Source organism: Pseudomonas sp. NPDC087814 (assembly GCF_044742865.1).
Classification (GTDB): Bacteria; Pseudomonadota; Gammaproteobacteria; order Pseudomonadales; family Pseudomonadaceae; genus Aquipseudomonas.
The window spans coordinates 1-57671 of record NZ_JBIUVK010000029.1; the positions used below are offsets into that span (position 1 = coordinate 1).

Here is a 57671-nt window from a genome sequence, read left to right on the forward strand (position 1 = left end):
ACAACCCGTACGAACCCGTTGTCATGCTCGTAGGACGTCGGCGTATCGTCCCCGGGAAACAGCGCAATCAACCGACCGGCTTCGTCGTACTGATAGGCCGTCACCGCTCCCAGCGGATTCTGCTCGACCGTCAGCCGGCCTTTTTCGTCGTAGGATTTGAAGTGCTGCGCGCCGTCCGGATCGATCCGCTGCACCAGCCGTGCGCGCTGGTCGTGTACGTAGACTTCCTGGCTGCCATCGGCGTTGTGCACGGTGACCGTGCCGTTGTCATCCCACACATACCGCGTGTCCATCTGCGAAAAGCTGGCCCAGTGCCGGACGCACCTTGCCGCCTTGCCGGACCGTTCCCACTCCCAGAAGAAACTCGCCCCACCGGCCAGTTCCCGCTCCAGGATCACCTGCTGATCGTCGTACCGATAACGCTCGCTTTCGCCGACAGCGTTGGTCGCCTCAACCAACCGCCAGGCATCGTCGTACGTGTAGGAAACAACGTTCTGTTCGGTGACCCAGCCCGGCTCCCGCTGCACCTGATAGTCGACGGCAACGATATGGCCGTGCTCATACCGCAGCAGCAATCCCTGGCCAACATGGTTATCGATCCGCTGAATCCGCCCTGAATAATCGCGGGAAATGCGCAGCCGGTTGTCGTAAGCGTCACTGATCGCCGTCAGCACACCGTCACGGAAGTGGTAGAAAAGCGACGCCTGAGCCAGCACCCATTCATCCGGCAAAGCACCCAGATAAATCGCCGCTTCCGCCAGGCTATTGGTGATCGCCGGCCGTGCAGCAGAGGGCAGGGGAAAGGTGGTGCTGCGGTTTTCGTGATCGGTCCACACCACCGATTCGCCGCTCACCACCAAGCGCTGCGCCAGCGCATGACTCCAGCCAAACCCCAACCCGCAATCCACTTCCACGGCACTGCTGCGATACAACCGCGTCCAGGCAAATGGCAGGACACCCTCCAACGAGCCGTCTGTGAGGGTCAGCAGTTCCTCACCAGTAACCATCGAAACCGGGCAGCCATTGGTACAGGTATTCGCCGAACAGACCGAAGCATCCCCATTGGGGTTTTTCGCCGAAGCCGGGGCATCATCCACATGTTCTTGCTTCACCAGCGCCGTGCGCGCTGCTTTAGGCTTTCGGACCAGCGCTGCCGGATTCGAAACCTCGTTTACACCGGCCTTCAACGGCACGGCCGCTGCCTTGATCGACACTGGATCATTTTTAAGCGACACCGGCTTAAGCACACTGGGGTGCCAGTCCAGCCGTGGTGCCTCGCCCAACTTGGCCATCTGCTCGAGTAACACCCGTGCCCGGCCGGACCTGACCTTGCCCAGCACCTGCGGGCCCAAACGCACCGCCACACCCATGCCGCCGGTGGCCAACAGCAACAGCAGGTTGAGCAGTACCTCGGAAGTCATTTCCCCCAGCAGCTCGTTCATGTCCGGCGGCGGAAGCAATTGCGCCCAACTGAACATCGCCGACAGATAGATGAACAGCAGCGGTTCATCGCTCAGCACCAGAAGACCGTTGGCAATGGCCTCATTGCTGAGCTTCAACAGCTCTTCAAGCTCGCCTTGGGAGAGGTACTGCAGCAACTTTTCGCTATTGGGTTTGATGTCCGCCAGCCAGTCGTACAGGTTTGGAATACCGTCCCAAAGGCTGTACAGCGTGTTCGTAATCCCTCGCACAAACGCGGCGTCCATCAACTTGCGACGGTCGAGGGCGCTGGCGTTTGAGTACTGTTTCCACTGCTCTTCGAAGGTGCTCGTCCATTCACTGCGCAAGCTGCTTTCCAGCGAGCTGATCACCGACTGATAGGAGGCGTAGAGCGCCTTGACGTGATCCTTGGAAACATCGGGGTAGAAGCTGACCTGATACTGCTGGTCGCGCGTGCAGTCGGTGATTTCGAGGATGCCGCTGGGGCCGATGGTTTTATGAATGGGGGGACCGATCAGGCTGCCGTCCTCGGCGATGGCCTGGAGGATGACCGGCGTGTTGCCGATCGGCACAAACCGCTTGCTCTCAAACATATGCACCAGGGTCAGCGCACCATTGGGTTTGCACATTGCAACGGTGGTACTGGGGGCTTTAGAGGAAACAGGCGCGACCAGCGCGACCTCATCCCCAACCTTGAACACCTGCTCGACTTCCAGCGACGAAAAGCTCCAGAAGCTCTCAGCCCAATCGTCAAACGTGTTAAGGCACTCCCTGAAGTTACGAAAGACCGCTTCAACGTCCTTCGTCTCCACATCCATGGGAGCCAGGGCCAACCTGCCTAGGGCGGGATTCAAGAGGCAGCCCCATCGGGCAGGGCATTAATCGAAAAAAACATCGGCGTTCCCTCGCGCTGTGTGATCAGGCGAGGGACTTTGCAGAGGTTTGTAAGAGAAAGAAGTCAGAGCTATCCACTGCTACTGATAGGACGTTTCGCCAAATCCCCGGCTAAACCGACCCGTTTTCGTAAGCCAAATCTCCGACAAAAATAAATCCCACAAAACCCACATACGCAACAAATCCAACTTGACAGCTTCCATTCCCTTGGCGTCTATTGACGTACCCGCTGGATCATTTCGCAGATGTCCCAGGATGCTCAATGAAGACTGATACCTCACTGACCCACATGCCCAGCGTCCTGCACGCAGCCGAAAGCATCCGCCAAGGCACACTGACCCCTGTGCAACTGGTCGAGCGAAGCCTCGAAGCCATCAAAACCCACAATCCCACACTGAATGCCTTCGGCGACGTCTACACCGAATTCGCGCGGGAGCAGGCTGAAATCCTGACCGCAGAAGCGCAGGCCAACCAATTTCGTGGCCCGCTCCACGGCATCCCCTTCGGCATCAAAGACCTGTTCTCCACCGCCAATCTGCGCACCACCCGCGGTTCGCTGACCGGCCTGGACAACGTCCCCACCCAGGACGCCCCGATCATCCGCCGCCTCAAGGAGGCCGGCGCGATCATCCTCGGCAAGACCGCCACCACCGAATTCGGCTGGACCGGCGCCAGCACCTCCCGGGTTTTCGGCAATGGCCGCAACCCCTGGAACCCCCAGCTCACCAGCGGAGGATCCAGTTCCGGCTCGGCCATTGCGGTGGCAGCACGCATGGTCCCGGCCACGCTGGGTTCCGACGGCGGCGGTTCGGTGCGCATTCCCGGCGCCTTTTGCGGTGCATTCGCTCTTAAAGGCTCTCTGGGGCGCATCCCCACCTGGCCCTGGTCCGCCACTGAAATGCTCAGCCACGCCGGCCCGATCACCCGTACCGTGCGCGACAGCGCGTTGCTCTTCGATATCCTCTCCGGGCCCGATCCGCTGGATCACCAGGCCTTGCCCGCGCCCACCGAGTCCTACCTGGCGCGCTGCGACCAACCGCTGGGCCCCGTGCGTGTGGCGTATTGCCCGACCTTGTTCGATACGCCGGTGGACCCGGTCATCGCCGCCACCGTCGAAGCGGCGGTGCATTACCTTGCGGATGAGCTGCCGGTCACCGTCACCACCCTGAACCTGGACTGGCAAGATCCGCTGGCCACCTTCGAAACCCTGTGGGTCGGCGGGCGCGGGATCGCCTATGGCAAATCCCTGGCCGATCGCCTCGACCAACTGGACCCGGGTTTCGCTGCGCTGATCAAGCGCTCCGCCGATTACGATCTGGCGGCCTACCTCAAGGCTGTGCAGCAACGTGCACTGTTCGCCAATCAGGTACACGCGCTGTTTAATGACTACGACGTACTGCTGATGCCGACGATGCCGATCCTGCCGTTCGCCGCCGACCGGGTTGCCCCCGAGGGCTGGCCGGGCGAGGAGGGCGCGGTGCCCTGGGCCCGCTGGACGCCGTTTACCTATCCGTTCAATATCACCGGCAACCCCGCTGCCAGCCTGCCCTGCGGCTTCAGCCCGAGCGGTTTGCCGATTGGCCTGCAGGTGATCGGCCCACGTTTTGCCGACGCCCAGGTGCTGCAATTCTGCGCGGCCGTCGAAGCCATCGCCCCCTGGGATCAGCACCTCCCCCCGATGCTGATGCCTTGATTGATTGCACCCGGAGTGGGCTCAAAAGAAGCCCGCCCGTGATAAACGCTTTGTGTTGTCCTGCCCTTTCACACCCTGATGAGTGAGAGGTACCCGTGACCCTGTCCATGGCTGTATTACGTTCTATGCTCCCCGCTGGACCGGCTCGCGCCGCGTTTCGCCGTGGGGCGCGCAATACCGGCCGCCTGAACCTGCCCTGGAATACCTCTTTTATGCTCAACCAGCCACGTCTCGACGAAATCATGCTCCTGCTCACCCAACACCAGCGCGTCAAGGCGTCGGACCTGGCGCAGGCGCTGTTCGTCTCCGAAGAAACCATCCGCCGCGACTTCAAGTACCTGGAAGAAGCCGGCAAGCTGCGGCGCATCCACGGCGGCGCGATCCTGCCGCGGCTCAACGAAGAACAGCCGCTGCAAGTGCGCAGCCGCATCAAGCCCCAGGCCAAGACGCGTATCGCGGTGTGTGCAGCGAAGCTGGTGAGCGAAGGCATGGTGCTGTTCCTCGACACCGGCACCTCGACCCTGGCCCTGGCCCAGCAACTGACCGCGTTCAGCCAGTTGCGCATCATCACCAACTCCCTGGACATCGCCCGCCTGATCACCGAGCAAAGCGCCAACCAGGTGCTGGTGGTGCCCGGCGATGTGCGCCGCAACGACAACGCGCTGATTGGCGCCCACACCCTGGAATTCGTCCGACAGTTCCACTACGACATTGCCTTCATGGGCATCGGCGCTGTCGACCTTGAGCTGGGGTTCATGGACTACCAGGAGCCCGAGGCGCTGCTGCGCCGGGAACTGACCAAACACAGCCTGCGCAGCGTGATCCTGGCCGATGACGCCAAGTTCGGCCACCGCACCTTTATCAATACGCTGCCGTTCAGCGCCATCACGACCCTGGTCACCAATCGTGCGCCGTCCAACGACTTTGCGACCCGCCTGGAGCAAGCCCATGTCGATATCCTTTACCCCTGAGTTGCTGGTGCCCAGTGAACAGGACCTTGAAACCTTCGAGGCGCTGTTCCGCGACACCTCGGCCATCGGCGCGACCAAGGCCGGTGGGCTGCATCGCCTCGCCGCCTCGGCCGAAGACGGCGCCGTGCGCGACCTGTTCGCGGCCTGGCTGACTGAACGCGGTTTTGACGTGCGTGTGGATGCAGTGGGTAACATGTTCGGTTTGATCACCTTTAATCCAGAAGCGCCCTACGTGCTGTGTGGTTCGCATCTGGACAGCCAGCCGAGTGCCGGGCGTTTCGATGGGGTCTATGGCGTACTGGCCGGCGCAGTCGCGGTGGCCAGCCTGGCTCGCCAACTGCGCGAGCGCGGCGAAACGCCGGCGTGCAACCTGGCGGTGGTGAACTGGACCAACGAGGAGGGCGCGCGTTTCCAGCCCAGCCTGATCGGCAGCAGCGTGTTCACCGGTGACCTGGCCCTGCAGGACGCCTGGGCCTGCCGCGATGGCGATGGCATCAGCCTCAAGCATGCGCTGCAGCAGATTGGTTATCTGGGGGAGGGCCGCGTCGAGCTGGACGTCGCCGGTTATGTGGAAATCCACGTCGAACAAGGTGATGGCCTTGAGCGCGACGGGCTGGCCATCGGTGTGGTGCGCGACACCTGGGCCGCCCTCAAGCAACGGATTCGGTTCATCGGTGAACAGAACCACACCGGCCCTACGCCCATGGCCGCGCGCAAGGACGCCTTGCTGGCCGCCGCCCACGCGATCACTGCGGTGCGGGCGGAGGCCGACCTGCACGGCGTGCTGCTGCACAGCTCGGTGGGGCGCCTGGAGATCTATCCCAATTCCCCCAACGTGGTGCCTTCCAGCGTGACGTTGCATGTCGAGTACCGCTCGCCCGACACCGAATTGCTGGCCGCAGCCGGTGCGCGCCTGGACGCCAGCCTCAAGGCCACCGCCAGCGCCACGTCGACTGACTACAGCATCGAAAGCCGCGCCCTGCGTGAGCCGAGCCACCTGCATCACGGTTTTGCCGAGCTGGCCTACGGGGTCGGCCAGCAACTGCGCTTGCCCATCGGCAACAGCGTCACCGTGTCAGGCCACGACGCCATCAGCCTGAGCCGGCATTACCCGGTGTGCCTGCTGTTTATCCCGAGCAGCAATGGCGTGTCCCACAACGAAGCGGAATTCACCAGCGAACAGGACATGCGCAACGGCCTGCACATGCTGACCGCGTTGCTGCACCGCGCCTGTTCCACCCCCAACGCCTACCGCTGAGGTCTGCCATGTCGAGTCGTTTGCAAGCAAAGTCACGGCTGCTGGGCGCCCTGGAGGCCGCCGGCTTGTCCGCCCATGTGGTGGTCGAAGAGGGCACCGCCGGGATTGCCTCGCCGGTACGCCTGGCCACCGAGTGGGCCGGTTTTACCGTCAGCGCACCGTGGGGCCAGTGTTACGCCAAAGTCTTGCATGACGACATGCGCGCGCTGATCGACATTGAACGCACTGCCCGCGCCACCCAACTGGCAGCTGATTGCGACGTGACGCCGGGTGTGCGCCTGGTGGATGCCACGGCCGGCGTGTTGCTGCTGGATGCGTTGCCCACCAGCGAGTGGCGTTGGGCCCGCCTCGACGAATTGATGCAGCCCCAGCGCCTGCAAGCGCTCTGGGCCCTGAAGAAACAACTGCACCAAGGCACCTCGCCGGGCTTCGCCCGCTCGCCGCTGCAAGACATCCAGCACCTGCGCGAATTATGCGTGCGCTACAGCGTGGCCTTGCCCATCGACCACGCCTGGATCAGCACCTGCATTGACCTGGCCTGGACCTCGCTGCAACTGAACGCCAGCGACTCGGTGCCGCTGCACGGCGACGGCGTGGCGAGCAACGTGATGATCGGCCCGGACGGCGCCTTGCAACTGATCGACTTCGATTACGCCGGCAGTGGTGATCCCTGGTACGACGTGGCCATCAGCCTTAACGAGTTGTACGTCTTCGAAAACGACTGGCGCGAAGGCATCCATGCCTGGGCCGGCGAGTGCCGTGAAAGCGACTATGCGCGCTGCCGCTTGTACGCCTTGATCAACGATTGGTACTGGACGCTCTGGGGCCTGTGGGTCGGCGCTACCTCGGCGCGGCCGCTGGAGTTTTCCAAGGTCGGGCAGTGGACGCTGTTGCGCTGCCGCCAAAGTCTGCAAGACCCGCGGTTTGAAGGTTGGCTACGTCAGGTACAGGAGGGGCAGGCATGAAAGCGTTAGGTGAGGCGTGTACGCCACAAGAGTGTCAGCTGGAAGCGGCGGTGCGCGGGGTTGCCAGTTGGGGCGGCACCGGCATTCGTTATGAACCGGTCAGCGGCGGGATTTCCAACACCAACTGGCGGGTGGAAGTGGCCGGGATCGACACTGCGTATTTCTTCAAGGTACCGGGCGTGGGCACCGAGATGTTCATCGACCGCCGCACGGCCCACGACGCCAGCCTCAAGGCGGCGCAAACCGGCTATGGCGCGCCGGTGTTCGCATTCCTTGAAGAGTTCGGCGTGGAAGTCTTCGAGTTCATGGAGGGCTGGCGCGCCTCCTCCAACCACGACTTCCTCGACCGCGACGTGCGCCACAACGCGCTGCACGCCCTCAAGGCGTTCAACGACCAGCCGCCACTGGTGCAGACCAAGACCGTGTTCGACATGATTGCCGAGCACCAGCGGCAGGTGGAGCAACTCAACGGCTGCAAGCCCGCCGACGACGCCTGGCTGCGCCGCCAATGCGACCGCGCCCGGGGCGTGCTGCAAGCTTCCGGCATCGACCTGGCTCCCTGCATGAATGACACCCTGGCGGGTAATTTCATGCTCAACGACCGTCGGCAAATTCGTCTGGTGGACTTCGAATACGCCTCCAACAACGACCGGCATTACGAACTGGCGCTGTGGTTCGGCGAGATGTTTTTCACTGATGAAATGGAACTGGCCCTGATCGAGGATTACTTCGGCCAGGTCACCCCGCAGAACCTCGCGCGCATCAAGTTGCACAAGGCCCTGGCGGACATCAAATGGTCGACCTGGGCGATGGTGCAGCACGCGGTGTCGCAGCTGGATTTCGACTTCTATAAATACGGCACCTGGAAGCACATGCGTGCCCGCAGCATCATCAACGATTCGCAATGGGAAACCTGGCTAAGACAGGCTTGAGCCTGCGCCAGACAACAATAATGCATTGAATGAAGTCACTTGGGCGCTGATTGGTGCCTGCGTTTTCACTGCTTGATTTTTGTTTGATCACACAAAAAAACGATCCACAAATTCAAGGAGCACCCGACTCATGAAATCTGATAGCGCACCACCCGGACGCCTGAAAAGCCAACTCTTTGGCGTGTACTTTTTCCTGTTGCTGATGCTCGCCTTATTCCCGCCGTTCTATTTGAGCGTGAGCGGCAGTACCGCGTTGGTACTGGGCATACCGTTGCCGATCTTCTACTGGATCGCCATTGCAGTCCTCGCAGGCCTGGGCCTGTGGGCGTTGTACGTCGCCGAATTGAAGGCCGGCGAAATACCCGAAGAGGGGGATGCGCAATGATCAGCACCGCCAGCGATGCCAACCTCTTTATCACCTTCGGCGTCATCGGCCTGTTCCTGGCCGGGATGATCGCCGTGCTGTACGCCACCAACCGCGAGAGCACGAGTTTTTCCGACTACGCCGTAGGCGGGCGCTCCTATGGGCCGTGGTACATCGCCATGTGTTACACCAACTCGTGGTGGCCGGGCTCGACCTTTACCGCGTTTTTCGCCCTGACCATCGGCGGCGCCCTGGGCTTCTACGGCATGGTCTACGCCACCCTTGGCGTGACGGCAATGTACCTGATGGCCCGCCGCGCGTGGACCTGGGGCCAGCGTTTCAACCTGCGCACCCAGCCGGACTTGCTCGGCATGCGCTTCAACAGCCCGGTGGTCAAGCGCGTGGCCTCGATCATCGGCATCATCTCGGTATTCCCGTGGGTGGTGATGGGCATCCAGGCGTTGGCGATGTTGTTCCAGTTCGCCAGCTTCGGCCGCTGGGGCGTCACCACCTGCCTGGTCGCCGGCGTGGTGGTGGTGCTGGTGCGCCAGTACTGGACCGTGAGCATGGGCATGCGCGGGCTGATCATGACCGACATGTTCCAGGGCCTGATCGCCTATGTCGTGTGTGCGGCGCTGTGTGTGTTCCTGCTGTTCGGCGACCAGGCGTCGTTCTCCAACCTGTCGCACCTGCCGGCGAAAATGTTGCTGATTCCCGGCGCCAGCGGCACCGGTTACGGCCCGCTGTACATGTTCAGCCTGATCTTCACCGGCGTGATCGGCTCGATGTGCTGGCCCATGAGCTTCCAGCGCATCTACACCGCCAGCGGCGTCAAGGCGGTGAAGAAAGGCACGCTGTACACGATCCTGTTGGTGGGTGGTTTCTACGGGATTCTGATGCTGTTTGCCGCGGCCATCAGCCAGGACCCGAACGTCATCGCGCACCCGCAACAAGGTTGGTTCCTCTCGCTGTTCGACATCGGCGGGCCGTGGATGCTGGCGCTGGCGATCGTCATCGTACTGGCGGCGAGCATCGGCCACGTCGACGGCTGCGTGCAGGTCTGCGGCACCCAGTTCGCCAACGACCTTGCCACCTGGAACACCCCGCGTACCGACCGGCAACTGACGCTGCTGGCCAAGTCCGGGATGGTGGTGTTTATCGTTGCCGCCTCGGTGCTGGCATACCTGACCTTTGATTACGCGCGACTGCAATTGCTGGCGCAGATTTCCTACCAGGGGATTATCCAGTTGGCGGTGCCGCTGTTCTTCGGGATCTTCAGCCGCCGCGGCAACAAGGAAGGCGCGATTGCCGGGATGCTGGCGGGGATTGTGGTGGCGATTGTGCTGACGACGATGTATCCGGACGACATTCCCGGGCTGGGGTCGTTGACCAGCGGGATTGTGGGGCTGGTGGTCAATGCGGGGATTTTTGTGGCGTGTGCATGGGCGATCAAGCCGAGTGAGGAGGAGAGTGCGCGGGTGGAGCAGTTGTTTGAGATGGCGGCGCCAGGGCGCAAAGTGCCAATGGGGGCAAGGCCGGTCCTGAACTGAACCCACTTCTCAAACCCAATGTAGTTCCAATGTGGGAGCGGGCTTGCTCGCGAATGCAGACTGTCAGTTAAAGCATCAGCGACTGATATACCGCATTCGCGAGCAAGCCCGCTCCCACATTTTTGATTGTGTTTCTACACAGCATTCCCGTTTTGTCGCAGGCGTTTGTAGAGGGTATTGCGGCTGACGCCAAGCTCTCTGGCCAGGTGAGAGATATTCCCGCCCACCGCCTTCAGTCGCTCATTCAGGTCCAGACTGTCATCCACTGCATCACACACCGGCACCACCCCATTCAAATCCACAAAAAAATCATCCGGCAAATGTTCCACCCGAATCGGCTGCTCTTCCGCCATGGCCAGCGCCACCTGCAACACGCTGCTCACCTGGCGTAGATTCCCCGGCCACGGATGCTGTTCAAACAAGGCCAGCACCTCGTTACTCAACCCGGCCCACTGCGTCGGCTCGCGATGCTGTTGCCACAGCTGCTTGAACAACGCCTGTTTATCCGTGCGCTCCCGTAGCGGCGGCAGCTCCAGGGTCAGGCCACCGATGCGGTAATACAGGTCTTCGCGAAAACGCCCGAGCTGTACCTGTTCGCGCAGCGAGCGGTTGGTGGCGGAGATGATCCGCAAATCCACCGGGTACAACTCGCTGCTGCCTACAGGCTGCACACAGCGTTCCTGCAATACCCGCAACAGCCGGGCCTGGGTCGGCAGGGGCATGTCGCCGATCTCGTCGAGGAACAGCGTGCCTTTGTCTGCCTTGCGGATCAGCCCGATGCTGCCTTTCTGGTTGGCGCCGGTGAATGCGCCTTTTTCATAGCCGAACAGTTCCGACTCCACCAGTTCGGCGGGGATCGCTGCGCAGTTGACCGCGATAAACGCTTGTTGGCTGCGAGAGCTGGCCTGGTGCAGGGCTTTGACGAACACTTCCTTGCCGACACCTGTTTCACCGTGGATCAGCAACGGAATATCCTTTTCCAGCAGGCGCTCGGCCTGACGCACGGCCTTTTCCACGCGGGCATCGCCGAAGTGCAGGGTCTTGAGACTGATGGCCGTGGGGCCGGGTTCGCGGGGCTTTTTCGTTTCCACGAACACGCGAGCCTGCACTGGCGCCTGTTTCGGCCGTTTCAGCAGGCACTGGAAACGGTTGCGCCCGGCGGCTTGCAGCGAGAAGGGCAGGCCTTCGGGCTGGTTGAGCAGTTCCAGCAGCGAGACCTTGAACAGGCTGTCGATCAATACCCGCGACAGGCTGATGCCCAGCAGGTTGTCGGCCCGGCGATTGGCCGACAGTACCTGGCCGCTTTCATCAAAAATCAGCAGCCCGGCCCACTGGCTGTCGAGATTGTTCAGCCCGGTGTTGAACGTCAGCTGGAAATGCTCACCGCGAAACAGGTTGAGGATCAGCCGGTTCTCGACGGTCTGGCTCATCATCTTGACCATGCCGAGGGTGTGGGAAGGCGGCAGGTAGCTGTCGCTGGACACATCCAGCACCGCGATGATTTCCCGCTGCGCATCGAAGATCGGCGCTGCCGAGCCGGTCATGAAACGGTTGGCCTTGAGGAAGTGTTCGTCATGTTCGATATGCACTGCCTGGGCACAGGCCAGGGCGGTGCCGATGGCGTTGGTGCCGCTGGAGCGCTCCATCCAGCTGGCGCCGGCGCTGAAACCACGGGCCAGCTTGGGGTCGATAAAGCGTTGGGTGCCCCACGAAGTCAGCACCTGGCCCTGGTTGTCGGCAAGCATGATCAGGCAGTTGGAATTGCTGAGGATGTTTTCGTAGTAGGGCAGCACTTCCTGGTGGGTGGTCTGCACAAGGGAATGCTGGCTTTCCAGCAACTGGCTGACGCCGTCTGCGGGCAGTTGGTCGAAGCTCGGTGTGCTCTGGTGATCCAGGCCATAGGCCCGGCAGCGGCGCCAGGAGTCCTGGATGATGGCATCGTGCGCCAGCGGTGTGCTCATGGCGGTGACCCTTGCTTTATTGTTGTTCTGGGGTGCGGAAGGCCCGTTCAGTGTTGTTCAGAACTGTTCATTGTCAACCCGCCGATTGTTCAGTTGTTCAGCCTGACCTGTTCATTTCTGTTCAGAGGCGAATCGCTGTTTTGCCTAACTCGTTGACCGGCCTGAGGTTTGGGTTGTTGGCACGGAACTCGCTCTGTGCTCCTGCCAGAACCATTCCAATAATAAAAAGGTCGTGTCATGTCATTGACCCTGGAGCACGTCACTCGCGTTGTCGAAGGCCAAACCTGGATCGACGACGCCAACCTGCGTTTCGAAGCCGGTTCCTTCAATGTATTGCTGGGCCGCACGCTCTCCGGCAAGACCAGCCTGATGCGCCTGATGGCCGGCCTGGACAAGCCCGACAGCGGGCGCATCCTGATGAATGGCGTGGACGTCACCCAGAAGCCGGTGCGCCTGCGCAATGTGTCGATGGTCTATCAGCAGTTCATCAACTACCCGACCATGACCGTGTTCGAGAACATCGCCTCGCCGCTGCGCCAGGCCGGAGTCTCTGCCGAGCAGATCCAGAGCAAAGTCCTCGAAACCGCGAAAATGCTGCGTATCGAGAAATTCCTCCAGCGTCACCCCCTGGAACTCTCCGGCGGCCAGCAGCAACGCACCGCCATGGCCCGGGCGCTGGTCAAGGATGCCGAGCTGATTCTGTTCGATGAACCCCTGGTGAACCTGGACTACAAACTGCGCGAAGAACTGCGCCAGGAAATGCGCGAGCTGTTCAAGGCACGCCATACCATCGCGATCTACGCCACCACCGAACCCAACGAAGCCCTGGCCCTGGGCGGTACCACCACGATTCTCCACGAGGGCCGGGTGATCCAGAGCGGCAAGGCCGCCGAGGTCTATCACCAGCCGCAAACCGTGCTGGCGGCCGAGCTGTTTTCCGAGCCGCCGATCAACCTGATGCCCGGGCGCATCAGTGGCAATGAAGTGAGCTTCGCCAACTTCGTGCACTTCCCGCTGAACGTCGACCTGCGGCCCATCGGTGAGGGCGAGTTTCGCTTTGGCGTGCGTCCCAGCCATATCAGCCTGGTGCCGAGCAACGACGATGACCTGGAGCTGGCAGTGACCGTGGAAGTCGCCGAGATCAGTGGCTCGGAAACCTTCCTGCATGTGCGCAGCGAACACTTCTTGCTGGTGCTGCATTTGCCCGGCGTGCATGAGTACGACGTCGACGCGCCGATCCGCATCTATATCCCTACCCACAAACTGTTTGTGTTCGATGGTCAGGGACGTCTGGTCCAGGCTCCGGGCCGACGTGTCGCGAGGGTTGCCTGATGGCCGAGATCCATTTGCAGAACCTGGCCCACAGCTACAGTTCAAAGCCAAACGGCCCCGAGGACTACGCGATTCGCGAGATGAACCACGTCTGGGAGCAGGGCGGCGCCTACGCGTTGCTGGGGCCGTCGGGCTGCGGCAAGTCGACCTTGCTCAACATCATCTCCGGCCTGCTCAGCCCATCCGAAGGCCAGGTGCTGTTCGACGCCAAGGTGGTCAACGAACTGACCCCGGAAAAACGCAACATCGCCCAGGTGTTCCAGTTTCCGGTGGTGTACGACACCATGACCGTGTTCGATAACCTGGCTTTTCCCCTGAGAAACCAGGGCATGGCCGAGGCGAAGATTCATAGCAAGGTGCAGGAAATTGCCGAGGTGCTCGACCTGCAAAACCTGCTGGACAAAAAGGCCCGCAACCTCACTGCCGATGAAAAACAGAAAGTCTCCATGGGCCGCGGGCTGGTGCGGGATGACGTGTCGGCGATCCTGTTCGACGAACCGCTGACGGTGATCGACCCGCACCTGAAATGGAAGCTGCGGCGCAAGCTCAAGCAGATCCACGAGCAGTTCAACATCACCATGGTCTACGTGACCCACGACCAACTGGAAGCCTCGACCTTCGCCGACAAGATCGCGGTGATGTATGGCGGGCAGATCGTGCAGTTCGGCACGCCCCGGGAGTTGTTCGAGCGGCCCAGCCACACCTTTGTCGGCTATTTCATCGGCAGCCCTGGGATGAATCTGATTGAGGTGCAGGCAGAGGCGGGCGGTGTGCGCTTTGCCGGGACACATCTGGCGTTGCCCGAGGCGTTGCAGCAGCGCATTGGCGAAACGCCTTACAAAAGGCTGCAGGTCGGCATCCGCCCGGAATTTATCCATGTGTGGGATGAGCACAATCCCGACGCGCTACAGGCGCAAGTCACCCATGTGGAAGACCTCGGCACCTACAAGATCATGACCCTCAACCTCGATGGCGCACCGTTGAAAGTGCGCCTGGCCGAAGACAAACCGGTGCCCGAGGGCCAGGCGTCCATCAGCTTTCCGGGGCAGTGGCTGATGGTGTATGCCGATGACTACTTGCTGGAGGTGCAGCCATGAACAAGGTGCAGAACAACAAGGCCTGGTGGCTGGTATTGCCGGTGTTCCTGCTGGTGGCCTTCAGCGCGGTGATCCCGATGATGACCGTGGTCAACTACTCGGTGCAGGACATCTTCGACCAATCCAGCCGCTACTTCGTCGGCGCCGACTGGTACAAACAGGTGCTGCTGGACCCGCGCCTGCATGACTCGCTGCTGCGTCAGTTCACCTACTCGGCGTGTGTGCTGTTGATCGAGATTCCGCTGGGCATCGCGATTGCCCTGACGATGCCCACCAAGGGTCGCTGGTCGTCGCTGGTGTTGATCGTGATGGCGATTCCGCTGCTGATTCCGTGGAACGTGGTCGGCACCATCTGGCAGATCTTTGGCCGTGCCGACATTGGCCTGATGGGTTCCACGCTCAATGCGATGGGCATCAGCTACAACTACGCCGCCAACACCATGGACGCCTGGGTCACGGTGCTGGTGATGGACGTGTGGCACTGGACGTCCCTGGTGGCGCTGCTGTGTTTCTCGGGGCTGCGGGCGATCCCGGATGTGTACTACCAGGCGGCGCGGATTGATCGGGCGTCCAGCTGGGCGGTGTTCCGACATATCCAGCTGCCAAAACTGAAGAGCGTGCTGTTGATCGCGGTGATGCTGCGCTTCATGGACAGTTTCATGATCTACACCGAACCGTTTGTGCTGACGGGCGGCGGGCCAGGGAACGCCACCACCTTCCTCAGCCAGACGCTTACCCAGATGGCCGTAGGCCAATTCGACCTGGGCCCGGCGGCGGCGTTTTCGCTGGTGTACTTCCTGATCATCCTGTTGGTGTCCTGGCTGTTCTACACCGCCATGACCCACTCCGACGCCAACCGCTGAGGCCGCCAACATGAGCAAGCGCAAGCTGATCCCGCTGCTGGTCTACATCCTGTTCCTGCTGGTGCCGATCTACTGGCTGCTGAACATGTCCTTCAAGAGCAACACCGAAATCCTCGGCGGCCTGACCCTGTTTCCGCAGGACTTCACCTTCGCCAACTACAAGGTGATCTTCACCGACCCGAGCTGGTACACCGGCTACCTCAACTCGCTGTACTACGTCAGCCTCAACACCGTGATTTCCCTGAGCGTGGCGCTGCCGGCGGCCTACGCGTTCTCGCGCTACCGCTTCCTCGGCGACAAGCACTTGTTCTTCTGGTTGCTGACCAACCGCATGGCGCCGCCGGCGGTGTTTTTGCTGCCGTTCTTCCAGCTGTATTCGTCCATTGGCTTGTTCGATACGCATATCGCGGTGGCCTTGGCCCATTGCCTGTTCAACGTGCCGCTGGCGGTGTGGATTCTCGAAGGTTTCATGTCGGGCGTGCCCAAGGAAATCGACGAAACGGCCTACATCGACGGGTACAGCTTCCCCAAGTTTTTCGTGAAGATTTTCATCCCGCTGATTGGCTCGGGGATCGGCGTCACGGCGTTTTTCTGCTTCATGTTTTCCTGGGTCGAGCTCCTGCTGGCACGCACGCTGACGTCGGTGAACGCCAAACCCATCGCCGCAGTGATGACCCGTACGGTTTCGGCCTCCGGCATCGACTGGGGCGTGCTGGCGGCGGCGGGGGTGTTGACCATTTTGCCGGGCATGCTGGTGATCTGGTTCGTTCGCAACCATGTGGCCAAGGGCTTTGCCCTGGGCCGGGTCTGAGGAGTCGATGATGGAATGGATGGCCTGGACCACCCCGACTGCACTTTTCTTTGCCGCGATCGGCCTGCTGCTGGTGGGCATGACGACCTGGGAATTGCGCTCGCCGAGTATACCCCGGCGCGGCTTTTTACCGATCAGCACCACCCGTGGTGATCGTTTGTTTATCGGTCTTCTCGGCAGCGCCTACCTGCATTTGTTGGTGATCGGCGTAACCGGCTGGAGCATCTGGGTGGCGTCCGCGCTGTCTCTGGTGTGGCTGTTGTCTGTGATGCGCTGGGGCTAGCTGCCCCTTTTGAACCCCAAAACCAGGAGGTCTCTATGTTCGATAAAAACAATAAGCTGCGACATAGCATTTCATTGGCGGCCGTGCTGGCGCTCAGCGGGCTCAGTGCTGCGGCCTGGGCGGATGCTTATGAAGACGCTGCGAAAAAATGGATCGGCAGTGAGTTCAAACCGTCGACCCTCACCGAAGCCCAGCAGCTTGAAGAGCTGAAGTGGTTTATCAAGGCCGCGGAGCCGTTTCGTGGGATGAAGATCAACGTGGTGTCGGAAACCCTCACCACCCACGAGTATGAATCCAAGGTGCTGGCCAAGGCCTTCAGCGAAATCACCGGGATCAAGCTGACCCACGACTTGCTGCAGGAAGGCGACGTGGTGGAAAAGCTGCAAACCCAGATGCAGTCCGACAAGAATATCTATGACGGCTGGGTCAACGATTCCGACTTGATCGGTACGCACTTTCGCTATGGCAAGACAGAATCCATCACCGACCTGATGGCCAACGAAGGCAAGAACTTCACTTCACCCACCCTGGACATCAAGGACTTCATCGGTATTTCGTTCACCACTGCGCCCGACGGCAAGATCTACCAACTGCCCGACCAACAGTTCGCCAACCTGTACTGGTTCCGCGCCGACTGGTTCGAACGGGCAGACCTGAAAGCCAAGTTCAAGGAGAAGTACGGCTATGAACTCGGGGTGCCGGTGAACTGGTCGGCCTACGAAGACATCGCCAAATTCTTCAGCGAAGACGTCAAGGAAATCGACGGCAAGCGCGTCTACGGGCACATGGACTATGGCAAGAAAGACCCGTCCCTGGGCTGGCGCTTCACCGATGCCTGGTTCTCCATGGCCGGTGGCGGCGACAAGGGCCTGCCCAACGGTTTGCCGGTGGACGAATGGGGCATTCGCGTGGAGGACTGCCACCCGGTGGGCTCCAGCGTCACCCGTGGTGGCGACACCAACGGCCCGGCGGCGGTGTATGCCACGCAGAAATACGTGGACTGGATGAAAGCCTATGCACCACCGGAAGCGGCGGGCATGACCTTCTCCGAATCCGGTCCGGTGCCGTCCCAGGGCAACATCGCCCAGCAGATCTTCTGGTACACCGCGTTTACCGCCGACATGACCAAGCCGGGCCTGCCGGTGGTCAACGCCGACGGCACGCCGAAATGGCGCATGGCGCCATCACCCGTCGGGCCTTACTGGGAAAAGGGCATGAAGAAGGGCTATCAGGACGTAGGTTCCTGGACCTTCCTCAAGTCGACGCCCGAGAAGCAGAAACTGGCGGCCTGGCTCTACGCGCAGTTCGTGACCTCGAAAACCGTGTCGCTGAAAAAAACCATCGTTGGCCTGACGCCGATTCGTGAGTCTGACATCAACTCCCAGGCCATGACCGACCTGGCGCCGAAACTCGGTGGGTTGGTGGAGTTCTACCGCAGCCCGGCCCGGGTGGAGTGGACCCCGACCGGCACCAACGTGCCGGACTATCCACGGTTGGCGCAATTGTGGTGGAGCCATATTTCGGAAGCGGCCAGCGGAGAAAAGACGCCGCAGCAGGCGCTGGACGGGTTGGCCAAGGATCAGGACGCGATCATGACGCGCCTGGAACGCTCCAAGGTGCAGCCGATTTGCGGGCCGAAAATGAACGAAGAACGGGATGCGCAATACTGGTTTGACCAGCCGGGTGCGCCGAAACCGAAGCTGGCGAATGAGAAGCCGCAGGGTGAGACGGTCAGTTATAACGAGTTGCTGAAGTCGTGGGAGGCGGCGCGCAAGTAACCCAGACGCCGCAGATCAAAAATGTGGGAGCGGGCTTGCTCGCGAAGGCGGTAGATCAGTCAGCAGATATGTGACTGACAGACCGCTTTCGCGAGCAAGCCCGCTCCCACATTGGGTTTGCGGTGTTTCTGCAAGGGGGGCTATTTGGGATACAGCGGCGGCAAGCTGGTGCTATCCCCTGCAGGGTCCTGCTCGCGCTCCGCCATCGGAATCGCCTTCACCGCCCGCCACAATTCCTCTCCCTGCCAATACTGCCCACTCTCGCTGTACAGCGCGCCGTTCAACCCATCCAGCGCATCCGACAACGGCACAAACCGCGCCGCCATATCCGCCAGGGTCTCCGGCTGCTGTCGCGCCCAGGCATCCAGCGCCTGACGCGTAGCCTGCGGGTCATTCGCCTGGCTCGCTCGCTTGAGGTCGTCCAGCAAAGTTCGCGGGCTCGGGCCGGTTTGCGCGGCACGCAAAATCGCCGGCTGCCAGCGTGCACGCCACCACAAACCGAAGCCCAGCAGGGTGGTGCAGGCCAGGATCAGGCTGGTCAGTTGCCAGATCCACAGGCTGTCGTTGTCCGGCGCGGTGATCACGGTCGGGCTGGCCGGCGTGTCCACGATCAGGCTCGGGTTGGTCGCCACCTGCAGGGTGCGCGCCGGCAGGCTGGTGCGTTCCAGATGGTCTTCGTGGGTGTTCCACCACACCAGTTCCACCGCCGGCAGTTCAAGCGCGCCAACGCGGTTGGGCACCAGCGCTTCGCGGTCTTCACGGCTGCCGATCAGGCCACGGTCGTTGTTCTGGTTGCTCAGCACCGGCTGGTCCGGGTAGCGGCGCAGGCCGGGGATGTCGCTCAGTGCCAGCGGTGGCAGTTGCGCGCCGGCCAGGCCTTCGGCTTTCAAGGTCAGGCTGCGGGTCAGGGAGTCGCCCACCTGTACGTGATCGGGCTCGGGGTTCCAGCTTTCCGTGAGGGTCAGGCTGCGGGCCGGCAGCCAGGGAGCATCCGCCGGGTACAGCGCAGGCTTGGCCTTGACCGTCAACGACAGCTCCGGCGAACTGACGTGAATCAGCTTGCCGGGCTTGGAACCCTGGGGGTTGTTGTCCTGGGCGGGCCGTGGCTCTACCAGGGTGGCGCTGAACGTCTGCGTCGGAATGGTCAGCGTGCCGCTGTGCTGCGGGTAGATGGCATAGCGGGTTTCGATCACACCGTGGCGGATGCCGTTGATGACTTTCTCGTAGGTGCGCGACTCGCCCAACTGCTCGATGCGCGTATCGGCGATCTGCAACGGCGTGAGGCTGCTGTCGTCATACAGCGACACCGAGTGGTAGACGCGCACGGTCAGCAACGCCTGGGCCTGGACGTAGACGCTGTCCTGGTCGAGGTTGGTTTCGATGAACACGGGAGCCAGTTGGGCCTCGGTGTTCTGGCTGACGGTTTCCACCACTTGCAGGGTAATCGGCTGGGTCTTGAGTTCGCCGATCTGTAACGGTGGAATCACCACGGTGCCGTTCTCCTTGGGCAGCAGGGTGATTATCCAGCGGGTGGTGGCGTGGTTGTCGCCGCCCAGGGTGGTGAGCTGGTTGATCTGGCGCGTGCCGCTCACTTCAAACAGCGGGTCCAGCGGCGCCAGGTCCGGTTTGCCGAACAGCGTGACGTCGTTGGATTCCACCGTCAGTTCCACCGTCTCCCCGGAATTGATGCGGCTGCGGTCGACACTGGCCACCAGGCCGGCGGCCTGGGCCTGGCTGGCCCACAACGCGAGGGTGAGAAGAAGGGCGGTGCAGCGGTTCATCGAGTCTTGTCCTGATGTTGTTGCTGTTCGTACCAGAATTTGCGTCGCAGCAACTCGCCGGGGTTGTCCGGGATCTGCCGCAGCCATTGTTCCAGGGCCTGGCGCTGCTCGCCTTCAAGTGTGCCGTCGACCGGGCGCAGGGGCGGGGTGGTGGTTTGTTCATCACCCAACTCGCTGCCGGGTACCTCGTTGCTGCCGGCGTGGGGCGTGGCCCCGGTTTGCGCGTCGGTCGCGCCGGGCTGGCCCTGGCCTTGGGACGTCTGCTCGCCACCGGTGGCGGTCTGGCTGCTGGCGCCCGGTTGCGCAGTCTGGCCGGGTTGGGTGGTTTCGTCATCCTCGTTTTTTGCAGGCTTGGCCGGCTCGGTTTTTTCCGGTTCCTGTTGCATCAGGCTTTCCACCAGCGCCTTGTTCTTCAGCGCCGGCTGCAAGTCTGGCTGGGCTTCGAGGGCTTGTTCGTAGGCATCGATCGCCGCTTCCAGCTCGCCGCTTTTGGCCAGGGCATTGCCTCGATTGTAGTGGGAGTAGGCGTCGCTGCCTTCGGCAAACCGCTTGGCGGCTTCGGCATAGTTGCCCGCTTCATACAGTGCGACGCCTTGCCATTGCGGGTCTTCGAAATGTTCGGCTGCTTCGGCCGGGCGTTTTTTCTTCAGCAGCAGTTGGCCCTGTTGGTCGGGGCGCAGCCACAGGTCCTGGAAGTCGAAGGCATAGCTGGGCTGCGGCGCGCCCAACAGCAGCAACGGCAGGAAGAACAGCCAGCCACGGCGCCCGGCGCAGGCGGCCAGCAGCAATAGCGGTAAGAGCAGCCAGTAACCCTGGTCGGCCCAGGTGTCGAGGTGCAGCAGTTGGCCGTCATTGCGCAGGTTTTGCGGGCCATCCAGCAGGCCGAGGTGGCGCAGGTCCTTGTCGTCCAGGCGGGCCTGGCGGTAGCGGCCGCCCATTTCGCTGGCGAATGCCTTGAGGGTCGGGCTGTCGAGACGCGGTACGAGGATTGCGCCTTGGGCGTCCTTGAGGAATTCGCCGCTTTCCTGGGTCACCGGCGTGCCTTCGCGGCTGCCGATGCCAAGGATCGACAAGCTCGGCGCCTGGTTGCCTTGCAGCTGCAGGCGGATCCCCTGGCGTTCCTGCTTGGACAGCGACGAGCCGATCAGCAGCAGCCGACCCTGGCCGAGGCCGCCATGCTTGAGCAGGCTCAGGGCCTTCTCCACGGCCAGGTCGGCGCGGTGGCCGGGCTCGGGCATGATCGAGGGGCGCAGGGCTTCCAGCAGGTTATGGCTGGTGGCCAGGTCGTCGGACAGCGGCACCAGCGTGTGCGCGCTGCCGGCGTAGACCACGATGGCAGTCTGCGCATCGCTGCGGGCCTGAAGCAGGTCGAACAGCTTGCGCCGTGCCTGTTCGAGGCGGCTGGGCGGGCTGTCGGTGGCGAGCATCTCCGGGGTCAGTTCCAGCAGCACCACCAGCGGGTCGGCGGGCTTCTGGCTGGACTGTTCGACGCGTTCCCAGCTCGGGCCCAGCAACGCCAGCACGGCCAGCAGCCAGGCGATGCCGAGCACCACCCATGGCGACTTGCTTTCGCGGCCACTGCCGCCGCTGAGCAGCGCGGCGTGGAAGGCCGGCGGCAGAATCATCTGCCAGCGCCCGGCGCGTTTCTGGCGGTGCCACAACTGCCACAGCAACCAGCCGAGCAGCGGCAGCAGCAACAGCCACCAGGGACGGAACCAGTGCGGCCACAGGGCGATCATCGACGCCTCCGCAAACGCAGGCGTTTGAGGCGTTCACGCCATTCAGGATTGGGTTGCAGGAAACGGCCCTTGCTTGAGAGTTTGTTGAACAGGCGTTGCAGGGCGTTATCCGGCCAGCGTTCCTGGATCACCAGCAGCATGCTGAGGATCAGCGCCAACGCCAGCGGCGCGCTGTACAGCGCCTGGGCGGGGCGGGCCTGGGTGGGTTGCTGGGCCACGGGTTCGAGCTGGTCGAGGGTTTCCTTGATCTTCAGCAGTTCGTTGCCGTCGCGGGCGCGGAAGTAGCGGCCGCCGGTGGCCTCGGCGATGGCCTTGAGGGCCGGTTCGTCGAGGTCGAGGCTCGGGTTGACGCCGAGGATGCCCAGGGAGCCGGTTTGCTCGGGGTCTGCGCCGATGCCGATCGGGTAGATTTTCACGCCTTCTTCGGCGGCCAGGCGGGCGGCGGTCAGCGGGTCGATTTCGCCGGCATTGTTGGCGCCGTCGGTGACCAGGATCAGCACCCGGCTTTGCGCCGGACGCTGGCGCAGGCGCTTGAGGGCCAGGCCGATGGCGTCGCCAATCGCGGTGTTTTTACCGGCGATGCCAATCCGTGCCTCATCCAGCCAAGTGCGCACGGTGCGCCGGTCAAAGGTCAGCGGCGCTTGCAGATAGGCCTGGCTGCCGAACAGGATCAATCCCACGCGATCACCTTCGCGGCCCTCCAGGAAATCTCCCAGCAGGTGCTTGACCAGGCTCAGGCGGCTGACGTCTTCGTCTTGCCATTGCATGTCGGGGAAGTCCATCGAGCCGGATACGTCCACCGCCACCAGCAAGTCGCGGCCGCTGGCTGCAATCGGCAAGGGTTCGCCCAACCATTCCGGGCGGGCGGCGGCGGTCAACAGCAGCAGCCACAGGAACACAAACGGTGCTTGCTGGCGCCAGCCCGGCAGGTTGACCCGCGCGCGGCGGCGGGCCAGGCCTTCGAGGTCGCTGAGGAAGCTGACTTTCAGCGCCGGTTCGCCGCTGTCGGCCGCCGGCAGGATGAGGCGCAGCAACCAGGGCAATGGCAACAGGGCAAAGATCCACGGCCAGGCGAACTCAAACATGTTTGCGAATCCAGGTATCGACGGCCTGGGTCAGGCCGGCGATGGCCTTGTCGTCGAGTTTGCATTCGGGCTTGTAGGCGCCTTCCACCAGCACCATCCAGCGGGTCAGGCCGGCGGCGGGGCAACGGTTGTCGAGGAACGCCAGCCACTTGCGGCCGTTGAGGGTGTGGCTCTGGCTGTAGGGGTAGTCGTTGCGGCACAGGCGCTTGAGCAGGCCGTTGAGCTGTTGCAGCCAGGCACCGGCCGGTGCGCCGTCGTAGGGTTTGGGCATCAGGGCCAGTTCGGCGAGGGCAGCGATGCGCAGCGGGTCCAGGGGTTGTTCGGCACGGGCCAATGGGCGCTTGGCTGGCAGGAAACGGCGCAGCCACCACAGGCCCCAGCCCGCCAACGGGATGATCAGCAGCAACAGCCACCAACCCGGCGCCGGCGGCCAGAAGCCGATCACTGGCGGGGCGATCAGGGGTTGCAGTTGGTCGAGGCTGCTCATTGCTTTTTAACCGGGCGTTGCGGGTTCAGGTATTCGCGCAGTTGCTCGACCATTTCACCCTGGGTACTCAAGGGCATCAACAGCACCCGCAGCTTTTGCGCGAGCAGTTCCCAGCGTGCGCTGCGGGCTTCGGCCTGGGCCTTGTAGGCCTGGCGCAGATCAAAATTCAGGGTGTCCAGCTCCAGCTGTGCGCCGCGCTCGGCGAAGCGCAGCAGGCCGGCGGCGGGCAAGGCGTGGTCCAGCGGGTCGGACACCGGCAACAGCAGCAGGTCGCAATGCCGCGACAACAGGCTCAGCTGTTGCTCGGCGCCTTCGGTCAGGGCGCGCTCGTCACAGATCACAATCACCAGGCTGCCCGGGCGCAATACTTCCCGGGCTCGGCGCAAGGCCATGCCGAGGGCGTCGGCTTCGGGGCGGCGTTCGGTGTTGAGGCTCTGGTTGACCCGTACCAACCGGTTGAGCAATTGCAGCAGGCTTTGCTTGCTGCGCCGGGGTTTGATTTCGTAGTGCTCGCTGTCACCGAACACCAGCCCGCCGACCCGGTCGTTATGGCCCAGCGCCGCCCAGCCGATCAGGCTCGCCGCCTGAGCCGCCAGCACCGACTTGAACATCTGCCCCGAGCCGAAAAACAGCCGGCAGCTTTGCTCCACCATGATGAAGATCGGCCGTTCGCGCTCTTCATGAAACAGCTTGGTGTGTGGCTCCTGGGTGCGTGCAGTGACGCGCCAGTCGATGGTGCGCACATCGTCGCCGGCCTGATACACCCGCACCTGGTCGAAGTCGACCCCGCGCCCGCGCAGTTTCGAGTGGTGCAGGCCGATCAGCGGGCTGCGCTGGCTCGGCGTGGAAAATAGCTGCACTTCCCGCACGCGATGACGCATCTCGATCAATTCGCTCAGGGTGACACGGGTTCCATCGCCAGCGTTCATGGACGTCAAGCGACGGCAACGACGTCGAGAATGCGTTGCACCACGCGGTCCTGGTCGATGCCGGCCGCTTCGGCCTCGAACGACAGAATGATGCGGTGGCGCAGCACGTCGAACAGCACCGCCTGGATGTCTTCCGGGCTGACGAAATCGCGGCCGGCCAGCCAGGCGTGGGCCCGGGCGCAGCGGTCCAGCGCAATCGAGCCACGAGGGCTGGCGCCATAGGCAATCCATTCGGCCATTTCCGGGTCGAACTTGGCCGGTGTGCGAGTGGCCATGACCAGTTGCACCAGGTATTCCTCCACCGCATCGGCCATGTACAGGCCGAGGATTTCCTTGCGCGCGGCGAAGATCGCCTGCTGGCTGACGCGCCGCTCGGGCTTGGTTTCACCGTTGAGGGCTTCGCCACGGGCCTGCTGCAGGATGCGGCGCTCGACGGCGGCATCGGGGAAGCCGATTTTCACGTGCATCAGGAAACGGTCGAGCTGGGCTTCGGGCAGCGGGTAGGTGCCTTCCTGCTCGATCGGGTTTTGCGTGGCCATCACCAGGAACAATGGCGACAACTCGTAAGTGCTGCGCCCCACGCTGACCTGGCGCTCGGCCATGGCTTCGAGCAATGCCGACTGCACCTTGGCCGGGGCACGGTTGATTTCGTCCGCCAGCACCAGGTTGTGGAAGATCGGGCCTTGCTGGAACACGAAACTGCCGGTTTCCGGGCGATAGATCTCGGTGCCGGTGATGTCGGCGGGCAGCAGGTCGGGGGTGAACTGGATGCGATGGAACTGTGCCTCGATCCCTTCGGCAAGCTCCTTGATGGCCTTGGTCTTGGCCAGCCCGGGAGCGCCTTCAACCAGCATATGGCCATCGGCGAGCAGGGCAATGAGCAAGCGCTCGATGAGTTTTTCCTGGCCGAGAATCTGCGTTGAAAGAAAGGTTCGCAGCGCAAGCAGCGCTTCACGATGTTCCATCGATGACGGTTCCTGGAGAGGTGAGACTGGGCATTGCGAAAAATGCCAGGCCTGGGGGCGTTACTTTAATGCATCGGAGGGGGTGGAGACTAACGGCGCGGGGGGTATTTTTCGGGAAATGTGGGAAATGTCTGAGGTTTTTTCCGATAGGCGCCTGCCTTTGTGGCGAGGGAGCTTGCTCCCGCTGGGTTGCGCAGCAGCCCCAACAAGGCTGCCGAGTTTTTCCAGGCAGAACGCAGTTGGCTGGATTGGGGCCGCTTCGCAGCCCAGCGGGAGCAAGCTCCCTCGCCACATTGTGCGGGTTTGGCAGCTAGGCCCGGATATAGGTCCCGGTGTCCTTGAGAATGTTCTGCAGGGTTTCTTCCACTTCGGCCAGATCCGACTCGGCGGTGCCGTGGGTGATTGCCAATTGATCGTGGCCGCCCAATGCATCGGCATCCGCCGCGCCAATCTCCACCAACAGTGTCGTGGCACTCAGGGTGATCTTCAGCCCGTCCAGGGTCGACGGCTCGTAATCCCAGGTGACTTCCACCTCGTCCTCGTCCGGATAACGGGTCACCATGAACATCTCGCCCTTGTCGCCGTGGCAGCAGAGCATGGCCATGTTGTCTTCTTCGTCATCGCACGGGTTGACGATCAGGTGGGCGGTGGTGAGTTGCAATGGCATGGTTAATCCTGTCTGGGGGGAGGGCGAAGCAGGGCAATTGTGCCATTGCGGCGAATTTTGTGCTGCATCGTGTGTCAGACCTTGTGGCATGACCTGGCGGGCAATATCAGTCATTTCCGGTACTCGGCGCCCCGGGATTTCTCCGAAAACACCCGGTTGCCCAAGTCGCAACCCGCCGGCAGCGTGCCGATGACCGAATATGTCGCAGCGTCGCAAGCAGCTTGCTTCCTACACTCGTTAAGCTGCGCAACGGATGTGCCTCGCCAGGAGTCTGACCTGCCCGTCGTACCGTCACCTGGCAAGGTGCGCATCTTATGGAAGTTGAATGTGACCTCATTGTCTTGTCCAGCTTCACCCACCTGTCACTCTGAATTCGTTACTGTAGACCGCGAACAGAGCTGACGGTCTCCCCGCAAGGGGATAACACGCGACGCTTCCATCAATAACAAGCCCAAGCGGAGTACCACAGATGGCGTTCTTCACCGCAGCCAGCAAAGCCGACTTCCAGCACCAACTGCAAGCGGCACTGGCGCAGCACATCAGTGAACAGGCACTGCCACAAGTGGCGCTGTTCGCTGAACAATTCTTCGGCATCATTTCCCTGGATGAACTGACCCAGCGTCGCTTGTCCGACCTGGCCGGTTGCACCCTGTCTGCCTGGCGCCTGCTTGAGCGCTTTGATCACAACCAACCGCAAGTGCGGGTCTACAACCCCGATTACGAACGTCATGGCTGGCAATCGACCCACACTGCGGTCGAAGTGCTGCACCACGACCTGCCATTCCTGGTGGACTCGGTGCGTACCGAGCTGAACCGCCGTGGCTACAGCATCCACACCCTGCAAACCACCGTACTCAGCGTGCGTCGTGGCAAGAAGGGCGAACTGCTGGAAATCCTGCCCAAAGGCACCCAGGGCGAAGACGTTCAGCAAGAATCGCTGATGTACCTGGAAATCGACCGTTGCGCCAACGCCGCCGAGCTGAGTGTCCTGAGCAAGGAACTTGAGCAGGTACTGGGCGAAGTGCGCGTTGCCGTCGCCGATTTCGAACCGATGAAAGCCAAGGTCCAGGAACTGCTGGCCGGTATCGACGCCAGCCCGTACGTGATCGACGGCGAAGAAAAAGCCGAGATCAAGAGCTTCCTGGAATGGCTGGTGGGCAACCACTTCACCTTCCTCGGCTATGAAGAGTTTGTGGTACGTGACGAGGCGGACGGCGGTCATATCGAATATGACGCCAACTCGTTCCTCGGTCTGACCAAACTGCTGCGCCCGGGCCTGACGGCCGACGAGCTGCGCATCGAAGACTACGCGGTGAACTATCTGCGTGAGCCGGCCGTGCTGTCGTTCGCCAAGGCTGCACACCCAAGCCGCGTGCACCGCCCGGCCTACCCGGACTACGTGTCGATCCGCCAGATCGACGCCGACGGCAAGGTCATCAAGGAATGCCGCTTCATGGGCCTCTACACCTCCTCGGTGTACGGCGAAAGCGTGCGGGTGATTCCTTACATCCGTCGCAAGGTGACGGAAATCGAGCGTCGCTCGGGCTTCCAGGCCAAGGCGCACTTGGGCAAGGAACTGGCCCAGGTGGTCGAGGTGCTGCCCCGTGATGACCTGTTCCAGACCCCGGTGGACGAGCTGTTCAGCACCGTGATGTCGATCGTGCAGATCCAGGAACGCAACAAGATCCGCGTGTTTCTGCGCAAGGACCCGTACGGCCGTTTCTGCTACTGCCTGGCCTACGTGCCGCGCGACATCTATTCCACCGAGGTGCGCCAGAAGATCCAGCAAGTGCTGATGGATCGCCTGAAAGCCTCGGACTGCGAGTTCTGGACGTTCTTCTCCGAGTCCGTACTGGCTCGCGTGCAGTTGATCCTGCGGGTAGACCCGAAGAACCGCCTGGACATCGACCCGCTGCAACTGGAAAAAGAAGTGGTGCAGGCCTGCCGCAGCTGGCAGGACGACTACTCCAGCCTGGTGGTGGAAAGCTTCGGCGAAGCCCACGGCACCAACGTGCTGGCTGATTTCCCGAAAGGTTTCCCGGCCGGCTACCGTGAGCGTTTCGCCGCGCATTCGGCCGTGGTCGACATGCAGCACTTGCTCAGCCTGACCGAAGCCAACCCGCTGGTGATGAGCTTCTACCAGCCGCTGGGCCAGGTTTCCGGCCAGCGCGAGCTGCATTGCAAGCTGTATCACGCCGATACGCCGCTGGCGCTGTCCGATGTGCTGCCGATCCTGGAAAACCTTGGCCTGCGTGTCCTGGGTGAATTCCCGTACCGCCTGCGTCATGCCAATGGCCGCGAGTTCTGGATTCACGATTTCGCGTTCATCGCCGCCGAAGGCGTGAACCTCGATATCCAGCAATTGAACGACACCCTGCAGGACGCGTTCGTGCATATCGTGCACGGCGATGCCGAAAACGATGCGTTCAACCGCCTGGTGCTGACGGCCGGCCTGCCATGGCGCGACGTGGCGCTGCTGCGTGCCTACGCCCGTTACCTGAAGCAGATTCGCCTGGGCTTCGACCTGGGTTACATCGCCAGCACCCTGAACAACCACACCGACATCGCCCGCGAGTTGACCCGGTTGTTCAAGACCCGTTTCTACCTGGCGCGCAAGCTCACCGCCGAAGACCTCGAAGACAAGCAGCAACGCCTGGAACAAGCGATCCTCACGGCCCTGGACGACGTTCAGGTGCTCAACGAAGACCGCATCCTGCGTCGCTACCTGGACCTGATCAAAGCCACCTTGCGGACCAACTTCTACCAGGCTGACGCCAACGGCCAGAACAAGTCGTACTTCAGCTTCAAGTTCAACCCGCACGCGATTCCTGAGCTGCCCAAGCCGGTGCCGAAGTTTGAAATCTTCGTCTACTCGCCACGGGTTGAAGGCGTGCACCTGCGCTTTGGTAACGTCGCTCGCGGCGGCCTGCGCTGGTCTGACCGTGAAGAAGACTTCCGCACTGAAGTATTGGGCCTGGTAAAAGCCCAGCAAGTGAAGAACTCGGTGATCGTGCCGGTGGGCGCCAAGGGCGGTTTCCTGCCGCGTCGCCTGCCGTTGGGCGGCAGCCGGGACGAGATCGCGGCCGAGGGCATCGCCTGCTACCGCATCTTCATTTCCGGCCTGTTGGACATTACCGACAACCTGAAAGACGGCGCCCTGGTGCCACCGTTGAACGTGGTGCGCCACGACAACGATGACCCGTACCTGGTAGTAGCAGCGGACAAGGGCACTGCGACCTTCTCCGACATTGCCAACGGCATCGCCATCGACTACGGCTTCTGGCTGGGTGATGCGTTCGCTTCCGGCGGTTCTGCCGGTTACGATCACAAGAAAATGGGCATCACCGCCAAGGGCGCGTGGGTGGGGGTGCAGCGTCACTTCCGTGAGCGCGGCATCAACGTCCAGCAAGACAGCATCACCGTAGTGGGCGTGGGCGACATGGCCGGCGACGTGTTCGGCAACGGCCTGTTGATGTCCGACAAGCTGCAACTGGTCGCCGCCTTCAACCACCTGCACATCTTCATCGATCCAAACCCGAACCCGGCCAACAGCTTCGCTGAACGTCAGCGCCTGTTCGACCTGCCGCGCTCGGCCTGGACCGACTACGACACCAGCATCATGTCCGAAGGCGGCGGTATCTTCTCGCGCAGCGCGAAGAGCATTGCCATCTCGCCACAGATGAAAGAACGCTTCGACATCCAGGCCGACAAGCTGACCCCGACCGAACTGCTGAATGCCTTGCTCAAGGCGCCGGTGGACCTGTTGTGGAACGGCGGTATCGGCACCTACGTCAAGGCCAGCACCGAAAGCCACGCCGATGTGGGCGACAAGGCCAACGACGCCCTGCGCGTCAACGGCAACGAGTTGCGCTGCAAGGTAGTGGGCGAGGGCGGTAACCTCGGCATGACCCAGCTGGGTCGTGTGGAATTCGGCCTCAATGGCGGCGGTTCCAACACTGACTTCATCGACAACGCCGGTGGTGTGGACTGCTCCGACCACGAAGTGAACATCAAGATCCTGCTCAACGAAGTGGTGCAGGCCGGTGACATGACCGACAAGCAGCGCAACCAGTTGCTGGCGAGCATGACCGACGAAGTCGGCAGCCTGGTGTTGGGTAACAACTACAAGCAAACCCAGGCCCTGTCCCTGGCTGCCCGCAAAGCCTTCGAGCGCGTGGCCGAGTACAAGCGCCTGATGAGCGACCTGGAAGGCCGTGGCAAGCTGGACCGTGCCATCGAGTACCTGCCGACCGAGGAGCAGCTCAACGAGCGCGCCGCTGCGGGCAAGGGCCTGACCCGTCCGGAGCTGTCGGTACTGATCTCCTACAGCAAGATCGACCTCAAGGAAGCGTTGCTCAAATCCCTGGTGCCGGATGACGACTACCTGACCCGTGACATGGAGACCGCTTTCCCGCCGAGCCTGGTGGCGAAGTTCTCCGAAGCCATGCGTCGCCACCGTCTGAAGCGCGAGATCGTCAGCACCCAGATCGCCAACGACCTGGTCAACCACATGGGCATCACCTTCGTTCAGCGCCTCAAAGAGTCCACCGGCATGAGCCCGGCGAACGTGGCGGGCGCCTACGTGATCGTGCGAGACATCTTCCACCTCCCGCACTGGTTCCGTCAGATCGAAGCCCTGGACCACCAGGTCTCGGCCGACGTGCAACTGGAGCTGATGGATGAGCTGATGCGCCTGGGCCGCCGTGCCACGCGCTGGTTCCTGCGCAGCCGTCGCAACGAACAGGATGCCGGGCGTGATGTTGCGCACTTCGGTCCGCACCTTGCCGCGCTGGGCCTCAAGCTCGACGAACTGCTGGAAGGCCCGACCCGCGAAGGTTGGCAGAACCGTTACCAGGCTTACGTCGAAGCCGGTGTGCCGGAGTTGTTGGCGCGCATGGTTGCAGGCACTACCCACCTGTACACCCTGCTGCCAATCATCGAAGCCGCCGACGTGACAGGCCAAAGTGCGGCAGACGTCGCGAAGGCTTACTTCGCCGTCGGCAGCGCCCTGGACTTGCCGTGGTACCTGCAGCAGATCAGCAGTCTGCCCGTGGGCAACAACTGGCAGGCCCAGGCCCGCGAAGCCTTCCGCGATGACGTGGATTGGCAGCAACGGGCGATCACCATTTCCGTACTGCAAATGGCCGATGCGCCAGAAGACATGGAAGCCCGCGTGGCCCTGTGGCTTGAGCAGCACCAGGACATGGCTGATCGCTGGCGCACCATGATGGTGGAGATTCGTGCTGCAGTCGGCACGGACTACGCCATGTACGCGGTAGCCAACCGTGAGTTGCTGGACCTGGCGATGAGCGGTCAATCGGTGCTGTAATGGGTCTGATTGAGCGTTAATACAAAAAGCCCGGTATCGAAAGATACCGGGCTTTTTGTATTCAGGATGCCTAATTCATACTTCTTAAAATTAGAGTGGTCTATATTGTTGCTGGTTTGGATAGGTTTTCATAATACCAACCTCTCGACGATATAAGCTGCGCTGGTGAGCCGGTCTCCACTATTGAGCCGTTTAATAAGACAATAATGTGGTCAGCTAACCCGGCATCCTCAAGGTCGTGAGTGATAATTATCCTTGTTGTATGGTGTTTGAGGGTTTGGAATATGTAGTCATTTATTATTTTTTTTGAGTTGACGTCCAAAGAGTTTGTAGGCTCGTCTAGAAGTAGCAGTTTGGAATTTCTTGCAACTGCTCTTGCAAGAGAAATTCTTTGTTTTTCTCCACCGGACAAGCCTTCAAGTGTTCGCTCAGTTCCATCTTCTTCCATCATGGGGGGCATGTTTGAGCTGTGATAAAAACTGATTGTCTTGTCGTAGTGCTGGTTGGAGGTGGAAAATATATTGTTTTTTATTGTTCGATTAAACAGGCAATGTTCTTGAGGAACATATCCCAGGCGGCAACGCAATTTTTTTACGTTGGTATGGGATAAGCGTTCCGAGTCTACATATATGTGGCCTGAGTGGAGGTTGTAGAGTCCGGCAAGTGATTTGAGCAAGGTACTCTTTCCAGAGCCGGAACTGCCCACGATGGCCATAGATTCACCTGGAGGAATTTTAAATGATACATTTTTTAGGATGAATGAGTCATCAAATCCTTTTACGTAAATATTGTCCACTTCTATTGATGGCGCGGATAACGCTGTACAGTCTATTTTATGTTGCTTGTAATCGAGTGAGCGGGTGAGCAAAAAAGCCGAATTTTCTGCAATGGTAACGGACGCTCTTTTAATGCTGCTGATGACTAGGCCAAAATAGCTGACGGGTAAAACAAACTGTAGCAAATAGGCATTGATCTGTACAAAGTCACCCACCGAAATCACACCCTTCGATAGATCTACGGCGGATAAAACGGTGATTATTGTAAGGCCCGCACCCATTACCGCTATCTGCGCCCCTCCGATGAATTGGTTTGTTATGGTATTTTTTACTTCGCTGGTATTAATTTCATTTAAGTTTCTTTCTATGTTGAGTTTTTCGGTGTTTTCGTTTGAATGGGCGATTACTATTTCGCGGTTCTTAAGAAGGTCTAAAATTACTTCGTAAGCGGTTTGTGAAATTTTGTTTGAAGTAGTCTGTCTTTCTCCAATGAGTTTGAATGTAAAGTAAGAAATGGTGCCAAAGGCAAATACGACTAAGGCTAGTGTGAGGGAGTAAATGACTGGCAAAAATTGTATGAGGATGCCTATTGATAAGAAAAATCTTACAACTAGTGGTAATACTTGCGAAAGTACACCGTCTAAAAAGATAGGTAAGGCAGAATTTATTCGAGAAAATTTGTTGGCAAAAACTCCGCTCGACATCGCTGGCTGGCTGGAATCCCATATGAAAATCGTATTTAAGCAGAAACGAATGCTGGCCTCTTTTTTGATTTGCTCAATTAAAATGCTGCTAAATACGGCTCTGAGCCTGAGCATAAGTTCAGAGGCTAACCAGACCAAACCATACGCTGCGCCTACCCATGCAAGATTATAACTGGGCAGGTTTTCGCTGTAAGAGTCGATCAATGTTTTTAGCAGTGCGGGCGCTGCCACCGAAAAGACCACGGTTAAAATATCCATTACTAATGAAAGCGCAAAAAAAAGCTTTAACTTGTGCTCGGCGACTCCCATTATGCTGAAGCAGATTCTAATGCAAGTAAAAAAATCTTTTCCTATCATCCAGTTGCACCTATGGAAACGATAATGGCGAGATCTTGAGGTAGTTCGGCTTTGTCGAGAATGACTCCGTATGGCCCCTCAGTCCATGCGTGAGAAATAAATGGGTGTGTTTGAACACCAATGTTGAATGAACATCTAAGGCTTTCTTCGAATGCAATCCTAGATAGGCTGTATGCGAATTCGAGGCATTTTACTTCGACGCTCAATAATTTAATTGCAAAATTAATGTTATTCCCTATCTTTACCAGTCGCCGTTGGCTCGTTTTTTTCTGGTGAGCACTGCTTGCTCTAAGGTCGTTTAATAATTCCGAAAGCTTGCCTGCTTCGGTGAGTGTTTTAGCGCGTTTTAGATAAATAAATGCTTTGATAAACAATGTAGGAGTTAGATCTCCCAGTCGCCAGGAATCGTCTCCGTTACGCCACTCACAGGTAAATGCGCCTAGGCTATTTTTTACATCGGCAAATGGTTTGCCAGGATTCCGTTCCTCAATGGACAAGATTCCACACTCAGTTAGTTCGCTTATAAACTCCCTGTCCTTTGATGTTAGATGGTTAGGCGATTTGTGAATTATTGACTCTATGAATTTTCCCTGATCAGGTTCAAAAAAAATAAACCGATCCTTTGTTTCGTCCAGGCTCACAATTTGTGAGTTGTAAATTACGCTGTGCAGGCCTTTTGCCCACTGTACTACTGGTTCTTTATTAGCCATTTATATAAGGCTCCCAGTGCTTTATGAACATGTTTGCTGTGTATAAGTGTATAAGCGCGTGTGGGCACTGTATTGCGCCTACAGCGATCCCGCTTATCAGTCTTTGAATGCGGTCCGTGTCAACAATGTCCAGTTCCACGAGTGGTCCATTTAAAATAAGTTGTTCGATTTCAAATCGGTTCGCCAATAAAGATTTTTGTGTCAGGCCCATCGCACTCCCTTTTCTGGTGTTCCATAAGGAGTTATCGCTATATCGATCAAATGCAGATTGCCGTAGAAAATGCCTGTCGAATTTTCCTTTTATTAATTTATGCGAATGTACCTGTAAAGCAGTAGCTAACGACTCAGGCGATAGGAATGGATATAAATAGCGGCCAGGTACACCCGAGAGTGGTGAGGTAAGCATTTCATACTTGTTTATGAGCGCATTTTGCGTTCGGTCTCGTAAAGATATCCGATGATCATTGTTGTCTACTTCGTAAGAAGACCTGTTGTTGCTTTTTTTGTCTATATGTTCTGGTTTTAGAATTAGATTTGCACCGTAGTCAATAGCTAAACATTTTTCTGGGTCATTCACTCGGTTAAGTGTTTGGTGGTAGCTGGACTTTGACGCGGCGTACATGCTCGCGATAGGTGATCTAAAATACTCTGAAAGATTTTTCAGTGTTATGGCTGCGGTAATGTAGCGTCTTTCTTTGATGAGTTCTATAACAAGCCCTTTCTGAGGTAGCGCACAAAACAGCGCGTCTCCGCCGGCGCCGTTGATAAGTGTAGTATTCTGATTAGTGATTAAATCATTAGAAAAGTCTAGATAGGCAGTGTTGACCAAGCCGGTATGAGGAAAGCTAGGTAACAATGTCGTGCAAGGCTGACATCCAAATGGTAGGGAGTCATCATAGTTTAGTATGGTGATATCGCACTTGTAACGCTCGGCGGTTTTTATTACTGATTGGGTATCGTCTCCTGATGCGCAAAAATGGTCTGTAATATGATAAAGTTTTAAGCGTTCGGGACAGAGTCTTAGAAGTATATGCAGTAATATAGTGGATTCCAGTCCGCCGGAATATTCAAGCCCAATAGTGCCGGTACTTGGAATGCTTTTTTCCATATGTGTTTCTAGAATATCCAAAAAATTTACACGTCTGGCAGTATCCCAGTCGCGGTTGATTACGACCCAGTTGACAATGTCGAGTGCGGTTCCTGGTGGCAAATACAATACGCCCGCAAACGGTGAGCTAAAGCACGGTTGTGTTCCATACATGAGGTATTTTATGAAGTGTTCTTTGTTTATTTTAGGTGTCTCATGAGATTTTTCGATTGTTGTCTTCAAATCAGAGCTGATGTGGATATGCTCAGGTGAACGCTTGTTAACGTATAGTTGGTGTTTGCAGTGGTGGCCGGTTTCTATGAAATTGCCTTTAAGCGAGAGTATTGGTTTGCCTCTTTCGCTCAGTATGTGTTCATTTGGATCCTTGGGGTTGGGTAGTAGGGTATATCCATCGTTGGTAATATCTGGGGTTTTTACGAGGATTGCTACTCTGTCTTTTATTTCAATCATGAAGTGCATCCAATGCCTCCATCCCTTTGAATCGTTATTAAATGATTAAGCATCCAGCGACTCTTCGCTCGCTGGACGCTTAATCAGTTTATTTTACGATACTGGGTACTTGGCCCATTGAGGGTGTTCCAAGTTTGGCCCGCCCGGTGGCCCTTGGATATTTTTTGCTGCAGGTAGTTGAATCAGGTTTTTAAAGTTCATAGCAAATCTCCTTTATCAAACGTGATTTGGTACTGACTTTGAATCGAAATGATTCAAGAGCAAATTTAGAATCTTGAGTCCAAAAGTACAGACTCAGAATTCCTCAAATATCGTAGGAAAGTTCCCGAGCGAGAGGTGTCCTAGCGAAGCCAAACGCTGGCATGCGCAATCGGGGCTGTAACCAGCTTGATTGAGCGTTAAAACAAAAAGCCCGATATCGAAAGATGCCGGGCTTTTTTGTGTGCGCCATTTACAGGCTCGACAGCTGCTACGTGATAAGGAGCTTGGCTTCCAGATGGTCCAGATGTTGAGTCATCAAGGCTACGGCTTTGCCGGCATCGCCATGCTCCACCGCATCCACAATCGCCCTATGTTCCTGCCATGCGCAATACGTGCAAGCCTTGGCCTCAAACTGCGCAATCGCCAATGAGGTCAGCGGCACCAGGCTGTTGAGAAACTGTGCCAGCGGCGCGTTGCCCGCAATTGCCGCCAATTGCAGGTGAAATTCCCCGGAAAGGCGAATCGCCGGCCCGCGCTCGTCACGCTCGATGCAGTCGCGCTCCCGTGCGATCAACTCCCGCAGTTGGCGGATCTGCGCCGGTTTCGCCTGGGCACACGCCAACTGCACCACGGTGATTTCCGTCAGGCGTCGCGCCTCGAGAATCTGCTGGGTCTGTTGTGCATCCGGTGCCGCCACCTGGGCCCGATGGTTGGGCCGAAGGATGATCACTTGCTGGTGCGACAGCCGCGCCAGCACCCGGCGAATCACGCTGCGGCTGACGCCAAAACTTTGCCCGAGGCTCTCCTCGGTAAAACGGCTGGCGGGGGCGATGCGTTGCTCGAGAATGGCGTCGAACAGTGCCGGGTAGATGTCGTCCACCGAGAGTTTCGGCTTGCCCACCAGGCGCAACGGCGTAAAGGGGAAAGGGGTGTGCAGGGCGTGAGCGGTCATGCGCGGTCTCCTGGAAGTCAGCTACCCAGATGGTCATCCGGGATGTTCAAGCGAATGCCCATGCGCAAGCCTTCCTGCAGGATATGCCGGCGCATTTCGGCGCTGGCCAGGGCGCTGTTCTTGTTGCGGATCGCCCGCACCACGGCGTCGTTTTCCTGCAAGCGTTCCGCCAGGTGTTCGGGGGAGTTGCGCAGTACCTGGGCGCTTTGCTTGAGGGCGTTGCTGGTTTGTTGCACCACGTTCTGGAAGATCGGGTTGGAGGTCAGGGCGAACAGTTCTTCGTGGAACGCGATGTAGGCGTTCATCCCGGCTTCGCTGTCGCCGGCGTCGAGGGCTTCGCGCATGTCCATCAGGGTCAGGCGCAGTTGCCCGACTTCCTTGCTGCTGATGGATTGCGCCACTAAACCTACGATAAAGGGCTCGAGGGTGTAGCGCAGTTGCAGGATGTCTTCGAGGCTGGCGTCGGCCACGCCGCTGTCCTGGGCCTGGGATTCGTTGAGGGTGGTTTCCAGCACCACCACGCCCTTGCCGGGCATGGAGCGCACCAGGCCGAGGGTTTCCAGCACGATCACCGCTTCGCGCAGGCTCGGGCGGCTGATGCCCATTTGCTCGGCCAGTTCACGCTGGCCGGGCAGCATCTCGCCGCGCCGCCACTGACCCCTCGCCAGGGCGGCGCGCAGTTTTTCTACCACTGAATTGACGACGGTTGACGAGGTGATCACGTGTGGCTCCCTTTAAATTGAACTGTCTGCTTGGTGTGGCGAGAGAGCTTGCTCCCGCTGGACTGCGCAGCAGGCCCATTTTTTGGGGCCGCTTCGCGCCCCAGCGGGAGCAAGCTCCCTCGCCACAGGGGGTGAGTCTGTCTCATCAGAACTCTTGGTGGGCGGGCAGCACCGGTTTCTTGGCCTGGAAGGCATACCCTTGTTGACCGTCCAGCACCTTGTTGGCGCGCTGGATATCGATGTCTTTTTCCCAGCGGGCGATGGCCACGGTGGCGACGCAGTTGCCGATCAGGTTGGTCAGCGCCCGGCCAATGCCCATGAACCAGTCCACCGCCAGCACCAGCACCAGGCCCACCACCGGAATCGCCGGGATTGCGGTGAGTGTCGCCGCCAGAATCACCAGTGCCGAACCCGGAATCCCGTGGGCGCCCTTGGAGGTGATCAGCGACACCAGCAGGATGGTCAGCAGGTCGGTCATCGACAGCGGTGTGCCGGTGGCATTGGCGATAAACACGATGGCCAGGGTCAGGTAGATCGAGAAACCGTCGAGGTTGAACGAGTACCCGGTCGGAATCACCAGGCCCACGGTGGAGCTGCCAATGCCAAGGTGTTCCAGTTTACGCATGATCTGTGGCAACACGGCATCGGAGGACGCGGTGCCCATCACGATCAACAGTTCTTCCCGCAGGTACTTGAGCAGCGGCATCATCCGCAGGCCCGACAGGCGCATCACCAGCCCCAGAATCACCGCGACGAACAGGAAGCACGTAAGGTAGAACAGGCCCACCAGGCTGCCCAGGTGTTGCAGGGAATCCAGGCCGTAGGTGCTGGTGGTGAAGGCGATGGCGCCGAACACGCCGATGGGCGCCAGGCGCACGATCATGCCCATGATGCGGAAGATCACGTGGCTCAGCTCGTTGATCAACCGAGAGATGCCGGAAGCGGCTTCGCCCACCAGGTTCAGTGCGCTGCCGAACAACACCGAGAACAACAGCACTTGCAGCACGTTGTTGTCCGCGAAAGCGCCGATCACCGAGTTGGGGATCAGGTCCATCAGGAACTGGCTGGTACCCTTGATGTGTTGGCCACGGTCTGCCAGTTCATTCAGGCCGGCAGACGACAGTTGCTCCAGGTGGATATTGGCGCCGGTGCCGATCCCGGTGCTGAAGGCCATGATCAGGCCGATCACCAGGGCCACGGTGGTCAGTGCTTCGAAGTAGATCACCGACTTGAGGCCGATGCGCCCGACTTTCTTCAAGTCGCCGGCACCGGAAATACCGCTGACCACCACGCAGAAGACGATCAGGCCAATCAGCATTTTGATCAGCTTGATGAAGCCGTCACCCAGGGGTTTGAGTTGCGAGGAGAATTCAGGGAGGGCGAGGCCGCAGATTATGCCGATCACCAGGCCAATCACGACTTGCAGGAAAATCGAACGCGAGCACCATCTGAGCATGGGAAGGATCTCTATTCGGTGCCCTGGTGGGTCCAGGGCTTAATTGTTGTGGTCTGACCGGTATGTCCAGTGCGGGGCCAGTCTACGCTCGGTTTTTTTCAAGTCGCAAGTAAATATTACGCGGATGGCAGGTCCCGGTCTGACCAGTTGGTTCGCAAGGTTCGTGCTTGAGCGGTTGGCGGCCCGGAATTTTTTTCGCTTATCATCCCGGGCTTGGTTCACAGGGTGAGTTATGGATATTCCAGGATTGATCACGGACGCGGCGGGCGTCACCAGCTGTACGTGGCGCACGGCGGCGCCGGAGTACCCGGATTACCACGACCACGAATGGGGCGTGCCAGTGGCCGATGACATTGCGCTGTACGAGAAGATTTGCCTGGAGGGTTTTCAGGCGGGCATGGCGTGGATCACCATCCTGCGCAAGCGCGAGGCGTTTCGGCGGGCGTTCGAGGGCTTTGATTTTCGCCGAGTGGCGCAGTACACCGAGCAGGACATCGAGCGATTGATGGCCGACCCGGGCATCGTGCGCAATCGCGCCAAGATCGTGTCCACCATCAACAACGCCCGGCGCGCCTGTGAGCTGGTGGATGAGACCGGCTCGCTGGCGGCGTGGCTGTGGTCGTTTGAACCGGCCGCCGATGAGCGCCCGGCGGTGGTGGACATGGCGTACTGGACGGCCAACCCCACGTCAGCCGCGTCAACGCGCTTGTCCAAGGCCCTGAAAAAGCGTGGCTGGAGCTATGTGGGCCCGACCACCATGTATGCGTTCATGCAGGCGATGGGGATGGTCAACGACCACCTTGAAGGCTGTATCTGCCGGCCTCGAGTCGAACACCTGCGCCACCACTTCAAACGACCCTGAGCCACTGACTGTGCGCGGTTAAAACTGTGGGAGCTGGCTTGCCGGCGATGGCGGTGGATCAGCAAACACAACTGTGTCTGATGCACCGCCATCGCAGGCAAGCCAGCTCCCACAGGAGGGTGCGGTGGCGCGGGTTAGTGGGGCAGCGGCGTGAGCACGTCGGCCTTGTCATCCATCACCATCACTACCAGCAGTTTCGCCGGTTGGGTCTGGCTGGCATTGCTGGATTCAAAGTGCCGCGAGCCGGCAGGTTCATAGAACGACTGGCCGACCGTGTAGGTGATCGCCTTCTCATCGTTGACCCGCGAGGTGATTGCACCTTCCAGCACATAGGCCACGGCCGTGCCGGTGTGGCTATGGGGCACGGTGGCCTGGCCCGGGGCGTAGTCCACGGTGAGCATCACGGTTTTCTTGCCGGGGACGTTGGCCAGGGCGTGTTCCTGCAACACGTTGATCTTTTCCTGGTTGTACACCGGGTCGTGGGCAAAGGCGCTTAACGAGGCCAGCAGCAGGGTGGTGCCGAGCAGTACTTTCATGGTGAGGCTCCGAGTGAGTCGAGACCCGTTCACCCTAGGCCCCGATCCGGATTTGACCAATAGCCAATCCGGCGGAAATTCCCTCAGCCAATCTGTCGCAGGATATCCCGCACCACGTCCAGCGCCGGGTCAATGTCCAGGGTTTCGATCGCGCCAAACCCGATCTTCAGTCCCTCGCGTACCGGTGTGTCGTGGAAAAACACGCTCAGCGGATAGAGCCCCACGTCAGCCTCCCGTGCCAATTGGGTGAGCTGCGGAATATTCACCGGCACCTTGCACAGTGCGGCCAGATGGAACCCGGCCACGGTGGGCACCACGTCGAACCACGGCGAGAGGTCCCCCGCCAGGCGCTGCAGAATCCGTTCCCGGCGCCCGGTATATACCCCATGGCAGCGCCGAATGTGCTTGAGCAGGTAGCCTTCGCTGATGAACTTGGCCAGGGCCCATTGCGGCAGGGTGGAGCTGTGCTGGTCGGTGAGTTGCTTGGCCTTGAGCACCGCGCCGAAAATTGCCGGCGGCAACACCGTGTAGCCCAGGCGCAACTCCGGCAGCAGGGTTTTCGAGAAGGTCCCGACGTAGGCGACCACGCCGCGGGTGTCCATGCTTTGCAGGGAGTCGGTGGGGCGGCCCTCGTAGCGGAATTCGCTGTCGTAGTCATCCTCGATCACGATGGCGCCCAACGCCAGCGCACGTGCCAGCAACGCCTCACGGCGCGGCACGCTCATGGGCATGCCCAGGGGGAACTGATGGGACGGTGTCACGTAGATCAGCCGCGTGCCGTCGGGAATCAAGTCGACCCGCAGGCCGTGTTCGTCCACCGGCACGCCCACCACGGTCGCCCCCATGGCGTCGAACATCAGTCGCACCGGGGTGTAGCCGGGGTCTTCCATGGCGACGACGGTGCCCGGTTCCAGCACCACGCGGGCGATCAGGTCGAGCGCTTGCTGGGCGCCGTTGGTGACTACGATGTCGTCTTCGCTGCACCTTACCCCACGGGAAAATGCGATATGCCCGGCGATTGCACTGCGCAGGGCCGGCAAGCCTTCCGGCCGGCTGTAGAAGCCGCTGTCCTGTGAGATACGGCGCAAGGCATCGAGGGTGCAGCGCCGCCATTCATCCTGGGGGAACTGGCTGCGGGCGGTGGCACCGCCGATAAAGTCCCGGCTCGGGCGGGTTTCACGGTTGGGGTGACCCATGGGCGCGGGAAGGGCCTGCCACTTGGCCAGGTTGGCGGCGCAGGCAAGGTCGGCGGCACTTTGCAGGTGTTCGCGGCGCGTGGCCCAGGCGTTGACGAACGTGCCACGGCCGATCCTGCCGACCAACAACCCTTCGTAGGTCAGCGCCGCGTAGGTGTCTGAGACTGTCTTGCGCGACACGCCCAGTTGCAGGGCCAGCAAGCGGCTGGGAGGCAATTGCGACCCGGCCACCAGTTGTCCCGACTCAATGGCCGTGCGCAATTGCTGGTAAAGCTGTTCGGCCAGGTCCTTGCGGCCCTTGATAACGACGTGCAGTTCCATGTTTCATCCAGAGGCAAGCAATCACCCGCAAGATTACCGCAAGTCACCCGCCAGCCGAATCAGGACAGGAAACCACCGTCTACATTCAGCGATACACCGGTGGTGTAGCTCGACGCATCGCTGGCCAGGTACAGCACCGCGCCGGCCATCTCGCTCGGGTCGGCCACGCGCTTGAGGGGGATCTGCGCCAGGGCCATTTTCAGGATCGAGTCGTTCTTCACCAGCGCGGAGGCGAATTTGGTGTCGGTCAGGCCCGGCAGCAGTGCGTTGCAACGAATGCCGAACGGCGCGCATTCCTTGGCGAAGACTTTGGTCATGTTGATCACGGCGGCCTTGGTCACCGAGTAGATGCCCTGGAATACGCCCGGCGAAATCCCGTTGATCGAGGCCACGTTGATGATGCTGCCACCGCCGTTTTCGCGCATCAGCTTGCCGGCTTCCACGGACATGAAGAAGTAGCCGCGAATGTTCACGTCGACGGTTTTCTGGAACGCGCCCAGGTCGGTGTCCAGCACGTTGCAGAACTGCGGGTTGGTGGCGGCGTTGTTGACCAGGATATCCAGGCGGCCGAACTGTTCGCGGATCGCGGCAAACACGTTGGTGATCTGGTCCATTTCGCCGATATGGCAAGCAATGGCGGTGGCCTTGCCGCCGTCGGCGATGATCGCGTCGGCCACGTGCTGGCAGCCGTCGATCTTGCGGCTCGACACGATCACGTGGGCGCCTTGCTGGGCCAGCAACTTGGCGATGGCCTCACCGATACCGCGGCTGGCGCCGGAAACGAAAGCGATCTTGCCGTCGAGGTCGAACAGTTGGGTTTTGGACATGGTTTTTCCTTGAAGAAGGTCAGAGGGAAGACTGTTTGATGACATTCAGGCTCATCTGCTCAAGCAGCTTGTTCATGTGAATGAACTGCGCAAAGCGTTTGTCCTGGGTCTGGCCATGGAAGAAGCGGTAGTAGATCTGCTGCACGATGCCGGCCAGGCGGAACAGGCCGTAGGTGTAGTAGAAGTCGAAATTGTCGATCTGGATCCCGGAGCGTTCGGCGTAGTAGTCGACGAACTGGCGGCGGGTAAGCATGCCGGGGGCGTTGCTCGGCTGGCGGCGCATCAGTTGCACCGGGGCCGGGTCGGCCGCTTCGATCCAGTAGGCGAGGGTGTTGCCCAGGTCCATCAGCGGGTCGCCGAGGGTGGTCAGTTCCCAGTCCAGCACGCCGATGATCTGCATCGGGTTATGCGGGTCGAGGATCACGTTGTCGAAGCGGTAGTCGTTGTGGACGATGCTCGAGGTGGGGTGGTCGGCCGGCATCTTGTCGTTGAGCCAGGCACGTACCGCTTCCCAGCTGGGGGCGTCGGGGGTCAGGGCTTTTTCGTAGCGGTCGCTCCAGCCGCGAATCTGCCGCTCCACGTAACCTTCGGGCTTGCCCAGGTCGGCCAGGCCGCAGGCGCTGTAGTCGACCTGGTGCAGCTCGACGAACTTATCGATAAAGCTTTTGCACAAGGCTTCGGTTTTCGCCGCGTCCAGGCCCAGTTCCGGCGGCAGGTCCGAGCGCAGGATGATCCCGTTGACCCGCTCCATCACGTAGAACTCGGCGCCGATCACCGACTCGTCGGTGCAGTGCACGTAGGCCTTGGGGCAATACGGGAAACCGTCCTTGAGCTGGTTGAGAATCCGGTATTCGCGGCCCATGTCGTGGGCGGACTTGGCCTTGTGGCCAAAGGGCGGGCGGCGCAGCACGAATTCCTGGCCGGGGTATTCCAGCAGGTACGTCAGGTTGGAGGCACCCCCGGGGAACTGGCTGATTTTGACGCTGCCGCTCAAGCCCGGGATATGGGCCTTGAGGTAGGGATCGATGAGGCTGGCATCAAGTTCTTCGCCGGGGCGAATCTGGGTCGATTGGTCATTAAGCGCCATGCTTATCCCTTCTGCTTATTCTTAAGGCCTTGGACTATTGGCTAATCTAATGCGCGCGGCCGCCAAGCCACAAGGTTGGGGCGGCTTAATAGGTTAGCGTGTTGGCCGATGATCAGCGGGCTTGATGTGCTCAGATCACCAGAACTGCGCGCCCGCCGGGGTTGCAGGACAGGTTGGCACCGATTTCGACTTTTGCCAGGTCGATGCCCAGGCCGGCGAGCAGGTTATTGACCAGCGGGTCGAGGAGCGGGCTGAGCAGTCCGGAGATGATGCCGCTGAGCAGATTCAGTACGCCGGTGATCAGGCCGACCACCAGGTTCAGCACCAGCCCAATCAGTCCGCCCTGTGTCGGTGGATGGTTGATCAACTGGATGCCATTGAGGGTGTTGCTCAAGCTGCCCACCACGTTGTTGGAACTGAAACTGAAGTAATCCGGGGGGCTTTTCAACTCGGGCGGAGACAGGTAAGTGTGGTTCCGGACGGTCTTGGCCACGCTGCTGTCGATCTTCAGGCTGATGCCACCGACGCCATACGGTTGCCGGGGATCGCAGACACCGTTGCTACAGGTCTTCACCCCAAGGTCGAGTAATGGGAATTCGTCAACGTTCAGTGGTGCTGTGGAGGAAAACAGGTTTTTTGGGTCGATCTGGCCCACCATCAGCCTAACCGCCGAGGTGGTACCGAGCACCGACAAGGCTTTGTCCGCAGGCCCGTTGCAGCGATATCCGGTGACCGTGCTGCTGCCGCTGGCGGCTTCCAGTGCTACATCGATTTGCTGGCCGATTTTGGGGTCAAAGGAGCTGCCTAACAAGAGGCCCACCAGCGCCGTTACCCCGCCCAGTAAATCGTTCACCGCGCCGATTGCCGGCAGTTTCACCGAGATCAACGTCCTGACTTGCGCGGTCCTGACGTAGATCGGCTGGGTGGCGATCAGCTTGGGGTTACCTATGGCGGAAACCTGCGCCGGTTCAATGACCTTGGTCTTGACCGTGATATTCAGCAGTCCCAGCACATCCACCGGCAACTCCACCGCGACCGCGTTGTACTTGTTCGACAGTTGCACAAACCCCTGGATCAGGTTGAACAGTTGCAGGTTGACGTCCAGGGCGCTCTTGTCGGTGCCGTTCTGGATGGTCAGCAGGTCGCCCAGGTGCAGGATCTTGGTGCCGGGTGCAATCAGCTTGATCGCTTCCAGGTTATTGATCACCACCTTGACCGCATCGCCCCCCAGCTTGAGTACATCTATCGCGGCCTGGATCAGATCGCCGACGCTGGCGTCGGTCTTGAGCAACTCGTCGTAGTTGCCGGCGCTGACCTTCAATTGAATCGCCAGCGCGTCCAGGTAACTGAGCAGGTTGATATCGGTATTGATCAGGCCCTTCCAGCCCACCGCGTCGAGTTGCAATTTGCCCCCCAGCAGTCCGCCGATCAACGCATTGAGTGCGGCGGACTTGGTGCTGTCCACGGTCAGCAAGGTGCTGCGGATGGTCAGTACGGCCACCGGTGGCGCGGGCACGGCGGCCACGGCCACTGCCTGCAACCGGATGGTCGGCTCGAAAGGGCCGGTGGAGAGCAGCATGAACAGGCGGTTGGCGATACTGGTGACGACGCGGTGGGTGGCGATGACCTGGATCGCATCGGACCTTGAGGGATTGGGGCTGAAGGCGCGCATGAAGTCAGCCCCTGTGACCAGGGTGCCACAGGTGGTCGCCAGGGTACGGTCTTCGTTCAGCGGGAAATCATTGCGGGCTGCGCTTTGGATCGCGAATTGCGCGGCGTTGGTATTCGGCGTCACGCAGGCGCCGCCGCGGGTGACCACTTCCAGCGCCGCGGTGTCGGCAACCCGTTGCAGCTTGCGCTTTTCCAGGTACAGCCGGCCGCTGTCGACCACCAGCAACAGGAACAACAGTGCGATCCCCAGGGTCATCGCACCCATCAGTCCTATCGCGCCGCGTTGGCGGGCCGAGCCGGGTCCTTGGCAAACCATCCTGCGTTCCTTCGCCGATCCAGTACCGGCATCCTGAATATCCCCTCAGGCAGTGTAGTCAGGTTTTGCAAGGATTTATGGCTATTGGCCATTATTTTCGCGGAGGCAGTGCCACGGGCGTCAGCACAGGGCGGCCGGCAAAGTATTCCAGCAGGTTGTCCGCCACGCGCTGCACGGTGTCATGGGCGGCTTCCGGCGACAGGCCGGCGACGTGGGGCGTGAGCACGGTATTGCTGAGGCGCTTGAGCGCGTCGGGCACGTTGGGTTCATCGTCGAACACGTCCAGTGCCGCGCCGCCGATGCGCCGTTGCTCCAGGGCGGTAATCAGGTCGGCGGTGACCACCACGCTGCCGCGCCCGATGTTCACCAGGAAGCCGTTGGGGCCCAGCGCGTCGAGGGCCTGGCGGTCGATCAAATGTCGCGTGCTGGCGCCGCCCGGGGTGGCCAGGATCAGGAAGTCCGAGGCCCGCGCCAGTTCCACGGCGGTGGCGCAGTAGGTGTAGTCCACATCTTCGCGGGGCTGGCGGTTGTGATAACTCACCTCCATGCCAAAACCCAGGGCAGCCCGCTTGGCGATTTCCAGACCCACGGCCCCCAGGCCGAGAATGCCCAGCTGTTTGCCGGCCAGGGAAGGGCGCATTATCTTGGGCCATTCGCTGCGCCGTACTGCTGCGTCCGCCCGGGGAATGTCCCGCACCAGGCACAGCAACAACGCCATGGCGTGGTCGGCCACCGACGGCGCATTCACCCCGGCGCCATTGGTGACTACGATTCCACGGTTGCTGGCGGCTTGCAGGTCCACGTGTTCATACCCGGCGCCGATCACGCAGATGATCTCCAGCAGCGGCAGCGCGGCGATTTCCTCGGCGTACAGGCCCAGCGGGCCACGGGTCAGCACCGCCTGGACCTGCCCGCCGTGGGTCTTGATGGCCTTGGCGCGTTCGGCCGGGGTCGGCGCAAGAATCACGTGAAAGCCATTGCCTTCGATGATCGGCAGGTAGTCGTTGATGGTTTCAACCAGGACCAGAACGGTGACGGGCATCGGAAGGTTCTTCCTGAAGGATTGGAGGCTTGGATTATGCGGGATTTGTAGTCCCGATCGTTTCTTTACCGCAGAAAAATTTCATTTCTCACCAGCCTAATCTGATTTTCCAGACCGCTCGTCCCAGGCCTTTTTACTGCAGCAGACTTCGACGACTTTCCTTAGCAGAGACGTCATGGATGCATGTTCCTGCCACCTCCGAAATCGTCGAGTGGACCTCTTATGGCTACAAGCACAGCCCATCAAAAAACCTAGCTTGGGAAGATATTGTCAGCAGCACCCGATACGGCCCGGCCAAATACAAGCCCGGTATAAATATTGAAAAGCTTGAGCGAGAAGCCTATAAAAATGGAGTGCCAAGCACTCATGCAAAACCCTGGAAACTCAGGGAGTATCCGCAAGTCATAGGTGCCAGTGATGGCAAGCCCAGCTACTGGGTTCGAATTGAGTCAAGCGCGGGCGTCATACATGGTCATCCGATTTCCGAGCAGGAATTCAGGAGGTTAACAAGTTGATCTCACTAGGCTTTATTGACGGAAACGTCACCCATGATGATCTCTCCATCTTGCAGGATGGGGCGATGGAGAGTCAGGTTCACCTGTTGAAAGAGGACATGCTTCAGGTTGAATACGCCGGTGGGCTTATATTGGATGTCGGCTGGTACCCCTCCTTCGATACCCATGGTGGGTTCCGCATCAATGTAATAAGAAATTACGACTGGGACCGCCCAGTGATTGCGTTAACGGCGCACGCAGCCGGTGATCTGGTGGAGCAACTGGCTGTTGCGCAGAGCGCGATCAATGGCGAACTGCGCAACGTATTGAGAACCTCGGCTTAGGTAAAGCTCCAGGCTTTAGAAGCAGATATCGTCAGCTTTCACACGCTGCACAAATGCCCCGGCCAAGGTTGCGTTATGGTGCTCGATAATCGATGCGGCCGATAACGCCGGAGTGTCCATACAAGTATGGGCATCCTCCGGCAGCAGCACCGAGAACCCCAGCTCCACGGCCACTCGGCACGTCGTGTCGATGCAGTACTGGGTTTTCATCCCGACGATCACCAGTTCATTCACCTGTGCCGCCGCCAGTTGCTGCGACAGCTCGGTGCCGAGAAAACAGCTGGGCCGGGTTTTATTGAAAACCGTGTCGCGAGCTTCATCAACCTCCAGTGCTGGCCATAGTTGCCAAAACGGGCTGCCCACCTCGATGGGCGAACCCGCAGGGCCGGTGTGACGTGCAGCGAAAACCGGCACGCCAACGTGTCGGGCGCGCTGAATCAGCTGGTTGATGTTGTCGAGTACGCGCTGGCGTTCGTAGGGTTTTTCCGGACCATCGTACAGACCGGTCTGCATGTCGATGATCAGCAGGGCGGGGCGCTTGTTGTCAGGCATGGTGCTGCTCCTTGTGTTTGCCAGATGGCGGAGCAATAAAAAGGCCCCGTCCATTGCTGGCGGGGCCTTGGGTAAATCCGGGTGGCTTAGTTTGCGCGCCACTCACCGCTACCACACGACCCGCCGGAAGCGGTCGTGGTGGTGGTACGGGTGAGGGCCAGCTGGAAAATGTTCATGGGCCGATCATGCTGGCGCTGGCGTTTGGCTGTCAACGCGTCAGCCGAGGTTTTTTTCCGGGATCAGGAGATTCCTGGCGGCAGCGAGGAATTCATCAGACAGGCCGTTGCCTTTGGTCGCACGGGCGAGGGTAATTGCGCCTACCATCATCGCGTACTGGGCAATGGCGGCCTGGCGGTCGCCTTCGGGGGTTCCGGTGGCCTGGGTAGCGGCCAGGATGCCCATGGACGCTTCAAAGCCCCGGATAAAGCTGCGTTGCAACGCGCTGTCGGCGGCTTCATGGCACATCTCCCCGGCAAAAGCCGCAACCGGGCAACTGTCCCCGGGGTTGTCACGATTGGCGGCCGACAGATACGGATCAATCAACGCCAGGCGCGCAGCCTCGGGATCAGGGCTTTGCTCGACCCTGGCCTGCCAGCGCTCGCTCGATTGCTCGAATGCCCGGTTGCAGGCTTCCGTGGCCAGCGCCTCGCGGGACTCGAAGTGCCCGTAGAAACCGCCATGGGTCAGCCCGGCGGCGGCCATCACGTCCGACACGCTGATGCCATGGATGCCCCGTTCACGAAACAGCCGCGTGGCGGCCTCGACGATGATTTCGCGGTTGAGTTCGGCTTGTTTGCGGGACACGCGTGGCATCGAGGGCTCTCTGGATCAGGTGGTGGCAGGGATGGGCGGCATCATAAAACGTTTAGCTGGCGTACTGCGCAATCCCGTTGCCGAACGACCAGTTTTCCTTCTTGACCTCCACCAGGCTGATAAACACATCTTCCAGGCGCACCGCCAGTTCACGGTGCAAGCTCTCGGCAATGGTTTTGTACAGCAGCTTTTTCTGCTCGGTACTGCGGCCTTCGTTCAGAGTGATCTGGATGATCACCAGGTTGTCGGTGCGCTGGATGCCCAGGTACTCCGGGTCATAGATGAAGTGGTGTTCATCGTGCTCGGTGAGGATCTGGAAGTTGTCGTGTTCAGGCACGCCGATGGCCGTGTGCATGGCGTTGTAGATCAATACGCCGACGCGCTTGGCGTAGGTGACGTCGGGGTTTTTCCGAAGGTCGATGCGCACGATTGGCATGGCAGGTAGTCCAGTGAGGGGCGTGCTTTAAAAATACATGACGTGATGAATTTATAGAATAGATTTCTTATGAAATGTAAAATTGACGCTGCCAAAATCGCCTTCAATCCTCTGCACCGCACAACCATTCCTCAGCTAAGTCTTTGCTTCTTCAAGCGAATCCCGGACAATCGCGCCCCTGTTTCGGTCGTGGCGCTGCCTGTCAGGTTTTTCTGACTCGTCTCGACTGAGTGAATGCGGAGATCCGAACGGATGAATGATCAGGCCAATAGCGTCGACGAACGCTACGCAACGACACCTGCAACCCTCACAAGCTGGAGCCGCCAGGACACCACCTGGATGCTCGGCCTGTTCGGTACGGCCATCGGCGCCGGCACCTTGTTCCTGCCGATCAACGCGGGCCTTGGCGGTTTCTGGCCGTTGGTGATCCTCGCGCTGCTGGCATTCCCGATGACGTTTTTCGCGCACCGTGGCCTGACCCGCTTTGTGCTCTCGGGCCGTGAAGGCTCGGACATCACCGACGTGGTCGAAGAACATTTCGGCCTCAAGGCCGGCGCCGCGATCACCTTGCTGTACTTCTTCGCGATCTTCCCGATCCTGCTGATCTATAGCGTGGCGCTGACCAACACCGTCGGCAGCTTCATGGAGCATCAACTGCACATCGCGCCACCACCGCGGGCGATCCTGTCACTCGTGCTGATCCTCGGCCTGCTGGCCGTGGTGCGGTGTGGCGAGCAGGTGATCGTCAAGGCCATGAGCCTGATGGTGTATCCTTTTATCGTCGCCTTGCTGTTCCTCGCCGTGTACCTGGTGCCGCACTGGAACGGCGGCATCCTCAGCACCGCCAGCACCGTTCCGGCCCCGTCGGCGCTGCTGCATACCCTGTGGCTGGCGATTCCGGTGATGGTGTTCTCGTTCAACCATTCGCCGATCATCTCGGCCTTTGCGGTGGACCAGAAGCGCCAGTACGGCGAACACGCCGAGGAACGCAGCTCGCAGATCCTGTCCCGGGCACACATCCTGATGGTAGTGATGGTGCTGTTCTTCGTGTTCAGTTGCGTACTGACCCTGTCGCCGGCGCAACTGGCCGAAGCCAAGGCGCAGAATCTGTCGATCCTGTCCTACCTGGCGAACCACTTCAGCAACCCGACCATCGAGTTCGCCGCGCCGCTGATCGCGTTTGTGGCGATTGCCAAGTCGTTCCTGGGCCATTACATCGGCGCCAGTGAAGGCCTCAAGGGCCTGGTGCTCAAAAGCGGCCGTCGCCCGGCTGCCAAGACCCTGGACCGCATGACGGCTGCCTTCATGCTGGTGGTGTGCTGGATCGTCGCGACCCTCAACCCTAGCATCCTCGGCATGATCGAGACCCTGGGCGGGCCGATCATTGCGTCGATCCTGTTCCTGATGCCGATGTACGCGATCCGCAAGGTACCGGCGATGGCCAAGTACCGTGGCCAGGCGTCCAACGTGTTCGTCACGGCGGTGGGCCTGGTGGCGATTACCGCGCTGATTTATTCGCTGGTGTCCTGACAGCACCCGGTTTCAGTGCAATGATCACGGCCAATTCGCAGAGAGCGGATTGGCCGTTTTTTTTGCCAGGGAATTAGGGATTGAACACCAAGCCTGAGAGCGACACCACGCCGAACCGTGCACAAGACTTGCTGGCCGGCCTGTCCATCGCCGGCCTGTTGCTGCCCGAGGCCGTGGCCTATTCCAGCATCGCCGCGTTGCCGCCCCAGGCGGGCGTGATCGCCTTGTTTGCCGGGTTGTTGTGCTACGGCCTGTTTGGCACCAGCCGCTTTGCGATTGTCTCTGCCACATCGTCCTCGGCGGCGGTGCTGGCGGCGGCCACGGCAACGCTGGCGGGAGACGACCCGGCACTCAGGCTGAGCCTGGCAATGGGCCTGGTACTGGTGACGGGGGCGTTTTTCCTGTTGGCCGGGATGCTCAAGCTGGGCGGGCTGACCTCGTTTATCGCCAAGCCGGTGTTGCGTGGCTTTGCCTTTGGCCTGGCGCTGACGATCATCCTCAAGCAGTTGGCCAGCGTGGTGGGCGTGCACCTGACCGACAACAACCTGATTCGCTTCCTGCCCCAGCTCCTGGAGCAACTGCCGCGCTGGAACTGGGCCGCCGCTGCCGTCGCGGGCGTCGCGTTGCTGCTGCTCTGGCTATGCGCACGAGTTCGGCGCCTGCCGGGCGGGTTGCTGGTGGTGATCCTCGGGATTGCCGCCGGCCAGTGGCTGGATCTGCAGGCCCATGGCGTGGCGTTGATCGGCGTCATCGACCTGCGTCTGGAACTGGCGCATTTGCCGGTGTTGCCGTTCGCCGACTGGCTGCGCCTGGGAGAGTTGGCGTTTGCCATGGTGATGATTCTTTACGCCGAGTCCTACGGCTCCATCAGCTCCTTCGCCCTCAAGCATGGTGATCGCGTGTCATCCAACCGTGACCTGCTGGCGCTGGGGGCCGCCAACCTGCTGTCCGGGCTGTTCCAGGGCATGCCCACTGGCGCCGGGTATTCGGCGACATCGGCCAATGAGGCGGCGGGAGCCAACTCGCGGCTGGCGGGCGCCGTGGCGGCGCTGGTGGTGTTGGCGATCGTGCTGACGGTGCTGCCGCTGGTGGCATTGACGCCGGAGCCGGTGCTTGCCGCCATCGTCATTTACGCCTTGGGCCGTGGCTTGAGCCTGCAGCCCCTGGGCCGCTATTTCTCCTGGCGGCGCGACCGGTTGCTGGTGATTTGCGCGGTGGCGGCGGTGTTGGTGCTGGGGGTGCTGGATGGGTTATTGGTGGCGGTCGGGATCAGCGTGGTGTTGATGTTGCGCCAGATGTCGTCGGCGGACGTGCGCGAGTTGGGGCGCATTGACGGCGGACATGATTTTGTCGACTTGCTGCATCACCCGAGCGCCGAACGGATCCCCGGTGTGCTGATCGTGCGGCCCAGTGAAGCGCTGTTCTTCGCGAATGCCGAGCGAGTGTTGGGGGCGGTGTTGAGCCTGATGCGGCACGCTACGTTACCGGTGCACACGGTAGTGCTCAGCCTGGAAGAATCCCCCGACCTGGACGGCACGAGCATCGAGGCGTTGCAGGCGTTTTTCGTACAGGTGCAAGGGGAGGGCAGGTGTCTGGTGTTGGCCCGTGTCAGGCATGAGGCGCAGGAGGTGTTGCAGACGCTGCCTGAGGCGTGTGCGCCCCAGGTGCTGATCAGCGGGTTGAGTGTCGATGGTGCAGTGCAACTCGCGTTGCAACCCACCGCCTGAATGCAAAAAGCCCCGACTGGTCGGGGCTTTTTATTGACGCGAGCTTACCGGCGGCGGAACAACGGCAACGGTTCATCCGTCGCGGCCTGGTACGTCACCGAGAAATCCTTGAGGCTTTCCAGCGCTTCATACGGGTCTTTGTCCGCGCGCAAGGCGAAGGCATCGAACCCGCAGCGGCGCAGGTAGAACAACTGGTCGCGCAGCACATCGCCAATCGCCCGCAGCTCACCCTTGTAACCATAACGGTCACGCAGCAGGCGGGCGTTGGAGTAGTTGCGACCGTCGGTGAAGGCCGGGAAGTTCAGGGCGATGACCTGGAAGTGCTCCACGTCATCACCGATCTCTTCGGCTTCTTCATCGGCGTCCAGCCATACACCCAGGCCGCCGTCGCGGGCCTTGAGGGCGTGAGCGTGCTCGCGCCACAGGGCCAGTGGCACGATCAGGTCGTCGCAGTTGGAGATGCCATCGAAGCTCGCGTCCTTGGGCAGCAGGTGCCAGGTTTCGTCGAGGACTTCGTTGTTCTTAATGATTCGCTGCATAGACGCGCTCCTTGAACAGGTCAATGCCGATGCGCTGGTAAGTGTCGATGAAACGCTCATCTTCGGTGCGCTGTTCAACGTACACGTCGATCAGCTTGCCGATCACGTCAGGCATGGCTTCCTGGGCGAAGGACGGGCCGAGGATCTTGCCCAGGCTCGCATCGCGGCTGGCGCTGCCACCCAGGGACACTTGGTAGAATTCTTCGCCTTTCTTGTCCACGCCCAGGATGCCGATGTGGCCGACGTGGTGGTGACCACAGGCGTTCATGCAACCGGAGATGTTCAGGTCCAGCTCGCCGATGTCGAACAGGTAGTCCAGGTCGTCGAAACGGCGCTGGATCGATTCGGCAATCGGGATCGACTTGGCGTTGGCCAGGGAGCAGAAGTCGCCGCCCGGGCAGCAGATGATGTCGGTCAGCAGGCCGATGTTCGGCGTGGCAAAACCCTGCTCGCGCAGCTCGCCCCACAGGGTGAACAGTTGAGACTGTTCAACGTCGGCGAGGATGATGTTCTGCTCGTGGGAGGTGCGCAGTTGGCCGAAGCTGTAGCGCTCGGCCAGGTCGGCGACGCCGTCCAGTTGCTTGTCGGTGATGTCACCCGGTGCAACACCGGTAGGTTTCAGCGACAGGGTCACGGCCACATAGCCCGGCTTTTTGTGGGCCAGGGTGTTGCGGGTGCGCCAGCGGGCGAAACCCGGGTGCTGCGCATCGAGCTCGGCCAACGCGGCGTCCTGATTGCTCAGGGCCTTGTAGTCCGGGTCGACGAAGTGTTTGGCAACGCGGTGCACTTCGGCGTCGGTCAGGGTGGTCTGGCCGCCGCGCAGGTGTTCCATCTCGGCGTCGACTTTCTGGGCGAACACCTCGGGGGTCAGCGCTTTTACCAGGATCTTGATCCGGGCCTTGTACTTGTTGTCACGACGGCCGTAGCGGTTGTAGACCCGCAGGATCGCGTCGAGGTAGCTCAACAGGTCCTGCCACGGCAGGAATTCGTTGATGAAGGCACCCACTACCGGCGTACGACCGAGGCCACCGCCGACGAGCACACGGAAGCCCAACTCGCCCGCCGCGTTATGCACCGGCTCCAGGCCGATATCGTGCACTTCGATGGCGGCGCGGTCCGAGGTCGAGCCATTGATGGCGATCTTGAACTTGCGCGGCAGGTAGGCGAATTCCGGGTGGAAGGTGGTCCATTGACGGACGATTTCACACCATGGGCGGGGGTCGATCAGCTCGTCAGCGGCAACGCCGGCGAACTGGTCGGTGGTCACGTTGCGCAGGCAGTTACCGCTGGTCTGAATGGCGTGCATCTGCACGGTGGCCAATTCAGCCAGGATGTCCGGCACGTCTTCCAGGGCCGGCCAGTTGAACTGAACGTTCTGGCGAGTACTGATGTGGGCGTAGCCCTTGTCGAAGTCGCGGGCAATCTTGGCCATCATGCGCGTCTGACGGGAAGTCAGTTGGCCATAAGGCACGGCAACCCGCAGCATCGGCGCAAAGCGCTGAACATAAAGGCCATTTTGCAGGCGCAGAGGGCGGAACTCTTCTTCGCTCAGTTCACCTGCCAGATAGCGTCGGGTCTGATCACGGAACTGCTTGACGCGGTCCTCGATGATGCGCTGATCGTATTCGTCGTATACGTACATATAGGTCCTGTTCTCGGCAAATCTGCGCGCACGGCCGCGCACTCCCAACGGAGCCGGCGCACGATACCAGTTTGCGTTTATGCGCAAAAGTGATGTTTGAGTATATGCAAATAACCAAATGGCCTAATGAGAACGGTTATCGCGATACCCACATTTGTCATGCGGGCAATCATGAACTTTACTGTGCTCGTGTCTTTGTGCAATCACCTATAAAACCGACAAGAGGCGATGCTATGAGCAATCCGACCAAAGCGCGCAAAAGTGACAGCAGTGTCGATGCGTGGGCCATTCTGTTTTTGATTATCCTGGTGGTTTCCACTGCCGTGTTCTGGGTCAGCCATCAATAAAAGGGCGTTATCGAGCCTTGTTGTCGACAATCGGCAATTAGCCGAGATTGACCGGCCTGATGCCATTATCATGGGCCGTCATTCCGAAGGGCTCAGGCAACGATGTTGAAGGTTCTCTGCAAGTGCTTGCTGGTGCTGAGCATGCCGTTCTGGGCCATCGCCCAGGCGACGTCGGTGGTGTTTCTCAACCCTGGCAATTCGACCGAGACCTTCTGGGTCAGCTACGCGCAATTCATGCAGGCCGCCGCCAGGGACCTCGGCCTGGATTTGCGTGTGCGCTATTCCGAGCGCAATCCCGAGACCACGCTGGTGCAGGCCCGTGAAGCCCTGCTAGGCGCCGAGCGCCCGGACTACCTGGTGCTGGTCAACGAGCAGTACATCGCCCCACAGATCTTGCGCCTGGCCCAGGGCAGCGGGGTCAAGCTGCTGATCGTCAACAACGCGCTGACCGCGGACCAGACTCAACTGCTGGACGCCGGCAAATACCCTGACTGGATCGGCAGCATGGTCGCCGACGACGAACAGGCGGGCTACTTGATGCTCACCCAGTTGTTGCGCCTGCATGGGCCTGTCGCCCCCGGCCAGACCCTCGACCTGATCGCGTTCTCCGGGGCCAAGACCACTCCCGCCGCGCAACTGCGCGAGCGAGGCTTGCAGCGCGCCCTGGCGGATCATCCGCAGGTGCGCCTGCGCCAGTTGGTGTATGGCGAGTGGAGTCGCCAGCGCGCTTTCGACCAGGCCACGCAGTTATTCAAACGCTACCCGCAGACCGCGCTGGTGTGGGCGGCCAACGATGAAATGGCGCTGGGGGCAATGGATGCACTCAAAGGCAGCGGGCGCACGCCGGGCACGGACGTGTTGTTCAGCGCGGTCAACAGTTCGCCCGAAGCGTTGCAGGCGCGCCTTGAGGGGCGCCTGAGTGTGCTGGTGGCCGGGCATTTCACCCTTGGCGGCTGGGCGATGGTGGTGCTGCATGACGATGCCCGCGGCCTGGGCATGGCGCAGTACGGTGGGCGTGAGCGCAAGCTTGGGCTCTTTCGATTGATTGATCCGCCACAAGCCACGCGCCTTTTAGAGATGCAGGGGCGCGAGGACTACGGCGTCGACTTTCGAGCACTGTCAGCCCAGGGCAAGCCAGCCACCTATCGCTACCCGTTCAGCCTGCAACTGCTGATGCATTGACCGGCTTCAAACACCGGCCAGGTGCAGCACCAGCTTGACGATGCCAAACAGGGTCAAGGCAAACACGGCGGTAAACACAATACCCAGGATGACAAAGTGGCTGGGCTTGCCATGGGTAAAGTCGCGGGCGCGATTCTTCCCGCTCTGCACCCCGAAGGCGGCTGCCATCACGCTGTGAAGCATCTGCCAGAAAGTCGGTGGCTTGTTGTTGGAATCGTCCATAAAGGCCTCGCGGTAGGGATCAAACCCATGGATGAGGATAGCCAAGTTCCCGCAAAACACCGGCTGTAGCTATCTACCGCCCTGGCGGTTGGCCCGTTCGCTGTACTGGGACTCCTTAACAGAGTCATCAGGAACGAGCGCATGCCAACCTTACCCGCCCCGACAGAGCAGGGGCTACACACCGCATTGATCAAGAACAGCTTGCCCGGCTGGATTGCCCGCAGCGCGGCTGCGGACATCCGACGCTTGAAGCCGGGCCTGCTGCCCGGGCGCGTCCCCGAGGATGCACCACCTGCCTGGCTCAGTAACGCGCCCCAGGGGTTGCGCCAGGCATTCGCCGACAGCCAGTTGGCCAGTCGCCGCGCCCACGAGCGGCTGGCCAAGACTCTCGACGGCCTCAAGGGCATCACCGAGTTCGCCCAGCCGCTGCTGGAAGACGCCTGGCGCAAACGGTTCGGTGAGGTACCGGACGTCCACAAGCACCAGTTGCACTACCTGCGTTACCGTCAGGTGCCGCAACAGCATTCGCTGTTGCAGGCAGCATTGCTCAACTTTGAAGGCAATGAAGACTTTGCCGATATCGCCCTTGAGCAAACCAGCGCGCTGGCCCCCGAAGGGGCGTTGTTCACCGAGTACTACGGCGAAATTCTGAACGACCATTCACGCCGGGCCCGCTATCGCTACCGCGAAAAGCTCGCCGTCACCCCGGACCAGTTTGCCGCGCTCTGCCGCACGCTGGACCTGGGCCGGCAATACCAGGCGCATTTGCAACAAGTGTTCGAGGACGCGGGCACCAAGGCCATGGTGCGCGAGCAGATGATCGAGGCGCACAAGAAACTGCTGGCCGTCAGGCTGCACACGGCGCGGATGAAGAACGAAATCAGCGACAGTGCCTATGCCATGCTCAACGCCTTACTGGCCGGTACCGAACGGCCGCAGTTGGATGGCAAGCCCGTCGCCTGCAGCCAATTGGCGATTCTCGGCTGCAAGGTGGGTGAAGTCGTACTGATCGGGCCGGGCGTCGGCGCGATGGCAGATGCCCGGCAGCCGTTGGGCTGGGGCACTGTGCTGGTGCCCGGCGCCTCGCTCGGGGAGTTGCTGGTGCCGGCCGCGGCCGACCAGCGGCTGGTGGCGTGGATCCCCGGTGCGCCGTTGTACCCGCTCAAGGAATACCCGTCGATAAAGGCGTTCGAGGCGGAACTGGCGATCAACCTGCGCTCCCCGGAGTATCAGCGGCTGTTTGCCAGCCTGGTGCCGCAAGACGAAGCCCCGGCTTTCCTGCAACGACTGAAGACCAAGCTCTTTACCTTCGAGTGGAACTCCAGAGGCTACATGGAGCAGGTCTACGACCCGAACGTCAACCTGGCGCGCCGCG

48 protein-coding genes (1 of these 48 running past the window's edge) are annotated in these 57671 nt (G+C 60.4%); 21 read left to right on the forward strand and 27 right to left on the reverse strand.

Going from position 1 to position 57671, the window contains the following annotated elements; translation table 11 throughout:
* Positions 1-2258 (reverse strand): DUF6531 domain-containing protein (locus ACIOMR_RS19995; RefSeq protein ID WP_401195971.1); only part of this gene is annotated, 2258 nt, incomplete at its 3' end.
* Between the two features lie 365 nt (positions 2259-2623).
* Here ACIOMR_RS19995 and ACIOMR_RS20000 point away from each other — a divergent pair.
* The 7 genes from ACIOMR_RS20000 (at position 2624) to ACIOMR_RS20030 (ending at position 10067) form a co-directional block, all read left to right on the forward strand.
* Positions 2624-4027 carry an amidase gene (locus ACIOMR_RS20000; protein WP_102604679.1) on the forward strand — a complete coding sequence of 468 codons (1404 nt, stop codon included), beginning with the start codon at positions 2624-2626 and terminating at the stop codon, positions 4025-4027.
* Between the two features lie 212 nt (positions 4028-4239).
* Positions 4240-4998, forward strand: coding sequence for a DeoR/GlpR family DNA-binding transcription regulator (locus tag ACIOMR_RS20005; protein WP_008433061.1), 759 nt, complete (start codon positions 4240-4242; stop codon positions 4996-4998).
* A complete protein-coding gene (locus ACIOMR_RS20010) occupies positions 4976-6256 on the forward strand; it encodes a M20 family metallo-hydrolase (protein WP_401195974.1) in 1281 nt (426 codons plus the stop codon). Before ACIOMR_RS20005 ends, ACIOMR_RS20010 begins: the two co-directional genes overlap by 23 nt.
* Before the next feature lie 8 nt (positions 6257-6264).
* A complete protein-coding gene (locus ACIOMR_RS20015; protein WP_177021418.1) occupies positions 6265-7221 on the forward strand; it encodes an aminoglycoside phosphotransferase family protein in 957 nt (318 codons plus the stop codon).
* Positions 7218-8153, forward strand: coding sequence for a choline kinase family protein (locus ACIOMR_RS20020; protein ID WP_003218516.1), 936 nt, complete (start codon positions 7218-7220; stop codon positions 8151-8153). Before ACIOMR_RS20015 ends, ACIOMR_RS20020 begins: the two co-directional genes overlap by 4 nt.
* 130 nt (positions 8154-8283) lie before the next feature.
* Positions 8284-8538, forward strand: coding sequence for a hypothetical protein (locus tag ACIOMR_RS20025; protein ID WP_003218518.1), 255 nt, complete (start codon positions 8284-8286; stop codon positions 8536-8538).
* On the forward strand, positions 8535-10067 hold the full coding sequence (locus ACIOMR_RS20030; RefSeq protein WP_401195978.1) for a sodium:solute symporter: 1533 nt from the start codon (positions 8535-8537) through the stop codon (positions 10065-10067). The genes ACIOMR_RS20025 and ACIOMR_RS20030 overlap by 4 nt, the downstream gene beginning before the upstream one ends.
* Before the next feature lie 134 nt (positions 10068-10201).
* Here the strand turns inward: ACIOMR_RS20030 and ACIOMR_RS20035 are convergent, their stop codons facing one another.
* Positions 10202-12028, reverse strand: a complete 1827-nt coding sequence (locus ACIOMR_RS20035; protein ID WP_177029348.1) for a sigma-54-dependent Fis family transcriptional regulator — start codon at positions 12026-12028, stop codon at positions 10202-10204.
* Between the two features lie 237 nt (positions 12029-12265).
* Between ACIOMR_RS20035 and ACIOMR_RS20040 the strand changes: the two genes are divergently transcribed.
* From ACIOMR_RS20040 to ACIOMR_RS20065, 6 genes are read left to right on the forward strand one after another with little or no spacing between them, the layout of a single operon-like run.
* Positions 12266-13360 carry an ABC transporter ATP-binding protein gene (locus ACIOMR_RS20040; protein ID WP_003218524.1) on the forward strand — a complete coding sequence of 365 codons (1095 nt, stop codon included), beginning with the start codon at positions 12266-12268 and terminating at the stop codon, positions 13358-13360.
* Positions 13360-14457 carry an ABC transporter ATP-binding protein gene (locus tag ACIOMR_RS20045; RefSeq protein WP_102369282.1) on the forward strand — a complete coding sequence of 366 codons (1098 nt, stop codon included), beginning with the start codon at positions 13360-13362 and terminating at the stop codon, positions 14455-14457. The genes ACIOMR_RS20040 and ACIOMR_RS20045 overlap by 1 nt, the downstream gene beginning before the upstream one ends.
* A complete protein-coding gene (locus ACIOMR_RS20050; protein ID WP_401195983.1) occupies positions 14454-15320 on the forward strand; it encodes a carbohydrate ABC transporter permease in 867 nt (288 codons plus the stop codon). The genes ACIOMR_RS20045 and ACIOMR_RS20050 overlap by 4 nt, the downstream gene beginning before the upstream one ends.
* Positions 15321-15330: 10 nt before the next feature.
* Entirely contained in the window at positions 15331-16131 is an 801-nt protein-coding gene (locus ACIOMR_RS20055; RefSeq protein ID WP_003218530.1) for a carbohydrate ABC transporter permease, read from the forward strand.
* A 10-nt stretch (positions 16132-16141) separates the two neighbouring features.
* A complete protein-coding gene (locus ACIOMR_RS20060; protein WP_003218532.1) occupies positions 16142-16414 on the forward strand; it encodes a DUF2160 domain-containing protein in 273 nt (90 codons plus the stop codon).
* 35 nt (positions 16415-16449) lie between these two features.
* On the forward strand, positions 16450-18192 hold the full coding sequence (locus tag ACIOMR_RS20065) for an ABC transporter substrate-binding protein (RefSeq protein WP_003218534.1): 1743 nt from the start codon (positions 16450-16452) through the stop codon (positions 18190-18192).
* A gap of 140 nt (positions 18193-18332) precedes the next feature.
* Here the strand turns inward: ACIOMR_RS20065 and ACIOMR_RS20070 are convergent, their stop codons facing one another.
* From ACIOMR_RS20070 to ACIOMR_RS20100, 7 genes are all read right to left on the reverse strand, one after another.
* Positions 18333-19973, reverse strand: coding sequence for a BatD family protein (locus tag ACIOMR_RS20070; RefSeq protein WP_401195988.1), 1641 nt, complete (start codon positions 19971-19973; stop codon positions 18333-18335).
* Entirely contained in the window at positions 19970-21712 is a 1743-nt protein-coding gene (locus ACIOMR_RS20075; RefSeq protein ID WP_401195990.1) for a tetratricopeptide repeat protein, read from the reverse strand. The genes ACIOMR_RS20070 and ACIOMR_RS20075 overlap by 4 nt, the downstream gene beginning before the upstream one ends.
* On the reverse strand, positions 21709-22797 hold the full coding sequence (locus tag ACIOMR_RS20080; protein ID WP_401195993.1) for a vWA domain-containing protein: 1089 nt from the start codon (positions 22795-22797) through the stop codon (positions 21709-21711). The genes ACIOMR_RS20075 and ACIOMR_RS20080 overlap by 4 nt, the downstream gene beginning before the upstream one ends.
* A complete protein-coding gene (locus ACIOMR_RS20085; protein ID WP_003218539.1) occupies positions 22790-23284 on the reverse strand; it encodes a DUF4381 domain-containing protein in 495 nt (164 codons plus the stop codon). Before ACIOMR_RS20085 ends, ACIOMR_RS20080 begins: the two co-directional genes overlap by 8 nt.
* Positions 23281-24213 (reverse strand): DUF58 domain-containing protein, encoded by a 933-nt coding sequence (locus ACIOMR_RS20090; RefSeq protein WP_003218540.1) that lies wholly within the window; start codon positions 24211-24213, stop codon positions 23281-23283. The genes ACIOMR_RS20085 and ACIOMR_RS20090 overlap by 4 nt, the downstream gene beginning before the upstream one ends.
* A 5-nt stretch (positions 24214-24218) precedes the next feature.
* Complete coding sequence (locus ACIOMR_RS20095; protein WP_003218556.1) at positions 24219-25178, reverse strand: MoxR family ATPase; 960 nt, start codon at positions 25176-25178, stop codon at positions 24219-24221.
* 310 nt (positions 25179-25488) lie between these two features.
* Positions 25489-25845, reverse strand: a complete 357-nt coding sequence (locus ACIOMR_RS20100) for a hypothetical protein (RefSeq protein ID WP_401195996.1) — start codon at positions 25843-25845, stop codon at positions 25489-25491.
* A 469-nt stretch (positions 25846-26314) separates the two neighbouring features.
* Here ACIOMR_RS20100 and ACIOMR_RS20105 point away from each other — a divergent pair, with 469 nt between their 5' ends.
* Positions 26315-31174 (forward strand): NAD-glutamate dehydrogenase, encoded by a 4860-nt coding sequence (locus ACIOMR_RS20105; protein ID WP_003212956.1) that lies wholly within the window; start codon positions 26315-26317, stop codon positions 31172-31174.
* Positions 31175-31274: 100 nt separating this feature from the next.
* Here the strand turns inward: ACIOMR_RS20105 and ACIOMR_RS20110 are convergent, their stop codons facing one another.
* The 6 genes from ACIOMR_RS20110 to ACIOMR_RS20135 form a co-directional block, all read right to left on the reverse strand.
* Positions 31275-33011, reverse strand: a complete 1737-nt coding sequence (locus ACIOMR_RS20110; protein ID WP_401195999.1) for an ATP-binding cassette domain-containing protein — start codon at positions 33009-33011, stop codon at positions 31275-31277.
* Complete coding sequence (locus ACIOMR_RS20115) at positions 33008-33721, reverse strand: lasso peptide biosynthesis B2 protein (RefSeq protein WP_177029352.1); 714 nt, start codon at positions 33719-33721, stop codon at positions 33008-33010. The genes ACIOMR_RS20110 and ACIOMR_RS20115 overlap by 4 nt, the downstream gene beginning before the upstream one ends.
* Entirely contained in the window at positions 33714-35288 is a 1575-nt protein-coding gene (locus ACIOMR_RS20120; protein WP_401196003.1) for an asparagine synthase-related protein, read from the reverse strand. The genes ACIOMR_RS20115 and ACIOMR_RS20120 overlap by 8 nt, the downstream gene beginning before the upstream one ends.
* A gap of 460 nt (positions 35289-35748) precedes the next feature.
* The gene (locus tag ACIOMR_RS20125) at positions 35749-36432 is read right to left on the reverse strand and encodes a GntR family transcriptional regulator (RefSeq protein WP_177029354.1); all 684 of its coding nucleotides are present in this window, start codon (positions 36430-36432) and stop codon (positions 35749-35751) included.
* Between the two features lie 17 nt (positions 36433-36449).
* On the reverse strand, positions 36450-37154 hold the full coding sequence (locus tag ACIOMR_RS20130; RefSeq protein ID WP_102369278.1) for a FadR/GntR family transcriptional regulator: 705 nt from the start codon (positions 37152-37154) through the stop codon (positions 36450-36452).
* Between the two features lie 145 nt (positions 37155-37299).
* Positions 37300-38610, reverse strand: coding sequence for a C4-dicarboxylate transporter DctA (locus ACIOMR_RS20135; protein WP_008433031.1), 1311 nt, complete (start codon positions 38608-38610; stop codon positions 37300-37302).
* Positions 38611-38842: 232 nt separating this feature from the next.
* Here ACIOMR_RS20135 and ACIOMR_RS20140 point away from each other — a divergent pair, with 232 nt between their 5' ends.
* Positions 38843-39472 (forward strand): DNA-3-methyladenine glycosylase I, encoded by a 630-nt coding sequence (locus tag ACIOMR_RS20140; RefSeq protein WP_087692882.1) that lies wholly within the window; start codon positions 38843-38845, stop codon positions 39470-39472.
* A 134-nt stretch (positions 39473-39606) separates the two neighbouring features.
* On the opposite strand, the gene ACIOMR_RS20145 is transcribed toward ACIOMR_RS20140, so the two are convergent.
* The 6 genes from ACIOMR_RS20145 to ACIOMR_RS20170 all read right to left on the reverse strand — a co-directional run bounded on the left by ACIOMR_RS20145 (position 39607) and on the right by ACIOMR_RS20170 (position 46468).
* Entirely contained in the window at positions 39607-40008 is a 402-nt protein-coding gene (locus ACIOMR_RS20145) for a cupin domain-containing protein (protein WP_087692883.1), read from the reverse strand.
* Positions 40009-40091: 83 nt separating this feature from the next.
* Positions 40092-41525, reverse strand: coding sequence for a PLP-dependent aminotransferase family protein (locus ACIOMR_RS20150; RefSeq protein ID WP_087692884.1), 1434 nt, complete (start codon positions 41523-41525; stop codon positions 40092-40094).
* Between the two features lie 59 nt (positions 41526-41584).
* The gene (locus ACIOMR_RS20155; RefSeq protein WP_087692885.1) at positions 41585-42352 is read right to left on the reverse strand and encodes an SDR family oxidoreductase; all 768 of its coding nucleotides are present in this window, start codon (positions 42350-42352) and stop codon (positions 41585-41587) included.
* 19 nt (positions 42353-42371) lie between these two features.
* Positions 42372-43439 (reverse strand): phosphotransferase family protein, encoded by a 1068-nt coding sequence (locus ACIOMR_RS20160; RefSeq protein WP_003210778.1) that lies wholly within the window; start codon positions 43437-43439, stop codon positions 42372-42374.
* Between the two features lie 130 nt (positions 43440-43569).
* Positions 43570-45426 (reverse strand): pilus assembly protein TadG-related protein, encoded by a 1857-nt coding sequence (locus ACIOMR_RS20165; protein WP_401196008.1) that lies wholly within the window; start codon positions 45424-45426, stop codon positions 43570-43572.
* A gap of 91 nt (positions 45427-45517) precedes the next feature.
* Entirely contained in the window at positions 45518-46468 is a 951-nt protein-coding gene (locus tag ACIOMR_RS20170) for a 2-hydroxyacid dehydrogenase (RefSeq protein WP_087692887.1), read from the reverse strand.
* Positions 46469-46497: 29 nt separating this feature from the next.
* On the opposite strand from ACIOMR_RS20170, the gene ACIOMR_RS20175 reads away from it, so the two are divergent.
* Together ACIOMR_RS20175 and ACIOMR_RS20180 are read left to right on the forward strand one after the other, a co-directional pair.
* On the forward strand, positions 46498-46983 hold the full coding sequence (locus tag ACIOMR_RS20175) for a hypothetical protein (protein ID WP_177029357.1): 486 nt from the start codon (positions 46498-46500) through the stop codon (positions 46981-46983).
* Positions 46980-47306 (forward strand): hypothetical protein, encoded by a 327-nt coding sequence (locus ACIOMR_RS20180; protein ID WP_003210784.1) that lies wholly within the window; start codon positions 46980-46982, stop codon positions 47304-47306. Before ACIOMR_RS20175 ends, ACIOMR_RS20180 begins: the two co-directional genes overlap by 4 nt.
* Before the next feature lie 15 nt (positions 47307-47321).
* Here the strand turns inward: ACIOMR_RS20180 and ACIOMR_RS20185 are convergent, their stop codons facing one another.
* The 3 genes from ACIOMR_RS20185 to ACIOMR_RS20195 form a co-directional block, all read right to left on the reverse strand.
* Positions 47322-47858 carry a cysteine hydrolase family protein gene (locus tag ACIOMR_RS20185; protein ID WP_003210786.1) on the reverse strand — a complete coding sequence of 179 codons (537 nt, stop codon included), beginning with the start codon at positions 47856-47858 and terminating at the stop codon, positions 47322-47324.
* A gap of 216 nt (positions 47859-48074) precedes the next feature.
* A complete protein-coding gene (locus ACIOMR_RS20190; protein WP_177029358.1) occupies positions 48075-48671 on the reverse strand; it encodes a TetR/AcrR family transcriptional regulator in 597 nt (198 codons plus the stop codon).
* Positions 48672-48723: 52 nt separating this feature from the next.
* Positions 48724-49107: a tautomerase family protein gene (locus ACIOMR_RS20195; protein WP_102369271.1), complete on the reverse strand. Its 384-nt coding sequence runs from the start codon at positions 49105-49107 to the stop codon at positions 48724-48726.
* Positions 49108-49359: 252 nt separating this feature from the next.
* Here ACIOMR_RS20195 and ACIOMR_RS20200 point away from each other — a divergent pair, with 252 nt between their 5' ends.
* Positions 49360-50637: a serine/threonine transporter gene (locus ACIOMR_RS20200; protein WP_102604662.1), complete on the forward strand. Its 1278-nt coding sequence runs from the start codon at positions 49360-49362 to the stop codon at positions 50635-50637.
* An 80-nt stretch (positions 50638-50717) separates the two neighbouring features.
* Complete coding sequence (locus ACIOMR_RS20205; protein WP_401196014.1) at positions 50718-52364, forward strand: SulP family inorganic anion transporter; 1647 nt, start codon at positions 50718-50720, stop codon at positions 52362-52364.
* A 44-nt stretch (positions 52365-52408) separates the two neighbouring features.
* Here the strand turns inward: ACIOMR_RS20205 and ACIOMR_RS20210 are convergent, their stop codons facing one another.
* Together ACIOMR_RS20210 and ACIOMR_RS20215 are read right to left on the reverse strand one after the other, a co-directional pair.
* Entirely contained in the window at positions 52409-52903 is a 495-nt protein-coding gene (locus tag ACIOMR_RS20210) for a DUF934 domain-containing protein (RefSeq protein WP_003210798.1), read from the reverse strand.
* Positions 52887-54545 carry a nitrite/sulfite reductase gene (locus ACIOMR_RS20215; RefSeq protein WP_003210800.1) on the reverse strand — a complete coding sequence of 553 codons (1659 nt, stop codon included), beginning with the start codon at positions 54543-54545 and terminating at the stop codon, positions 52887-52889. The genes ACIOMR_RS20210 and ACIOMR_RS20215 overlap by 17 nt, the downstream gene beginning before the upstream one ends.
* 449 nt (positions 54546-54994) lie before the next feature.
* Here ACIOMR_RS20215 and ACIOMR_RS20220 point away from each other — a divergent pair, with 449 nt between their 5' ends.
* A complete protein-coding gene (locus tag ACIOMR_RS20220; protein WP_401196018.1) occupies positions 54995-56074 on the forward strand; it encodes an ABC transporter substrate-binding protein in 1080 nt (359 codons plus the stop codon).
* Between the two features lie 6 nt (positions 56075-56080).
* Here ACIOMR_RS20220 and ACIOMR_RS20225 read toward each other — a convergent pair whose 3' ends face one another.
* Positions 56081-56296 (reverse strand): DUF2970 domain-containing protein, encoded by a 216-nt coding sequence (locus ACIOMR_RS20225; RefSeq protein WP_008432997.1) that lies wholly within the window; start codon positions 56294-56296, stop codon positions 56081-56083.
* 141 nt (positions 56297-56437) lie between these two features.
* Between ACIOMR_RS20225 and ACIOMR_RS20230 the strand changes: the two genes are divergently transcribed.
* Positions 56438-57671, forward strand: partial view of an NEL-type E3 ubiquitin ligase domain-containing protein gene (locus tag ACIOMR_RS20230; RefSeq protein WP_401196022.1) — the 5' end (the start) only. Its footprint extends 5399 nt past the window's final position; the window shows 1234 of its 6633 coding nt (coding positions 1-1234); it begins with the start codon at positions 56438-56440; the stop codon falls past the right edge of the window.

Excerpts from the sequence above, each read along its gene's own strand:
- ACIOMR_RS20110 (WP_401195999.1), bottom strand. The coding sequence starts at position 33,011 with ATGATAGGAAAAGATTTTTTTACTTGCATTAGAATCTGCTTCAGCATA.
- ACIOMR_RS20060 (WP_003218532.1), top strand. The coding sequence starts at position 16,142 with ATGGAATGGATGGCCTGGACCACCCCGACTGCACTTTTCTTTGCCGCG.
- ACIOMR_RS20080 (WP_401195993.1), bottom strand. The coding sequence starts at position 22,797 with ATGTTTGAGTTCGCCTGGCCGTGGATCTTTGCCCTGTTGCCATTGCCC.
- ACIOMR_RS20225 (WP_008432997.1), bottom strand. The coding sequence starts at position 56,296 with ATGGACGATTCCAACAACAAGCCACCGACTTTCTGGCAGATGCTTCAC.
- ACIOMR_RS20045 (WP_102369282.1), top strand. The coding sequence starts at position 13,360 with ATGGCCGAGATCCATTTGCAGAACCTGGCCCACAGCTACAGTTCAAAG.
- ACIOMR_RS20085 (WP_003218539.1), bottom strand. The coding sequence starts at position 23,284 with ATGAGCAGCCTCGACCAACTGCAACCCCTGATCGCCCCGCCAGTGATC.
- ACIOMR_RS20065 (WP_003218534.1), top strand. The coding sequence starts at position 16,450 with ATGTTCGATAAAAACAATAAGCTGCGACATAGCATTTCATTGGCGGCC.
- ACIOMR_RS20105 (WP_003212956.1), top strand. The coding sequence starts at position 26,315 with ATGGCGTTCTTCACCGCAGCCAGCAAAGCCGACTTCCAGCACCAACTG.
- ACIOMR_RS20010 (WP_401195974.1), top strand. The coding sequence starts at position 4,976 with ATGTCGATATCCTTTACCCCTGAGTTGCTGGTGCCCAGTGAACAGGAC.
- ACIOMR_RS20095 (WP_003218556.1), bottom strand. The coding sequence starts at position 25,178 with ATGGAACATCGTGAAGCGCTGCTTGCGCTGCGAACCTTTCTTTCAACG.
- ACIOMR_RS20025 (WP_003218518.1), top strand. The coding sequence starts at position 8,284 with ATGAAATCTGATAGCGCACCACCCGGACGCCTGAAAAGCCAACTCTTT.
- ACIOMR_RS20150 (WP_087692884.1), bottom strand. The coding sequence starts at position 41,525 with ATGGAACTGCACGTCGTTATCAAGGGCCGCAAGGACCTGGCCGAACAG.
- ACIOMR_RS20220 (WP_401196018.1), top strand. The coding sequence starts at position 54,995 with ATGTTGAAGGTTCTCTGCAAGTGCTTGCTGGTGCTGAGCATGCCGTTC.
- ACIOMR_RS20120 (WP_401196003.1), bottom strand. The coding sequence starts at position 35,288 with ATGCACTTCATGATTGAAATAAAAGACAGAGTAGCAATCCTCGTAAAA.
- ACIOMR_RS20210 (WP_003210798.1), bottom strand. The coding sequence starts at position 52,903 with ATGCAGCGAATCATTAAGAACAACGAAGTCCTCGACGAAACCTGGCAC.
- ACIOMR_RS20050 (WP_401195983.1), top strand. The coding sequence starts at position 14,454 with ATGAACAAGGTGCAGAACAACAAGGCCTGGTGGCTGGTATTGCCGGTG.
- ACIOMR_RS20035 (WP_177029348.1), bottom strand. The coding sequence starts at position 12,028 with ATGAGCACACCGCTGGCGCACGATGCCATCATCCAGGACTCCTGGCGC.
- ACIOMR_RS20055 (WP_003218530.1), top strand. The coding sequence starts at position 15,331 with ATGAGCAAGCGCAAGCTGATCCCGCTGCTGGTCTACATCCTGTTCCTG.
- ACIOMR_RS20190 (WP_177029358.1), bottom strand. The coding sequence starts at position 48,671 with ATGCCACGCGTGTCCCGCAAACAAGCCGAACTCAACCGCGAAATCATC.
- ACIOMR_RS20155 (WP_087692885.1), bottom strand. The coding sequence starts at position 42,352 with ATGTCCAAAACCCAACTGTTCGACCTCGACGGCAAGATCGCTTTCGTT.
- ACIOMR_RS20185 (WP_003210786.1), bottom strand. The coding sequence starts at position 47,858 with ATGCCTGACAACAAGCGCCCCGCCCTGCTGATCATCGACATGCAGACC.
- ACIOMR_RS20165 (WP_401196008.1), bottom strand. The coding sequence starts at position 45,426 with ATGGTTTGCCAAGGACCCGGCTCGGCCCGCCAACGCGGCGCGATAGGA.
- ACIOMR_RS20195 (WP_102369271.1), bottom strand. The coding sequence starts at position 49,107 with ATGCCAATCGTGCGCATCGACCTTCGGAAAAACCCCGACGTCACCTAC.
- ACIOMR_RS20030 (WP_401195978.1), top strand. The coding sequence starts at position 8,535 with ATGATCAGCACCGCCAGCGATGCCAACCTCTTTATCACCTTCGGCGTC.
- ACIOMR_RS20140 (WP_087692882.1), top strand. The coding sequence starts at position 38,843 with ATGGATATTCCAGGATTGATCACGGACGCGGCGGGCGTCACCAGCTGT.
- ACIOMR_RS20075 (WP_401195990.1), bottom strand. The coding sequence starts at position 21,712 with ATGATCGCCCTGTGGCCGCACTGGTTCCGTCCCTGGTGGCTGTTGCTG.
- ACIOMR_RS20200 (WP_102604662.1), top strand. The coding sequence starts at position 49,360 with ATGAATGATCAGGCCAATAGCGTCGACGAACGCTACGCAACGACACCT.
- ACIOMR_RS20005 (WP_008433061.1), top strand. The coding sequence starts at position 4,240 with ATGCTCAACCAGCCACGTCTCGACGAAATCATGCTCCTGCTCACCCAA.
- ACIOMR_RS20020 (WP_003218516.1), top strand. The coding sequence starts at position 7,218 with ATGAAAGCGTTAGGTGAGGCGTGTACGCCACAAGAGTGTCAGCTGGAA.
- ACIOMR_RS20125 (WP_177029354.1), bottom strand. The coding sequence starts at position 36,432 with ATGACCGCTCACGCCCTGCACACCCCTTTCCCCTTTACGCCGTTGCGC.
- ACIOMR_RS20015 (WP_177021418.1), top strand. The coding sequence starts at position 6,265 with ATGTCGAGTCGTTTGCAAGCAAAGTCACGGCTGCTGGGCGCCCTGGAG.
- ACIOMR_RS20135 (WP_008433031.1), bottom strand. The coding sequence starts at position 38,610 with ATGCTCAGATGGTGCTCGCGTTCGATTTTCCTGCAAGTCGTGATTGGC.
- ACIOMR_RS20040 (WP_003218524.1), top strand. The coding sequence starts at position 12,266 with ATGTCATTGACCCTGGAGCACGTCACTCGCGTTGTCGAAGGCCAAACC.
- ACIOMR_RS20090 (WP_003218540.1), bottom strand. The coding sequence starts at position 24,213 with ATGAACGCTGGCGATGGAACCCGTGTCACCCTGAGCGAATTGATCGAG.
- ACIOMR_RS20215 (WP_003210800.1), bottom strand. The coding sequence starts at position 54,545 with ATGTACGTATACGACGAATACGATCAGCGCATCATCGAGGACCGCGTC.
- ACIOMR_RS20170 (WP_087692887.1), bottom strand. The coding sequence starts at position 46,468 with ATGCCCGTCACCGTTCTGGTCCTGGTTGAAACCATCAACGACTACCTG.
- ACIOMR_RS20100 (WP_401195996.1), bottom strand. The coding sequence starts at position 25,845 with ATGCCATTGCAACTCACCACCGCCCACCTGATCGTCAACCCGTGCGAT.
- ACIOMR_RS20115 (WP_177029352.1), bottom strand. The coding sequence starts at position 33,721 with ATGGCTAATAAAGAACCAGTAGTACAGTGGGCAAAAGGCCTGCACAGC.
- ACIOMR_RS20000 (WP_102604679.1), top strand. The coding sequence starts at position 2,624 with ATGCCCAGCGTCCTGCACGCAGCCGAAAGCATCCGCCAAGGCACACTG.
- ACIOMR_RS20160 (WP_003210778.1), bottom strand. The coding sequence starts at position 43,439 with ATGGCGCTTAATGACCAATCGACCCAGATTCGCCCCGGCGAAGAACTT.
- ACIOMR_RS20070 (WP_401195988.1), bottom strand. The coding sequence starts at position 19,973 with ATGAACCGCTGCACCGCCCTTCTTCTCACCCTCGCGTTGTGGGCCAGC.
- ACIOMR_RS20145 (WP_087692883.1), bottom strand. The coding sequence starts at position 40,008 with ATGAAAGTACTGCTCGGCACCACCCTGCTGCTGGCCTCGTTAAGCGCC.